At 72.6% G+C, this 54,994-nt stretch carries 52 protein-coding genes, 2 tRNA genes and 3 pseudogenes (2 of these 57 only partly in view); 31 read left to right on the top strand and 26 right to left on the bottom strand.

Annotated features, from left to right (window positions below):
* From IE168_RS12975 to IE168_RS12940, 9 genes are all read right to left on the bottom strand, one after another.
* Positions 1-4, bottom strand: a tRNA-Tyr gene (locus IE168_RS12975); it reaches 82 nt to the left of the window's first position.
* A 119-nt stretch (positions 5-123) separates the two neighbouring features.
* Positions 124-1,215 (bottom strand): redox-regulated ATPase YchF, encoded by a 1,092-nt coding sequence (gene ychF / locus IE168_RS12970; RefSeq protein WP_189498913.1) that lies wholly within the window; start codon positions 1,213-1,215, stop codon positions 124-126.
* 6 nt (positions 1,216-1,221) lie between these two features.
* A complete protein-coding gene (gene pth / locus IE168_RS12965; RefSeq protein WP_189498911.1) occupies positions 1,222-1,803 on the bottom strand; it encodes an aminoacyl-tRNA hydrolase in 582 nt (193 codons plus the stop codon).
* Positions 1,804-1,854: 51 nt separating this feature from the next.
* Complete coding sequence (locus tag IE168_RS12960) at positions 1,855-2,508, bottom strand: 50S ribosomal protein L25/general stress protein Ctc (RefSeq protein ID WP_189498909.1); 654 nt, start codon at positions 2,506-2,508, stop codon at positions 1,855-1,857.
* Between the two features lie 108 nt (positions 2,509-2,616).
* On the bottom strand, positions 2,617-3,579 hold the full coding sequence (locus tag IE168_RS12955; protein ID WP_189498907.1) for a ribose-phosphate diphosphokinase: 963 nt from the start codon (positions 3,577-3,579) through the stop codon (positions 2,617-2,619).
* Between the two features lie 39 nt (positions 3,580-3,618).
* Positions 3,619-3,695: transfer RNA gene (locus tag IE168_RS12950), tRNA-Gln, on the bottom strand.
* Positions 3,658-4,557 carry a 4-(cytidine 5'-diphospho)-2-C-methyl-D-erythritol kinase gene (gene ispE / locus IE168_RS12945; protein ID WP_229823556.1) on the bottom strand — a complete coding sequence of 300 codons (900 nt, stop codon included), beginning with the start codon at positions 4,555-4,557 and terminating at the stop codon, positions 3,658-3,660. The genes IE168_RS12950 and ispE overlap by 38 nt, the downstream gene beginning before the upstream one ends.
* Positions 4,554-5,204 carry a lipoprotein insertase outer membrane protein LolB gene (gene lolB / locus IE168_RS14630; RefSeq protein ID WP_229823555.1) on the bottom strand — a complete coding sequence of 217 codons (651 nt, stop codon included), beginning with the start codon at positions 5,202-5,204 and terminating at the stop codon, positions 4,554-4,556. The genes ispE and lolB overlap by 4 nt, the downstream gene beginning before the upstream one ends.
* Entirely contained in the window at positions 5,201-6,808 is a 1,608-nt protein-coding gene (locus IE168_RS12940) for a tetratricopeptide repeat protein (protein WP_386659048.1), read from the bottom strand. Before IE168_RS12940 ends, lolB begins: the two co-directional genes overlap by 4 nt.
* 165 nt (positions 6,809-6,973) lie before the next feature.
* On the opposite strand from IE168_RS12940, the gene hemA reads away from it, so the two are divergent.
* The 4 genes from hemA to ppk2 are packed head-to-tail and all read left to right on the top strand — an operon-like array spanning position 6,974 to position 11,918.
* On the top strand, positions 6,974-8,275 hold the full coding sequence (gene hemA, locus IE168_RS12935; RefSeq protein WP_189498901.1) for a glutamyl-tRNA reductase: 1,302 nt from the start codon (positions 6,974-6,976) through the stop codon (positions 8,273-8,275).
* Positions 8,253-9,341, top strand: a complete 1,089-nt coding sequence (gene prfA / locus IE168_RS12930; RefSeq protein ID WP_189498899.1) for a peptide chain release factor 1 — start codon at positions 8,253-8,255, stop codon at positions 9,339-9,341. Before hemA ends, prfA begins: the two co-directional genes overlap by 23 nt.
* Before the next feature lie 16 nt (positions 9,342-9,357).
* Entirely contained in the window at positions 9,358-11,085 is a 1,728-nt protein-coding gene (locus IE168_RS12925; protein ID WP_189498897.1) for an O-linked N-acetylglucosamine transferase, SPINDLY family protein, read from the top strand.
* A gap of 50 nt (positions 11,086-11,135) precedes the next feature.
* A complete protein-coding gene (gene ppk2, locus IE168_RS12920) occupies positions 11,136-11,918 on the top strand; it encodes a polyphosphate kinase 2 (RefSeq protein WP_189498895.1) in 783 nt (260 codons plus the stop codon).
* Between the two features lie 60 nt (positions 11,919-11,978).
* Here ppk2 and IE168_RS12915 read toward each other — a convergent pair whose 3' ends face one another.
* Complete coding sequence (locus tag IE168_RS12915) at positions 11,979-12,620, bottom strand: TlpA family protein disulfide reductase (protein ID WP_189498893.1); 642 nt, start codon at positions 12,618-12,620, stop codon at positions 11,979-11,981.
* Positions 12,617-13,885 carry a YihY family inner membrane protein gene (locus IE168_RS12910; RefSeq protein ID WP_189498890.1) on the bottom strand — a complete coding sequence of 423 codons (1,269 nt, stop codon included), beginning with the start codon at positions 13,883-13,885 and terminating at the stop codon, positions 12,617-12,619. The genes IE168_RS12915 and IE168_RS12910 overlap by 4 nt, the downstream gene beginning before the upstream one ends.
* Before the next feature lie 87 nt (positions 13,886-13,972).
* Between IE168_RS12910 and wrbA the strand changes: the two genes are divergently transcribed.
* From wrbA to IE168_RS12895, 3 genes are read left to right on the top strand one after another with little or no spacing between them, the layout of a single operon-like run.
* A complete protein-coding gene (gene wrbA / locus IE168_RS12905) occupies positions 13,973-14,563 on the top strand; it encodes an NAD(P)H:quinone oxidoreductase (protein WP_189498888.1) in 591 nt (196 codons plus the stop codon).
* Complete coding sequence (locus IE168_RS12900; protein ID WP_189498886.1) at positions 14,563-14,925, top strand: DUF2069 domain-containing protein; 363 nt, start codon at positions 14,563-14,565, stop codon at positions 14,923-14,925. Before wrbA ends, IE168_RS12900 begins: the two co-directional genes overlap by 1 nt.
* Before the next feature lie 57 nt (positions 14,926-14,982).
* Positions 14,983-15,468, top strand: a complete 486-nt coding sequence (locus tag IE168_RS12895; RefSeq protein WP_189498884.1) for an asparaginase domain-containing protein — start codon at positions 14,983-14,985, stop codon at positions 15,466-15,468.
* A 24-nt stretch (positions 15,469-15,492) separates the two neighbouring features.
* Here IE168_RS12895 and IE168_RS12890 read toward each other — a convergent pair whose 3' ends face one another.
* The 3 genes from IE168_RS12890 to sufT form a co-directional block, all read right to left on the bottom strand.
* Positions 15,493-16,830: a M20/M25/M40 family metallo-hydrolase gene (locus IE168_RS12890; RefSeq protein ID WP_189498882.1), complete on the bottom strand. Its 1,338-nt coding sequence runs from the start codon at positions 16,828-16,830 to the stop codon at positions 15,493-15,495.
* Positions 16,831-16,950: 120 nt separating this feature from the next.
* Positions 16,951-19,005: a S8 family peptidase gene (locus IE168_RS12885; protein WP_229823542.1), complete on the bottom strand. Its 2,055-nt coding sequence runs from the start codon at positions 19,003-19,005 to the stop codon at positions 16,951-16,953.
* Positions 19,006-19,261: 256 nt separating this feature from the next.
* A complete protein-coding gene (sufT, locus tag IE168_RS12880) occupies positions 19,262-19,813 on the bottom strand; it encodes a putative Fe-S cluster assembly protein SufT (RefSeq protein ID WP_189498880.1) in 552 nt (183 codons plus the stop codon).
* Positions 19,814-19,922: 109 nt separating this feature from the next.
* On the opposite strand from sufT, the gene IE168_RS12875 reads away from it, so the two are divergent.
* Positions 19,923-20,306 carry a hypothetical protein gene (locus IE168_RS12875; protein ID WP_189498878.1) on the top strand — a complete coding sequence of 128 codons (384 nt, stop codon included), beginning with the start codon at positions 19,923-19,925 and terminating at the stop codon, positions 20,304-20,306.
* A gap of 117 nt (positions 20,307-20,423) precedes the next feature.
* On the opposite strand, the gene IE168_RS12870 is transcribed toward IE168_RS12875, so the two are convergent.
* Positions 20,424-21,821 (bottom strand): NAD(P)(+) transhydrogenase (Re/Si-specific) subunit beta, encoded by a 1,398-nt coding sequence (locus IE168_RS12870; protein WP_189498876.1) that lies wholly within the window; start codon positions 21,819-21,821, stop codon positions 20,424-20,426.
* The gene (locus tag IE168_RS12865) at positions 21,818-22,129 is read right to left on the bottom strand and encodes an NAD(P) transhydrogenase subunit alpha part 2 (RefSeq protein WP_189498874.1); all 312 of its coding nucleotides are present in this window, start codon (positions 22,127-22,129) and stop codon (positions 21,818-21,820) included. The genes IE168_RS12870 and IE168_RS12865 overlap by 4 nt, the downstream gene beginning before the upstream one ends.
* 165 nt (positions 22,130-22,294) lie before the next feature.
* Between IE168_RS12865 and IE168_RS12860 the strand changes: the two genes are divergently transcribed.
* Genes IE168_RS12860 through IE168_RS12850 form a run of 3 tightly spaced genes read left to right on the top strand, consistent with a single transcriptional unit; the run spans position 22,295 to position 23,720 of the window.
* Positions 22,295-22,867 carry an RNA polymerase sigma factor gene (locus tag IE168_RS12860; RefSeq protein ID WP_189498872.1) on the top strand — a complete coding sequence of 191 codons (573 nt, stop codon included), beginning with the start codon at positions 22,295-22,297 and terminating at the stop codon, positions 22,865-22,867.
* Complete coding sequence (locus IE168_RS12855) at positions 22,864-23,247, top strand: hypothetical protein (RefSeq protein WP_189498869.1); 384 nt, start codon at positions 22,864-22,866, stop codon at positions 23,245-23,247. Before IE168_RS12860 ends, IE168_RS12855 begins: the two co-directional genes overlap by 4 nt.
* Before the next feature lie 5 nt (positions 23,248-23,252).
* Positions 23,253-23,720, top strand: a complete 468-nt coding sequence (locus tag IE168_RS12850) for a DUF3106 domain-containing protein (protein ID WP_189498867.1) — start codon at positions 23,253-23,255, stop codon at positions 23,718-23,720.
* A gap of 63 nt (positions 23,721-23,783) precedes the next feature.
* On the opposite strand, the gene IE168_RS12845 is transcribed toward IE168_RS12850, so the two are convergent.
* The 4 genes and pseudogenes from IE168_RS12845 to IE168_RS12830 all read right to left on the bottom strand — a co-directional run bounded on the left by IE168_RS12845 (position 23,784) and on the right by IE168_RS12830 (position 29,669).
* Complete coding sequence (locus tag IE168_RS12845) at positions 23,784-24,878, bottom strand: NAD(P) transhydrogenase subunit alpha (RefSeq protein WP_189498866.1); 1,095 nt, start codon at positions 24,876-24,878, stop codon at positions 23,784-23,786.
* 67 nt (positions 24,879-24,945) lie between these two features.
* Positions 24,946-26,238, bottom strand: a complete 1,293-nt coding sequence (locus IE168_RS14625; RefSeq protein WP_189498863.1) for a DUF1631 family protein — start codon at positions 26,236-26,238, stop codon at positions 24,946-24,948.
* Positions 26,210-27,076 (bottom strand): annotated as a pseudogene (locus IE168_RS14885) (DUF1631 family protein); the annotation flags it as partial. The pseudogene IE168_RS14885 and the gene IE168_RS14625, both read right to left, overlap by 29 nt.
* A gap of 103 nt (positions 27,077-27,179) precedes the next feature.
* Positions 27,180-29,669, bottom strand: a complete 2,490-nt coding sequence (locus IE168_RS12830) for a DUF1631 family protein (protein WP_189498861.1) — start codon at positions 29,667-29,669, stop codon at positions 27,180-27,182.
* An 86-nt stretch (positions 29,670-29,755) separates the two neighbouring features.
* Here IE168_RS12830 and IE168_RS12825 point away from each other — a divergent pair, with 86 nt between their 5' ends.
* Genes IE168_RS12825 through IE168_RS12815 form a run of 3 tightly spaced genes read left to right on the top strand, consistent with a single transcriptional unit; the run spans position 29,756 to position 31,857 of the window.
* The gene (locus IE168_RS12825) at positions 29,756-30,340 is read left to right on the top strand and encodes a nitroreductase family protein (RefSeq protein WP_189498859.1); all 585 of its coding nucleotides are present in this window, start codon (positions 29,756-29,758) and stop codon (positions 30,338-30,340) included.
* Positions 30,337-31,281, top strand: coding sequence for a 5'-3' exonuclease (locus IE168_RS12820; protein WP_189498857.1), 945 nt, complete (start codon positions 30,337-30,339; stop codon positions 31,279-31,281). Before IE168_RS12825 ends, IE168_RS12820 begins: the two co-directional genes overlap by 4 nt.
* Positions 31,282-31,290: 9 nt before the next feature.
* The gene (locus tag IE168_RS12815) at positions 31,291-31,857 is read left to right on the top strand and encodes an NUDIX hydrolase (RefSeq protein ID WP_189498855.1); all 567 of its coding nucleotides are present in this window, start codon (positions 31,291-31,293) and stop codon (positions 31,855-31,857) included.
* Between the two features lie 70 nt (positions 31,858-31,927).
* On the opposite strand, the gene pip is transcribed toward IE168_RS12815, so the two are convergent.
* Positions 31,928-32,869 (bottom strand): prolyl aminopeptidase, encoded by a 942-nt coding sequence (gene pip / locus IE168_RS12810; RefSeq protein WP_189498853.1) that lies wholly within the window; start codon positions 32,867-32,869, stop codon positions 31,928-31,930.
* Positions 32,870-32,921: 52 nt separating this feature from the next.
* Positions 32,922-33,758 carry a peptide chain release factor N(5)-glutamine methyltransferase gene (prmC, locus tag IE168_RS12805; protein ID WP_229823537.1) on the bottom strand — a complete coding sequence of 279 codons (837 nt, stop codon included), beginning with the start codon at positions 33,756-33,758 and terminating at the stop codon, positions 32,922-32,924.
* A 116-nt stretch (positions 33,759-33,874) separates the two neighbouring features.
* On the opposite strand from prmC, the gene ahpC reads away from it, so the two are divergent.
* The 3 genes from ahpC (at position 33,875) to IE168_RS12790 (ending at position 37,316) form a co-directional block, all read left to right on the top strand.
* Positions 33,875-34,435 carry an alkyl hydroperoxide reductase subunit C gene (gene ahpC / locus IE168_RS12800; protein WP_189498849.1) on the top strand — a complete coding sequence of 187 codons (561 nt, stop codon included), beginning with the start codon at positions 33,875-33,877 and terminating at the stop codon, positions 34,433-34,435.
* Positions 34,436-34,729: 294 nt separating this feature from the next.
* On the top strand, positions 34,730-36,325 hold the full coding sequence (ahpF, locus tag IE168_RS12795; RefSeq protein WP_189498848.1) for an alkyl hydroperoxide reductase subunit F: 1,596 nt from the start codon (positions 34,730-34,732) through the stop codon (positions 36,323-36,325).
* 37 nt (positions 36,326-36,362) lie between these two features.
* Entirely contained in the window at positions 36,363-37,316 is a 954-nt protein-coding gene (locus tag IE168_RS12790; RefSeq protein ID WP_189498846.1) for a LysR substrate-binding domain-containing protein, read from the top strand.
* A gap of 409 nt (positions 37,317-37,725) precedes the next feature.
* Here the strand turns inward: IE168_RS12790 and msrA are convergent.
* Positions 37,726-38,286: pseudogene (msrA, locus tag IE168_RS12780) on the bottom strand (peptide-methionine (S)-S-oxide reductase MsrA); the annotation flags it as partial.
* A 198-nt stretch (positions 38,287-38,484) separates the two neighbouring features.
* On the opposite strand from msrA, the gene IE168_RS12775 reads away from it, so the two are divergent.
* From IE168_RS12775 to IE168_RS14620, 5 genes are all read left to right on the top strand, one after another.
* Positions 38,485-40,236, top strand: a complete 1,752-nt coding sequence (locus tag IE168_RS12775; RefSeq protein ID WP_189498842.1) for a glutamine--tRNA ligase/YqeY domain fusion protein — start codon at positions 38,485-38,487, stop codon at positions 40,234-40,236.
* Between the two features lie 84 nt (positions 40,237-40,320).
* Entirely contained in the window at positions 40,321-40,725 is a 405-nt protein-coding gene (locus IE168_RS12770; RefSeq protein WP_189498840.1) for a hypothetical protein, read from the top strand.
* Entirely contained in the window at positions 40,722-41,309 is a 588-nt protein-coding gene (locus tag IE168_RS12765) for a nucleoside deaminase (protein ID WP_189498838.1), read from the top strand. Before IE168_RS12770 ends, IE168_RS12765 begins: the two co-directional genes overlap by 4 nt.
* On the top strand, positions 41,309-42,439 hold the full coding sequence (gene rlmM, locus IE168_RS12760) for a 23S rRNA (cytidine(2498)-2'-O)-methyltransferase RlmM (protein ID WP_189498836.1): 1,131 nt from the start codon (positions 41,309-41,311) through the stop codon (positions 42,437-42,439). Before IE168_RS12765 ends, rlmM begins: the two co-directional genes overlap by 1 nt.
* Before the next feature lie 68 nt (positions 42,440-42,507).
* The gene (locus IE168_RS14620) at positions 42,508-43,266 is read left to right on the top strand and encodes an EF-hand domain-containing protein (RefSeq protein ID WP_229823534.1); all 759 of its coding nucleotides are present in this window, start codon (positions 42,508-42,510) and stop codon (positions 43,264-43,266) included.
* A 24-nt stretch (positions 43,267-43,290) separates the two neighbouring features.
* On the opposite strand, the gene IE168_RS12750 is transcribed toward IE168_RS14620, so the two are convergent.
* Both IE168_RS12750 and ubiH read right to left on the bottom strand, forming a co-directional pair.
* The gene (locus tag IE168_RS12750; protein WP_189498834.1) at positions 43,291-44,481 is read right to left on the bottom strand and encodes an FAD-dependent oxidoreductase; all 1,191 of its coding nucleotides are present in this window, start codon (positions 44,479-44,481) and stop codon (positions 43,291-43,293) included.
* The gene (gene ubiH / locus IE168_RS12745; protein WP_189498832.1) at positions 44,478-45,698 is read right to left on the bottom strand and encodes a 2-octaprenyl-6-methoxyphenyl hydroxylase; all 1,221 of its coding nucleotides are present in this window, start codon (positions 45,696-45,698) and stop codon (positions 44,478-44,480) included. The genes IE168_RS12750 and ubiH overlap by 4 nt, the downstream gene beginning before the upstream one ends.
* An 80-nt stretch (positions 45,699-45,778) precedes the next feature.
* Between ubiH and IE168_RS12740 the strand changes: the two genes are divergently transcribed.
* From IE168_RS12740 to IE168_RS12700, 9 genes and pseudogenes are all read left to right on the top strand, one after another.
* Entirely contained in the window at positions 45,779-46,375 is a 597-nt protein-coding gene (locus IE168_RS12740) for a hypothetical protein (protein WP_189498830.1), read from the top strand.
* A gap of 5 nt (positions 46,376-46,380) precedes the next feature.
* Positions 46,381-46,935 (top strand): cob(I)yrinic acid a,c-diamide adenosyltransferase, encoded by a 555-nt coding sequence (locus IE168_RS12735; RefSeq protein WP_189498828.1) that lies wholly within the window; start codon positions 46,381-46,383, stop codon positions 46,933-46,935.
* A gap of 17 nt (positions 46,936-46,952) precedes the next feature.
* Positions 46,953-47,879, top strand: a complete 927-nt coding sequence (locus IE168_RS12730; protein ID WP_189498924.1) for a histone deacetylase family protein — start codon at positions 46,953-46,955, stop codon at positions 47,877-47,879.
* Between the two features lie 84 nt (positions 47,880-47,963).
* Positions 47,964-50,390, top strand: a complete 2,427-nt coding sequence (lptD, locus tag IE168_RS12725) for an LPS assembly protein LptD (protein WP_189498825.1) — start codon at positions 47,964-47,966, stop codon at positions 50,388-50,390.
* Positions 50,387-51,694, top strand: coding sequence for a peptidylprolyl isomerase (locus tag IE168_RS12720; protein WP_189498823.1), 1,308 nt, complete (start codon positions 50,387-50,389; stop codon positions 51,692-51,694). The genes lptD and IE168_RS12720 overlap by 4 nt, the downstream gene beginning before the upstream one ends.
* Before the next feature lies 1 nt (position 51,695).
* Entirely contained in the window at positions 51,696-52,685 is a 990-nt protein-coding gene (pdxA, locus tag IE168_RS12715; protein WP_189498821.1) for a 4-hydroxythreonine-4-phosphate dehydrogenase PdxA, read from the top strand.
* Positions 52,682-53,491, top strand: coding sequence for a 16S rRNA (adenine(1518)-N(6)/adenine(1519)-N(6))-dimethyltransferase RsmA (gene rsmA / locus IE168_RS12710; protein ID WP_189498819.1), 810 nt, complete (start codon positions 52,682-52,684; stop codon positions 53,489-53,491). Before pdxA ends, rsmA begins: the two co-directional genes overlap by 4 nt.
* Before the next feature lie 36 nt (positions 53,492-53,527).
* Positions 53,528-53,911, top strand: coding sequence for a Co2+/Mg2+ efflux protein ApaG (apaG, locus tag IE168_RS12705; RefSeq protein ID WP_189498817.1), 384 nt, complete (start codon positions 53,528-53,530; stop codon positions 53,909-53,911).
* Between the two features lies 1 nt (position 53,912).
* A pseudogene (locus IE168_RS12700) lies at positions 53,913-54,834 on the top strand (symmetrical bis(5'-nucleosyl)-tetraphosphatase); the annotation flags it as partial.
* On the opposite strand, the gene IE168_RS12695 reads toward IE168_RS12700, so the two are convergent.
* Positions 54,758-54,994 carry the 3' end of a dihydrofolate reductase gene (locus IE168_RS12695; RefSeq protein WP_189498922.1) on the bottom strand. Its footprint extends 249 nt past the window's final position, so only the last 237 of its 486 coding nucleotides appear in the window; its start codon lies beyond the right edge, outside the window — the gene reads right to left on this strand; its stop codon occupies positions 54,758-54,760. The pseudogene IE168_RS12700 and the gene IE168_RS12695 sit on opposite strands and share 77 nt — an antisense overlap.

Raw genomic sequence — 54,994 nt, 5'->3', positions numbered from 1 at the left:
CTCCAGCGCAAACAAACCGCTGAAACAGCCCGTAATTTTGGCGGTCAAGAATCCGTCTGTCAACGCCTGCGAAGCAATTTCCCGCCAACGCGTTCCCGGCGCCGGCAGGAAGGCCCGCCGGCCTCAGACATTGAACCGGAAATGCAGGACGTCGCCCTCCTGGACGCGGTATTCCTTGCCCTCCAGGCGCAGCCGCCCCGCCTCGCGCGCGCCGGCCTCGCCCTGGTAGCGGATGAAGTCGTCGTAGCCGATGGTCTCGGCGCGGATGAAACCCTTCTCGAAGTCGGTGTGGATCACCGCGGCCGCCTGGGGCGCGGTGGACCCGGCCTTCACCGTCCAGGCACGGACCTCCTTCACGCCGGCGGTGAAGTAGGTCTGCAGGCCCAGCAGGCTGTAGGCGGCGCGGATCACCCGGTTGAGGCCCGGCTCGTCCAGGCCCAGGTCCTTCAGGAACTCGTCGCGGTCGGCCTCGTCGAGCTGGCTCAGCTCCTCCTCGATCGCGGCCGAGACCGGCACCACCTCGGCACCCTCGCCCGCCGCCCGGCCGCGCACGGCGTCCAGGTGCGGATTGCCCTCGAAGCCGTCCTCGAGCACGTTGGCGACGTACATCACCGGCTTGAGCGTCAGCAGGAACAGGTCGCGGACCGCCGCCCGATCGTCCTCGGACAATCCCAGCGCGCGCGCCGGCGTCCCCGCGTCCAGCCCCGCGCGCACGCGCGCCAGCACCTCGACCCGCGCCTTCGCGTCCTTGTCGCCGGTCTTGGCCGAGCGCTCGGCGCGCTGCAGCGCCTTGTCCACCGACTCCAGGTCGGCCAGGGCGAGCTCGGTGTCGATGGTGTCGATGTCGGCCAGCGGATCGACGCGGTTGGCGACGTGGATGACGTCGGGGTGCTCGAAGCAGCGCACCACGTGGGTGATCGCGTCGACTTCGCGGATGTGGGCCAGGAACTTGTTCCCCAGGCCCTCACCGCTGGCCGCACCCGCCACCAGGCCGGCGATGTCGACGAACTCGACCGCGGTCGGGATCACCTTCTGCGGCTTGATGATCTCCGCCAGCGCGTTCAGGCGCGGATCGGGCACCGGCACCACGCCGACGTTGGGCTCGATCGTGCAGAAGGGAAAGTTGGCAGCGGCGATGCCGGCCTTGGTCAGCGCGTTGAAAAGAGTCGACTTGCCGACGTTCGGCAGGCCGACGATGCCGCAGGTGATGCCCATGGTGTGTCAGGTCCTGTTGGTGTGCAGCCGCGTCATCGCGTCCATGAAGTTGCCCTCCATGGCCAGCGGCAGCACGTCGAGCGCGTCGTCGATGGCGCGGCCGATGAGAATGTCGTCGTCCGGCGACGCCCGCCCCAGCACCCAGCCGGTGACCCGGTCCTTGTGCCCGGGGTGGCCGATGCCGATGCGCAGGCGGTGGAAGCGGCCGTGGCCGAGCAGGCGCATGGTGTCGCGCAGCCCGTTCTGGCCGCCGTGGCCGCCGTCGAACTTGAGCCGGGCGACGCCCGGAGGAAGATCAAGCTCGTCGTGGACCAGCAGCGCCTGCTCCGGCTCGATCTTCCAGAAGCGCAGCGCGGCGGCCACCGACTTGCCGCTGAGGTTCATGAAGGTGGCCGGCTTCAGCAGCCAGGCCTCGTGGCCGGCCACCCGCACCCTCGCGGTCTCCCCGAACAGCTTGCCGTCGACCTTGAAGCGCTCGCCTTCGCGTTCGGCCAGGGCGTCGACAAAGCGGAACCCGGCGTTGTGCCGGGTCCGCGCGTGTTCCGGGCCGGGATTGCCCAGCCCGACGATGAGGCGGATGCCGTCCATCGCATCGGCGCAGGCCGGCGCTCCACTGCGGAAGCGCCGGCGCAGGGCGCCTTACTTCTCCTCGGCGTCGTCCTGCTTCGCGGCCGGGACGTCGCCAGCCTCGTCGGCCTCGACCTCGGGCTCGGCCTCCACGCGCGCGTGGCGGGCCACGGCGACGGCGGGGTTGTGCCCCTCGTCCAGCTTGACGGCCAGCTCGACGCCCTTGGGCAGCGCGACCTCGGACAGGTGCACGGTGGCACCGACCTCCATCGCCGACAGGTCGACCTCGATCGACTCGGGCAGGTCGCCCGGCAGGCAGACGATCTCGACGTCGTTCAGCTCCTGGGTCAGGACCACGCCCGCGGTCTTGCCGGCCGGCGAGCCTTCGGCGTTCACCAGGCGCAGCGGCACGTGCACGCGGATGGCTTCCTTGGCGCTGACGCGCTGGAAGTCCAGGTGCATGATGACCTGCTTGTACGGGTGACGCTGCATGTCGCGCAGGAGCACGGTCTCGACCTTGCCGTCGACCTCGAGGTCGATGATCGACGAGTAGAACCACTCGTGCTGGCTGGCGACCCAGGTCTTCTCCTGGTCGAGCTGGATGCTCTGCGGGGCGGCGTCGCCGCCGTAGACGATGGCCGGGACCTTGCCCGCATGACGCAGGCGGCGGCTCGCACCCTTCCCCTCGTCCTTGCGGCCGGCGGCCGTGATCTTGTGATTGCTCATTGTGGATTGCTCACTTGCTGGGTTGGCCCGCCTCGCGGCGGAAAGATGGCTCCCCCGCGACCAGGGGAGCCGGAAAAGCGGAAACAGCGGATCGCGGCCCGAGGGTCGTCAGTCCACGTACAGCGAACTCACCGACTCGCCGCCGGCGATGCGGCGGATGGTCTCGGCCAGCAGCTCGGCGACGCTGAGCTGGCGGATGCGGCCGCAGGCGCGGGCCGCGTCGGAAAGCGGAATGGTATCAGTCACCACCAGCTCGTCGAGCTGGGAGCGGGTGACGTTGTCGATCGCCGCGCCCGACAGCACCGGGTGGGTGCAGTAGGCGACGACCTTGGTGGCGCCCTGCGCCTTCAGCGCCGCGGCGGCCGCGCACAGGGTGCCGGCGGTGTCGACGATGTCGTCGACCAGCACGCAGGTCTTGCCGGCCACGTCGCCGATGATGTTCATCACCGTGGCGACATTGGCCTTGGGGCGGCGCTTGTCGATGATCGCGAGGTCGGCGTCGTCCAGCCGCTTGGCGATCGCGCGGGCGCGGACCACGCCGCCCACGTCCGGGCTGACCACGACCATGTTGTCGGTGCCGTGCGCGCGCCAGATGTCGGCCAGCAGCAGCGGCGAGGCATAGACGTTGTCCAGCGGGATGTCGAAGAAGCCCTGGATCTGGTCGGCGTGCAGGTCGACGGTCAGCAGGCCGTCGGCGCCGGCGGCGGTGAACATGCGCGCGGCGAGCTTGGCGGTGATCGGCACGCGCGAGGAGCGCATGCGGCGGTCCTGGCGGGCGTAGCCGAAGTACGGCACCACCGCGGTGACGCTGCTGGCCGAGGCGCGCTTGAGCGCGTCGATCAGGGCCAGCAGCTCCATCAGGTGCTCGGCGGTCGGGGCACAGGTGGACTGCACCACGAACACGTCCTGGCGGCGCACGTTCTCCTCGATCTCGACCTGGACCTCGCCGTCGGAGAACGTCGACACCAGCGCCTTGCCGGGACGCACGCCGAGCTCGCGGCAGACCTCGAGCGCAAGCGGACGGTTGGCATTGCCGGAGAAGATCAGCAGGTTGCCATCTTCCTTTTTCACGGGACTACTCCGCTGGACGCTGCAGGACAGGGATGTAACTGGCAGGGGCGGCAGGATTCGAACCTGCGGATGCCGGGATCAAAACCCGGTGCCTTGGACCTCTTGGCGACGCCCCTGCGGTGACCAGGCCGCAAGTGCATCCAGCAGCGGCGAGCGCGGCGCACCGGCGACCACGCGGGCACCGAGCCCTTGCGGCAGCCGGGCGAGCGCGTCCTCGGCGGGCCCGCGCGCGGCGAACTCGACGAAGCAACCACTGCCCGTCCCGGTAAGGCGTGGCGTGCCGACGTGCGCAAGCGCCTGGAAGGCCGCCTCGACGGCAGGTTCCAGGCCACGCAGCACCGGCTCGAACACGTTGCCGAGCGGAGCACCCGAAGCGAAGTCGGATATTGTCGCGGGCGCGGCATCCCTCGTCAATTCAGGGGCTTGGAACAGGGTCGCGGTGGCCACGTGGACGCCCGGGTGGGCGAGCAGGTACCAGGCCGGCGCGAGATCCACCGGGAACAGCCGTTCGCCCACGCCTTCAGCCCAGGCGTTGTGGCCGTGGACGAAGACGGGCACGTCGGCGCCCAGGCTGGCCCCGATCGCGGCCAGCCGGTCCACGCCGGCCTCCAGCCCCCAGATCGCGTCCAGTGCCCGGAGCACCGTGGCCGCGTCGGACGAACCGCCGCCGAAGCCGCCACCGGCCGGCGTGCGCTTTTCGACGCGGATATCGACGCCATGACCGACATTGAACTCCGATCGCAGCATGTCCGCGGCACGAAGGCTGAGGTCGGCCGCCTCCGGCACCGCCGCGAGATCCGGCCCGTGGCGGACGATCCGGCCGTCCGTCCGCGGGCGCAGGTGAACCGTGTCGCCCCAGTCCAGCATCCGGAACACCGTCTGCAGGTCGTGGTAGCCGTCGGCGCGGCGGCCGATGATGCGCAGGAACAGATTGAGCTTGGCCGGCGCGGGCCAGGCCGACCAGCCAGCCGCGCTCACGGCTCCGCCCCGCTCCACGCGTCGACCACGAGGCGCACGCCGGCATCGCCGCGGCGGGCGTCGATGCGCAGCGGCAGCGCGGGCGCGCCGCCGGTCGACGGACGCCAGGCGCGGAAGTCGATCGCCCAGCCCACCTGCTCCAGCCGCGCCGGCAGCAGGTCGGCGCCGAACTCCAGCCGCGCCGGGCCGTGCACGGCCTCGTCGGCCGGCAGCCCGCGCAGCCAGGCGCCCAGCGCCTCCACCGGCACCTCGAGGCCGGTGGCCTCGAACAGCAGCGCCTGGCCGTCGGGACCGTGGCGGGTGCCGCCTTCCAGCCCCTCGAGGCGCGCGCCGCCGCCGTCCACCGCCAGCCGCCAGCTCTGCCGGGTCACCGGCGCGGCCAGCGCGACCTCGAAGGCCGGTCCGTCCTGTCGCCATTCGATGCGGCCGCTGCCGCCCTTGCCGGCGCGGGTGATCGACGCGCGGCCTTCCAGCTGCCAGGCCGGATCGGCCAGCAGCGCCTCGGCGCGAACCGCCTGCAGCGCCTCGGCCCGGGCCCGGGCCGCGGCATCCAGCGCCGGCACCGCTGCCGGCTCCGGCAGCCGGGTCGCGCAGGCCGCGAGCGCGGCGGCACAGGCCAGCGCCGTCAGGATCCGCAGCGCCCTCATGCGCCGATGTCCTCGAGGGCGCGGCGCAGGGAACGGTTTTCCGGATCGATCGACCGCGCCTGCTCGAACCACTCCATCGCCTCGTCGCGCCGCCCCAGCTGCCAGAGCACGGTGCCCACGTGCGAGGCGATCTCGGCGTCCTTCTCGAGCACGAAGGCCCGGCGGAGCTCGACCAGCGCCTCCTCGTCGCGCCCCAGGCGATGCAGCACCCAGCCGTAGCTGTCAATGATCGCGGCGTTGGCGGGCTCGGCGATGCGCGCACGCTCGATCAGCTCCAGCGCCTCCTCGTAGCGGTCGGTGCGATCGGCCAGGGTGTAGCCGAGCGCGTTGAGCGCCGCCGTGCTGTCGGGCTCGGCGACCAGGATGCGGCGCAGATCGGCCTCGGCGCGCGGAATGTCGTCGCGGCGCTCCCACATCAGCGCCCGCGAGTAGAGGAGCGCCGATTCGTCCGGGAAGGCGGCCAGGCCGCGGGCCAGCGCATCGAGCTCGGCGGCATCGTCGCCATCCGCGCGGCGCAGCTCGGATTCCATCAGATAGGCGTCGCGGCGCAGGCGGTCGTCGGCCGCGGCGTCCTGCTGCAGCGCGCGCAGGGCGGCCCAGGCCTCGTCGCGGCGGTCGAGGTCGTGCAGCACCTTGGTCTCGCGCAGGCGGGCGGTGTCGCGCTGCTCGCCGCCCGGCACGCTGCGGTACCACTCCAGCGCCTCGCCCGGACGCTCGAGGAACTCGGCCACCTGGCCGAGCAGCAGGCGGCGGGCCGGATTCGGGACTTCGGCCCCGGCCGACAGCCCCTGGTACAGCGCCTCCAGCGCCTGCTTGTCGTCGGCATCGGCCAGCAGGGACGCGCGCAGGGCGATCTGGCCGAGGTCGTCGCCGGGTGCCGGGCCGGCCCCGAGCAGCGCGGCCCCCGCGGCCGGGTCGCCCAGCTCGGCGTAGCCCAGGGCGATGCGCTCGCGGATGCGTGGATTCGAGGGGTCGCCGGCGGCCAGGGCGTCGAGCACCTGGCGCGCCTCGGCACTGCGGCCGGCGCGATGCAGGTGGCTCACGCGCAGCAGGCCCATGGCCGGATCGGCGGGATGCAGCTCACGCGCGACCTCGTCGATGCGCCCGAACAGGGCGTCGTCGCCCAGCCCCAGCGCCAGCTGGCCGGCCGCGGCCAGGGCCATCGGCTGGGTGGGCAGTGCGTCGCGTTCGAACAGCTGGCCGAGCACCCGCGCCGACAGCTCCGGGTCGCGGCTGCCGGTGCCCAGCACGGCGTAGGCCGCCAGCCAGCCGCGCGCCCCGCCCTCGCGCAGCATCTTTTCCAGTTCGGCCCGCGCGGCGCGGGCGCGGCCGGTGCGCAGCGCCAGGGTCGCCCTCGCGCCCTGCATGCCGATCGAGTCCGGCGCGCGCGCGCTCCACAGCGCCAGCGCCTCCCGCAGCGCGGCGTCGTCGCGGCCCATCAGCGCGTACTGGGTGGCGCGCGAGGCCAGCGCGGCGTCGCCGGGCGCGGCGCGCGCGGCTTCGAGATACCAGTCGACGGCCTCGTCCGGGCGCCCGGCGGAGACCGCGAACTCGGCGGCCAGCGCCTCGCGCAGGGGCGGCCCGGCGGGCGGCTTGCGCGCCATGGACGGTGCCGACAGCAGCGCCAGGCACAGCGCGGCGCCCAGCACCTGCACGCGGGCAAACACCGGGCCGGGGCGGCCGCCGGGGAGGGTCCGGGACGCGCGGGGCGCGGGCACCGTAAAATGAGACCGTGTCATGCCAGCACTTTATCGCAAGCCCCTGAACACATGAGCCTCGTCGCCATCGGCCTCAACCACCAGACCGCGCCGGTCGAACTGCGCGAACGGGTGGCCTTTGCCAACGATCGGCTGGAGCGCGCGCTGGCCGACCTGCGCGGCCTGCCGGGGGTGCGCGAGGTCGCGCTGCTCTCGACCTGCAACCGCACCGAGCTCTACGCCGTCGCCGACGACGAAGGCCGCGCGCTGGTGAACTGGCTGGCGACCCACCCCGAGGACCCGATGGGCGATGCGGGCTCGCTGCAGGCCTACCTGTACCGGCACGCCGGCGACGATGCCGCCCGCCACCTGTTCCGCGTCGCCACCGGCCTGGATTCGATGGTGCTGGGCGAGCCGCAGATCCTCGGCCAGGTGAAGCAGGCCTGGGCGGCCGCGCGCGGCGCCGGGACCCTGGGCGGCCACCTCGACCGCCTGTTCCAGCACGCCTTCGTCACCGCCAAGCGCGCGCGCACCGAGACCCGGATCGGCAACAGCCCGGTGTCCATGGCCTCGATGGCGGTGCGGCTGGCGCAGGACAGCTTCGCGCGGCCCGAGGATTCGGTCGCGCTGCTGGTCGGCGCCGGCGAGACCATCGAACTGGCCGCCCGCCATCTCGCCGCGGCGAAGGTAAAGCGGCTGATGGTCGCCAACCGGACCTACCGCCATGCCGAGGAGCTCGCGCACCGCCACGGCGGCACCGCGCTGCCGCTGGAGGAGCTGCAGCACCACCTGCACCTGGCCGACATCGTGCTGTCGGCCACCGCCAGCCGCGAGCCGGTGATCCGCCGCGCCGACGTCGAAACGGCGCTGGCCGCGCGCCGCCACCGCCCGATGCTGCTGCTCGACCTGGCCGTGCCGCGCGACATCGAACCCGAGGTCGGCGGGCTGCGGGATGCCTACCTGTACTCGGTGGACGACCTGGAACGCGCGGTCGAGGACAACCGCCGCAACCGCCGCGAAGCCGCCGACGCCGCCGAATCGATCATCGACCTGCAGGTGGCACAGTACGCGCGGCTGCAGGCCACCGGCGCCCGCAGCGGCCCGATCAGGCGCCTGCGCGCCCACGGCGAAGCGGTGAAGGCCGACGTGCTGGAACGCGCCCGGCAGCAGCTGGCCGCGGGTGGCTCGCCCGAGGCCGCACTGGAATACCTGGCGCACACGCTCACCAACCGTCTGCTGCACCCGCCCACCGCGGCGCTGCGCGACGCCGCGGCCAGCGGCGACGACGCCATGCTCGACGCGGTCTCGCGGATGCTGCCTCCCGACGACGACGCCTCCGACGACCGACGCGATGCTGCCGACGCTGCGCCGTAAGCTCGAAGCCCTGGCCGAACGCCGCGACGAGCTCGAGCGCCTGCTCGCCGAGCCCTCGATCGCCGCCGACCAGGCGAAGTTCCGCGCCCTGTCGCGCGAATTCGCCGGCCTCGAACCGCTGGCCGCCGCGCTCGCCGACGAGGCCCGCGCGCGCGCCGATCTCGAAGCCGCCGAAGCCATGCGCGCAGATCCCGAGCTGCGCGAACTGGCCGAGGACGAGGCCGAGGCGGCCAACGCGCGCCTGGCCGAACTCGACGACACCCTGATGGCCCTGCTGGTCCCGCGCGACGCACGCGACGACGGCGGCATCTGGCTCGAAGTCCGCGCCGGCACCGGCGGCGACGAGGCCGCGATCTTCGCCGGCGACCTGCTGCGCATGTACACGCGCTACGCCGAGCGCCAGGGCTGGCGGGTCGAAATCGAGTCCGCCAACCCCGGCGAGCACGGCGGCTTCCGCGAGGCCGTGGCCCGGATCGAGGGGGCGGGCGCGTACGCCCGGCTGAAGTTCGAATCCGGCACCCACCGCGTGCAGCGGGTCCCCGAAACCGAGTCCCAGGGCCGCATCCACACCTCGGCCGCGACGGTCGCGATCATCCCCGTCGAGGAGGAAGGCGAGCCGATCGAGATCAACCCCGCCGACCTGCGCGTGGACACCTTCCGCTCGTCCGGCGCCGGCGGCCAGCACGTCAACAAGACCGACTCGGCGATCCGCATCACCCACCTGCCCTCGGGCGTGGTGGTGGAGTCGCAGACCGAGCGCAGCCAGCACGCCAACCGCGACAAGGCGATGAAGCGCCTGCGCGCCACGCTCGCCGACGCCGAGGCCGAGCGCCGCGCCGCCGCCACCGCCGCCAGCCGCAAGCTGCAGGTCGGAAGCGGCGACCGCAGCCAGCGCATCCGCACCTACAACTATCCGCAGGGCCGGATCACCGACCATCGCGTCGAGGGCCTGACCCTGTACGACCTGCCCAACGTGATGGACGGCGCGCTCGACGCGCTGGTGGACCGCGTCGCACGCGAGCACCAGGCCGACGCGCTGGCGCGGCTGTCGGAGCAGGCGGCGTGAGCCCGGGGCCGCGCGCATGAGCATCGCGCGCGACTCCCGCGACGAGGCCCGCCGCGCGGTCGCCGCGGCCCCCGGCAACGCCATCGCCTGGATCGTGCTGGCCGACGCCGAACTCGACGCCGGCAACGCGGCCGCGGGCGAGGCGGCGGTGCAGCGCGCGCTGGCGCTGGCACCCGGCCATCCCGAGGCGCTCGCCCGCCTGGGCCGGCTGCAGTGGATGCAGGGCCGGCACCGCGACGCCGCCGACAGCCTGCGCCAGGCCGCGCGCGCGGCGCCGGGCCATCCCGGCATCGCGCTGTGGCTGGGCCACGTGCTGGAGGACACCGGCGAGGCCGAAGCCGCCGCCGAAGCCTACGCCCGCGCGCATGCCCTGGCGCCCGACGCGGCGCAGATCGCGGCCCACCTGCTGGCCTGGCGCCGGCGGCTGTGCGACTGGCGCGGGCTGGACGCGCTGTCGGCGCAGGTGCGCGGCGCCGTCGCCCGCGGCGAGGCGGCCGTGGAGCCGTTCGCCTTCCTCAGCGAGGACGCCGACGCCCTCGAACAACTGCGCTGCGCGCGCCTGAGCGCGGCCCAAGTTGCGCGCCGGGTCCGGCCGCTGCCGGCACGCGCGGCCGGCGGCACCGGCCCGCTGCGCCTCGGCTTCCTGTCCAACGGATTCGGCGCCCACCCCACGGGCCTGCTCACGGTCGCCTTCCTGGAGGCGCTGCGCGCCGAGCCCGGCCTCGAGGTCCACCTGTTCGCGCTCAATCCCGGCGACGGCAGCGCGGTGCGCCAGCGGCTCGAGGTCGCGACGACACTGCACGACGTGGCGGCCCTGCCGCATGCGCAGGTGGCGATGCGTATCCGCGACGCCGGCATCGACATCCTCCACGACCTGCGCGGCTGGGGCGGTGGCGGCGCGCCGGCGGTGCTGGCGATGCGTCCGGCGCCGGTGCAGGTGAACTGGCTGGCCTATCCGGGCACGTCGGGCGCGCCGTGGATCGACTACGTGCTGGCGGACGGATTCGTGCTGCCGCCGGCGCTGGAGGCAGGCTTCAGCGAAGCCGTGGCGCGCCTGCCGCGCTGCTTCCAGCCCTCGGATACCCGGCGGGCGCCGGCGCCGCCGCCTTCGCGCCGGGCGTGCGGGCTGCCGGACGAGGGCGTGGTCTTCTGCTGCTTCAACAACAGCTACAAGACCAACCCGGCCAGCTTCGCGCGCGCCATGGCCATCCTGCGCGGCGTGCCGGGCAGCGTGCTGTGGCTGCTGTCCGGCCCCGGGCGCGGCGACGACCGCCTGCGCGCCGCGGCCATGGCCGCGGGCGTGAACCCGGCGCGGCTGGTGTTCATGACCAAGCAGCCGCACGCGGACTACCTCGCGCGCCTGCAGCTCGCCGACCTGTTCCTGGACAGCAATCCCTACAACGCCCACACCACCGCGTCCGACGCGCTCTGGGCCGGCTGCCCGGTGCTGACGCGTCCGGGCCGCACCTTCGCCGCGCGCGTGGCGGGCAGCCTCAACCACCACTTGGGACTTGGCGAGCTCAACGTGGCCGATGACGCGGCGTTCATCGCACTGGCCACTGCGCTGGGCAACGACCCGGCCCGCCTGCGCGATCTTCGCAGCCGCCTGCACGGACTTCGCGCAGGCTCGGGCCTGTTCGACATGGCCGGCTTCGCGCGCGACTTCGCGACCATGGCCCGGGCGATGGCCACGCGCCACCGCGACGGGCTGCCGCCGGCGGCCATCGAGCTGCACCAGGCGTGACCCGCGGGCGCCAGCCGGCGGCTGTCGCAGGACCATCCGGAGGAAGTGCGATGAGGACGTTCAAGGGCAAGGAGTACGACGCGGAGCTGCGCTCCATGCAGCACGAGCTGGTCGCGATGGCGCGCTGGGCGCGGCACTGCGGCGAGCGCATCGCGATCGTGATGGAAGGCCGCGACACCGCCGGCAAGGGCGGCGCGATCAAGGCCATCACCGAGCACCTGGACACGCGCCAGTACCGCGTGGTGGCGCTGCCGAAGCCGGGCGAGCGCGAGCAGGGCGAGTGGTACTTCCAGCGCTACGTGCGGCACCTGCCCACGGCGGGCGAGATCGTGCTGTTCGACCGTAGCTGGTACAACCGCGCCGGCGTCGAGAAGGTGATGGGCTTCGCCACCGACGCCCAGGTCGAGGCCTTCCTGGCGCAGGCGCCGATGTTCGAGAAGCTGCTGGTCGACGACGGCATCCGGCTGTTCAAGTACTGGCTGTGCTGCGACCAGGAACAGCAGGAGGAACGCTTCGCCGAACGGCTGGAGGATCCGCTCAAGGCCTGGAAGCTGTCACCGATCGACGTCGAGGCCCGCCTGCGCTACGACGACTACACCCGCGCACGCGAGGACATGCTCGCGGCCACGCATACCGATCATGCGCCGTGGACGCTGGTGGACTTCAACCACCAGAAGTCGGGGCGGCTGGCGCTGATCCGGCACCTGCTCGACCGGCTTCCGGACGTGACCGTGCCGGCGAACAAGCCCGGCTTCGCGCCGCTTCCCGGCAAGCCGTCGAAGGAGCGCTACGGCGTCCTTCAGCCGATCCCACCGTACGGCGGCGAGGACTGAGGCCGCTGCCAGCCCGCGCGCGGCACCCGCAAGCCCGGGCCCGGGCGGCCTCGCCCGGCCTCAGGCACCCTCGCCCGGCGCGGGCCCGCCGGCGGCCTCGATCGCCTGCTCCAGCTCGAGCGCGGTGACCGGGCCCAGGAAGGTCTTCACCCTGCGGCCATCGGGGGCGACCAGCACCGTCAGCGGCAGGCCCCGCGGCGTCGGGAAATCGGCGGGCGGCTCGTACGTGCGCACGATGGCCACCGGATACACCACCGGGTGCCTGGCCAGGAACGCGCGCAGGGTATCGGCATCGGTCTCCTCGTAGGCGAGGCCGATGACCTCCACGTGTTCGCGCAGGGCGTCGAGCGCGGACAGCTCGGGCATTTCCTTGAGACAGGGCGCGCACCAGGTCGCCCAGAAGTTGACCACGACCCAGCGGCCGCGGCGCTCGGCCAGGTCGTAGCGCGCACCGTCGAGCGTGGTCACGACCAGCGCCGGGAATTCCTCGCTGGAGGCGGGAGCGTCGGCCGCCTCGCCGGGAGCGGCCGGCTGCGCGTCGCCGGCGTCGCGATCGCCGGGCGCATCCGCGTCCTGGCCCTGCCCGGCCGCGGCGCCGGTGGCCGGTGCGGCGGCGGTGTCGGCCTGGTCGCGCTGGCAGCCGGCGAGCAGCAGCAGGGCCAGGCAGATGGCGAGGGTGTGGCGGAGCGGCATGGCGGTCATTCCCGGGGCTGGGCGAGGCAGTCGCCGACGCGGCGACGCAGGAGGTCGCGCAGCGGCAGGCGCAGCGCATCGATGGTGGCGATCACCGCCGCGCCGCGGGCGTCGTCGGCGCCCGGCAGGCGGGCTTCGGTGATCGGAATACGCAGCTGCCCGGCTTCGTAGAGTTCGGCCAGGGTCAGTTCGTCGAGGTCGCGGGAGAGCAGCCATTCGCCCGACTCGGCGCGGCGCACCACGTTGATCGAGGCGAGCTGGCCCAGGGTTTCCTGTACCAGGGCATCGGTGAGGACCGGCTCGCAATCCAGGATCCGGTCGCTGTGCAGGCCGTGGCCGGTGGCGCGCGCCTCGCGGAAGCGGTCGAGCAGGCGCAGCATCGCGTAGAGCTCGTAGCCCTGGGGCAGGCGCAGGTGCGCGGGCTGGTAGCGGAAGGCCGAGACCGAGGCCGCGAACGAGGCGCCGAGCAGGACGCTGACCCAGCCGAAGTACAGCCACAGCAGGAAGATCGGGACGAAGGCCACCGCGCCGTAGATGTTCTGGTAGGCGTTGAAGCTGCCGAGGTAGACGCTGATCAGCCGCCGGCCGATCTCGAGCAGCACCACCGCCACCAGCGCGCCGGCGAAGGCATGCCGCCACTGCACCGTGCGATGCGGCACCACGCGGTAGATCATCGCGAACGCCAGCAGTTCGATCAGCACCGGCGCCGCGCCCAGCAGCGCCGCCTGCAGCCACTGCCCGGCACCGCTGCGGAACACCTCCAGCGCGAACAGCCGCCCGACCACCGACAGGCTGGCCGCCGCCACCAGCGCGCCCAGGGTCAGCACCGTCCAGTACACCAGGAAGCGCGACAGCTGCGGGCGCGCGGTGTGCACGCGCCAGATGCGGTTGAATGCGGACTCGATCCCGAACAGGGTCACCAGCACCGACACCACCAGCGCGATCACGCCGACCGCGGTCAGCTTGCCGGTGTTCTCGGAGAACGACATCAGCCAGTCGCGGATGCCCTGCGCCGAGCTGGGCACGAAGTTCGCGAACACGAACTCGCTGAGCAGGTCGCGCCACTCCTCGAACACCGGGAACGCCGACAGCACGCCGAACACCACCATCGACAGCGGCACCAGGGCGAAGGTGGTGGTGAACGACAGCGCGCCGGCGGCCTCGAACAGGCGGTCGTCGAGGAAGCGCCGCCACAGGAAGCGCGCGAAGCTCATCGCGCGCGCGCGGTCGCGCAGGCGGTCGGCCCAGTGGTTGAGCGAGTCCAGTGGCTCCATCGTGGCGAGGTTAACCGATCGCACCGGCGCCGCCGCAGCGCGCCCCGGCCGCTGCCGCTATGCTTCCCGGCCCCCGGAGGAGTCGCCATGCCCGAAATCCTGGTCCTGTACTACAGCCGCGGCGGCTCGGTGGCCGCGCTGGCGCGCCAGATCGCGCGCGGCATCGGCGAAGTCGAGGGCATGTCCGCGCGCCTGCGCACGGTGCCGCCGGTGGCGCCGGTGACCGTGGCCACGCAGCCGCCGGTCCCGGAGGAAGGCGCGCCCTACGTCGAGCCCCGCGACCTGTCCGAATGCGCCGGCCTGCTGCTCGGCAGCCCGACCCGCTTCGGCAACATGGCCGCGCCGATGAAGCACTTCCTCGACGGCCTCGGCAGCGAATGGGCCAGCGGCACGCTGGTCGGCAAGCCGGCGGCGGTCTTTACCTCCACCGCCACCCAGCACGGCGGCCAGGAATCGACGCTCCTCACGATGATGCTGCCGCTGCTGCACCACGGCTGCGTCATCGCCGGCATCCCGTTCACCGAGCCGGGGCTGTCGGCGACGCGCACCGGCGGCACCCCGTACGGCGCCAGCCACGTCGCCGGCGGCGACAACGATCCTGCACCGAGCGACGAAGAGGCGAAGCTTGCCCGCGCGCTCGGCCGGCGCATCGCGGCGCTCGCGGCCAGGCTGGGCTGATGCCGCTGGCGACGTCGCGGCGGCTGCTGGCCGTGCTGCTGCTGGCGCTGGCGGCGCTGTTCGCGGCCTGGTTCGCGGGTGATGCCCGCTACCTGCAGGCGCTGGCGGTGTTCTCGCTGCCGCCGCTGCTGCTGGCGATCGGCGTGCTGGCCCGGCGCCGCACCGCCCCCTTCTGGTCGAGCGTGCTGGCGCTGGGGTGGTTCTGCCACGGCGTGATGCTGGCCTGGTCGCGCGCGGACGGCCGCGCCTATGCGCTGGGCGAGGTGCTGCTGGCGCTGGGCATCGTCGCGGCCACGAGCTGGCCGGCCCTGCAGGCGCGCTTCGGCGGGCGCCGGGACAGGCGCGGCACCGCGAAGGACTAGAATGCGCACCCGGCCCGCGCGACGCGGGCCCCGGCTGGCGCAATCGAGGAACACGCGATGGAAGAACTGCTGATCGTCACCACCGGCGGCACGATCGACAAGGTCTATTTCGACGACAAGTCGGACTTCCAGGTGGGCGAGCCGCAGATCGGCCGGATCCTCGAGGAGCTCGGCGTGGCGTTCCGCTTCCGCGTGATCCCGATCATCCGCAAGGACTCGCTGCACATCGACGACGCCGACCGCGAGCTGCTGCGCGCCACCATCGCCGCGCAGCCCACGCGCCACGTCCTGGTCACGCACGGCACCGACACGATGGTCGAGACCGCGAAGGCGCTGGCATCGCTGGACGGCCGCACCATCGTGCTTACCGGGGCGCTCAACCCGGCGCGATTCCGCGGCTCCGACGCCGAGTTCAACATCGGCACCGCGGTGGGCGCGGTGCAGTCGCTTGCGGCGGGCGTGTACATCGCCATGAACGGGCGCATCTGGGACCCGCTGAAGGTCCGCAAGAACGTCAGCGCGAACCGCTTCGAAGCCGCCTGACCCGCGCGCGCGACGTCCGGCCGCTCAGGGCCGCGGCGGCCTTGACGGCTGGCGCATGCGCGGCGGCTGGCCCGAGGGCGGCGGCACGGCGGGCGCCCGCAGCCGGGTCCTGGCGCGCTGGCCCAGCTCGCCCATGAACGCCAGGCCAAGGCGAGCGATGATGGTGGCGTGCTGGGCGGTCCCGCCGACCTGCTCCAGGGTGTCGTGGGGCGTGTGCAGCAGCGGGAAGAACGGGCCTTCGTCGTACATCGCCGCCGGAAAACCCGCCTGCGTCCACGATGCGTGGTCGGAGCAGGCGTAGCCGCAGGACGATTCGCCGCGGGTGTAGCCCAGCGGGGCCAGGTAGGCGTCGAACAGGTCGCGCAGGAACTGCACCAGCTGCGGGTGCGAATTGTCGGTCATCACCCGGATGTCGGTGGTCGAACCGGGCGAGCGGTAGTTGGTCATGTCCATCTGCAGCACGCCCACGACGTTGCGCCCCTCGCCGGCGAAGCGCTGCGCGATGGCGCGCGAGCCGCGCAGACCGACCTCCTCGGCCGCATAGCCCATGAACATCACCGTGCGCCGCGGGCGGTAGCCCTCGGCCATGGCGATGCGCAGCACTTCGGTGAGCGTGGCGATGCCGGACGCATCGTCGTCCGCGCCCGGGGCATCCATGTTCTCGCCCCAGCCGGAGTTCGAGATCGAGTCCAGGTGCCCGCCCAGCACCACGATCTCGTCGGCGAGGTCGGTGCCCTGGATGGTGAGGATCACCGAGGGCTGGCCGCCACAATTGCTGCAGTCGATGAACAGTTCCGCACTGACGTCGCCGCGGCCCGCAGCCAGCGACAGCCAGTGGTCGCGGATCCACAGCGGCGCCGCGTGGCCATGGCTGCTGCCGTAGTAACGGTTCGGCCAGGCGGTGGAGAGATGGGTGATGGTGGCCCGTATCCCGGGCTCGGACACCTGCGCCAGCCAGGGCGTCACCATGTCCTGGTGGGTGACGGCATAGGCCGGCAGCGGCGCGCGCAGGCCGCGCACGCCGGCATCGGAGGCGATGAAGGCCTCGGCCTCGGCACGGCTGGCGAAAGCGAAATAGCCGCCGCAGCGGCGCTCGACCTCGTGCACGTGGCGGCTCAGGTCCTCGAGCTGGTGTTCGCGCAGGGTGGCCAGGACCAGCGCTCTGCCCTCCGCGTCGCGACGGGGCAGCGCGCGGCCGCTGAAATCACGCAGGGCGGCTTCAAAGGTGCCGCGTTCGGCAACCACGTGGACTTCGGCCATCGGATCGGACGCGGTCGCGTCGTTATCGTGGGCGGTGGCAGCGCCGGTCGCCAGCAGCGCGCAGGCGGCTGCCAGCCGCAGTGCCATCAGGTGGATCCGCATGTCTTCTCCCGGTCGATGCCCCGGCGTCGATGATTGCATGCCTCAGGGGCGGACGTGCCCCCGGAAACAACAAGGCGGCGGACGGGATCGCCCCGTCCGCCGCCCGTCACTCGCCCGCGGTCAGTAGCTGCCGACCAGGCTCACGCCCGAGTACGCGCTGTAGCCGCGCACCATGACGTGCCAGGTTCCGGCGGCCGGGCTGTTGATGGTGCAGGTCTCGGCGTTGCCCGCACGGTACGGCCGGCAGGTGTAGCTGGTGGTGGTCGGGGCGGATCCCTGTCGCACATAAAGGTCCGCGTCGCCGGTGCCGCCCGACATCTGCACGCGCAGCTGGCTGCGGCCCGCCGGCACCTGGATGGTGTAGCGGCGCTCGCTCGACGCCGCGCCCGACAGGCCGGTCACCGGCACGCCGTTCTGCAGCGTGTTGCCGCCACCGCCGCCACCGGTGCTGTAGCTGGCGGTCAGGGTGGCGCCCGAGTACGCCGAATAGCCGCGCAGCATCACGTGGTAGGTGCCGGCCTGCGGCGTGGCGAAGCTGCAGGTCTCGGCATTGCCCGAACGGTACGGCCGGCAATCGTAGGTGGACGTGGTCGGCTGCGAGCCGAAGCGCACGTACAGGTCCAGGTCGCCGGTGCCGCCTGCGGTGGCGATGTTGAGCCCGGTGGCGCCCGCTGGCACGGTGACCGTCCAGTACTGCGTGCTGCCCGAAGCACCGGACACGGCCACCGGCGTCCCGTTCTGGAGCACGCCGTCGCCCGGACCCGGGTCCGGATCTCCGCCACCGCCGCCCGAGGCCGCGTCCACGGCGGCCTTCGCATCGATGATGCCGGCGCCGATCGGCTGCGAGGGCGTGGACGGGAAGGCCCGTGCCGTGCTCTTGATCAGCGCCTCGACCTGGGCCGGCGTCTTTGCCGGGTTCGACACCGACTGGATCAGCGCGACCACGCCGGCCACGTGCGGCGCTGCCATCGAGGTGCCGCTGTAGCTGGCGTAGCTTTCGGCGCCGGGGCCCTGGCTGCCGCTGTTGAGCGTGGACTGGATGTTCGAGCCGGGCGCGGCGATATCGACGATCGCGCCATAGTTGGAGAAGCTCGAGCGCGCGCCGGTGCTGGTGATCGAGCCCACGGCGATGACGTTGCTGCAGTTCGCGGGCGAGAAGCCGGAGGTGTTGGCATTGCTGTTGCCGGCGGCGATCACGATCGTGGAACCGCGGCCGACCGCGCCGTTGATCGCGCTCTGCATGGCGCTGCCGCAGCTGCCGGAGCCGCCCAGGCTGAGGTTGATCGCCTCGGCCGGGTTGGCATTGGCCGGCACGCCGCTGACCGAGCCGCCCGAGGCCCAGATCACCGCGTCGGCGATGTCGGAGTCGTAGCCGCCGCCGCGGCCGAGCACGCGCACCGGCACCACCTTGGCGCCGTAGGCGGTGCCGGCCACGCCCTTGCCGTTGTTGGTCACCGCGGCCACCGTGCCGGCGACATGGGTGCCGTGCCAGCTGGACGCATAGCCGCCGGAGTAGTCGCCGGGATCGCTGGCGTCGCTGTCGCGGCCGTTGCCGTCGCCGGCCACCGAGGTATCGGAAATGAAGTCGTAGCCGGGCAGCACGTTGGCGTTGAGGTCGCTGTGGCTGGCGATGCCGGTGTCGAGCACCGCGACCACGGTGCCGGCGCCGCTGGTGGTGTCCCAGGCCTGGGTGGCGCGGATGCCGCCGGGGCCGGTGCCATAGCCCCACTGCTGCGAGAACATGGTGTCGTTCGGGGTCATGACCAGCGTGTTGAGCTTGTCGACCTCGACGTACTCCACGTTCGGGTTGGCCGCGATCTGGCGCATCAGGCTCTCGGCCTCGACGCGGTCGAGCTTGCGGCTGGTGGTGACGACTTCGGCGCCGACGGCCATGCGGCGCTCGTGGCGCAGGGCCAGCGGCGCGCGCCGCCCGGCAGCGGGTACCGCGCCCGCGGCGGCCCGCAGGGCGGCATCGCGCGCCTTGGCGCCCGCCTGTTCGGGACTGCCGTCGACGTACTTGACGATGAATCGATCGTGCTGGTCAGCGGACTGCAGGCCGCTGAGGTCGAGGCGCTCGGCGGCCAGGGCGGGGGCGATGGCCAGGGACGACAGGGCCGCGGTGGTGGCCAGCGCGAGGGCGTGGATGCGCGCGCGGCGGAGCATTGCGTCGGTCATGGATGATGTTCCCGGAACGGAGGAGTGCCGCGGGGGCGGCGGGCCGGCGGTGCCGCTCCGGGAAACCCCTCCCCGTTCGTGGCAGCCGCCGGAAACGGCGGACTGACACATTTCGTCCGCAAAGTGACGCTAAGCGACACCTTTGCCGGCCACAAGCGGGAACGCGTCTCATCCAGCGCCACTTTGCGTGCCGCTGGTCACGATTCAGGACATTGATGCCGCAAGACAGGCGCAATGGGCCTTGCGCCCGCCCCGTTCAGAACATCCCGGTTTCCAGGCGCGCGGCCTCGGACATCATGTTGCGGGTCCACGGCGGATCGAACACCAGCTCGACGTCGGCCTCGGCCACCGTCGGGATCATCTCCAGCTTGGTGCGCACGTCGTCGACCAGGATCTCGCCCATGCCGCAGCCAGGCGCGGTCAGCGTCATCCGCACCTCGACCAGGCGCTGGCCATCCTCGCGATGCAGCACGTTGGCCTCGTACACCAGGCCGAGATCGACGATGTTGATCGGGATCTCGGGGTCGAAGCAGGTGCGCATCTGGCTCCACACCAGGCGCTCCACCGCCGCGTCGTCGGCCCCCTCCTCCAGCTCCAGCGGCTCCGGCGGCTCCTTGCCGATCGCATCGGCGTCGTTGCCGGCGATGCGGAAGAGGTTGCCCTCGACGAAGACCGTGAAGCTGCCGCCCAGCGCCTGGGTGATGTAGCCGACGCTGCCCGCGGGCAGCGTGACCTCGTCGCCCTGCGGGACAAGCACGGCGGCGCAGTCGCGCTCCAGGCGCACGGGTTCGCTGTTGCGGGAGTACATGCGGATTCGAAGCCGTCGGACAGGTCGCTCATTCTAACGTCCGGCGGGACGCTATCCTGTACCGCCCCGAACGGTGCTGCGTTCCATGCCCCCCATCCGATCCCGGCCCATGACGGCGCTGGCACTGGCGCTGGCCGGCAGCATCGGCATCGCGGCCGCCTGGGTGCTGGTCGCCCAGGCCACCGGCCGGCAGGCGAGCTGGATGGCGGTGGTCGCCGCCATCGACTCGCTGCTGCTGCTGCGCATGGGCGGCTACCGGCCCGGGACGGCGCGCGCCGGCTGGGCGGTGCTGGCGACGCTGCTGGCGATCGCGCTCGCCAACTGGGGGATCGCCGCCGACCAGGTCGGGCGCATGCTGGGGCTGGCGCCCTGGAATTCGATGATCCGACTGGGTCCGGAGCACGGCTGGCTGCTGCTGCGCATGGCCAACGATGCCGTGGACCTGGCGTGGCTGGCGGCCGGCCTGGTGGTGGCCGCGGCCTGGGGCCGCTGAGGACGCGCCACCCTCGCGCTGCAGGAGTGGCCACGGCCGCGACCGCTCCTGCACGGATCCCGTTCTTGCGGCGGCAGCAGCCGCTCCCGCGGGCCACGGCGCCTGGTGCCCCCGATGCTAGTGCACGCCGTCGAGCGCCTTGAGCTCGCCCACCAGCGCGTTCGCCACCTCGGCGCCGTCGCCGTAGAGCATCCGCGTGTTGTCGGCATAGAAGAGCGCGTTCTCGATGCCGGCGAAGCCGCGGCCCTTGCCGCGCTTGATCACGATGGTGTTCTTCGACTCCACCACGTCGAGGATCGGCATCCCATAGATCGGGCTGGCCGGGTCGGTCTTGGCGACCGGGTTGACCACGTCGTTGGCGCCGATCACCAGGCTGACGTCGGTGTTGCGGAACTCGGGATTGATGTCGTCCATGTCGACGATCAGATCGTAGGGCACGCCGGCCTCGGCCAGCAGCACGTTCATGTGGCCCGGCATGCGGCCCGCGACCGGATGGATCGCGAAGCGGACCTTCACCCCGCGCTCGATCAGGCGCTGGCTCAGCTCCCAGATCTTGTGCTGCGCCTGCGCCACGGCCATGCCGTACCCGGGCACGATCACCACGCGCTCGGCGTAGGCCATCATCGCGGCCACGTCGGCGGCGTCGATCGGCTTCTGGCTGCCGGTGATCTCGGCGGCCTCGCCGGTGGCGCCGAAGCTGGAAAACAGCACGCTGCCGATCGAGCGGTTCATGGCCTTGGCCATCAGCCGCGTCAGCAGCATGCCGGCCGCGCCGACCATGGTGCCGGCGATGATCAGGGCCTCGTTGCCCAGCACATAGCCCTCGAAGGCCACCGCCAGGCCGGTGAGCGCGTTGTACAGCGAGATCACCACCGGCATGTCGGCGCCGCCGATCGGCAGCGTCATCAGCACTCCCAGCGCCAGCGCGGCCACGAAGAAAGCCACCACCAGTGGCACGCCCAGCGAGCGCAGCAGCAGCCCGCCCAGCACCAGCGCGGCCAGGAACACGGCGGCGTTGAACAGCTGCATGCCCGGGAAGCTGTAGCGCTTGTCCATGCGCCCGTCGAGCTTGGCCCAGGCGATGATCGAGCCCGACAGCGCCACCGAGCCGATCAGCGCGCCCAGCAGCGCCAGCACCGGCACGACCATCCCGGGCGCCTGCCCGGCCGAGGTCCAGCGCAGCAGCTCGACCGCACCGATCGCCGCCGCGGAGCCGCCGCCCAGGCCGTTGTACAGGGCCACCATCTGCGGCATGTCGGTGATCGCGACCTTCTTGCCCGAGACCCAGGCCAGCACCGTACCCAGCGCGACCGCGACCAGCATCAGCGCGATGTTCTGCAGGCCCGGGATGAAGAAGGTGACCAGCGTGGCCAGCACCATGCCGACGCCGGCCCACTGGATGCCGCTGCGCGCCGTGCGCGGCGACGCCATGCGCTGCAGGCCGAGCAGGAACAGGGTGGCGGCGACCAGGTAGCTGGACTTGATCACCAGCAGCAGGATGGCCTCGCCGCTCATGCGCCGCCCTCCTTGCCGGCCTTCGCCCTGTCGCTGGGCTTGAACATCTCCAGCATGCGCTCGGTGACCACGTAGCCGCCGGCGGCGTTGCCCGCGCCCATCAGCACGGCCACGAAGCCGATCGCCTTCTCCAGCGTGGTGTCGGCGTGCCCCAGCACCACCATCGCGCCGATCAGCACGATGCCGTGGATGAAGTTGGAGCCCGACATCAGCGGCGTGTGCAGGATCACCGGCACCCGCGAGATGATCACGTGGCCGGCGATCGCCGCCAGCATGAAGATGTACAGCGCAACGAATCCATCGGCCACACGCGCTCTCCCCGGGCTGCCCGGCCTGATCATAACCGTCCGGGCCGGCATCGCCACTGCCGCTGTCAACCGCCGGCGCCCGCATGCGTTGTCCCTCCAGACCCCACTGGATGCGTGCGGATGGACGGCAGCCTGCAGCCACATCGCGGTGGCACGGGGGTGGCTATGCTGGATGCGATGCCAGCCGACGCCGCCGCCCCGTCCACCGCCTCCCCGACCGGAGCCACCGGCGCCACGACGCTGGACGCCTTCCTCGACGGCATCGCCGCGCGCGCCTTCCGCTTCGCCGAGGCCGGGCTGCGCCACCGCGAGGACGCGCTGGACGCGGTGCAGGACGCGATGGTGAAGATGCTGGGCTACCGCGACCGGCCGGCGGAGGAATGGACACCGCTGTTCTGGACCATCCTGCGCAGCCGCATCGTCGATGCGCAGCGCCGGCGCACCCTTCGCCTGGGCTGGATGACGTCCGCGGACGAGCGTCAGGAAGCCGGCGTGGAATGGGCCGGGGACGAACCCGACCCGTCCCGCGCCCACGACGGCCGCGAGGCCTGGGGCGGACTGGTGGCGGCGCTGCGCGGGCTGCCGCGGCGCCAGCGCGAAGCCTTCACCCTGCGCGTGCTGGAGGAGCTCGACGTGGCGACCACCGCGCGCGTCATGGGCTGCAGCGAGGGTTCGGTCAAGACACACCTGTCGCGTGCGCGCGACGCGCTGCAGAAGCAGCTGGAGGATTTCCGATGAACGACATGCACGACGACTTCGACCGCAGGATCCGTGCCCTGCATGCGCAGGCGGTGGAGCAGGTGCCGGCGCGCACGCTGTACGAGCTGCGCGTGCGCCGCGCCAACGCCGCCCCCGCGGCCACGCCGGCGCGCAGCGCCGGGCGCGCCGGCGGCTGGTGGCTGGCGGCGGGCCTGGCCGCGGTCTTCGCCCTGGGCATCGGCCTGCGCCAGCCCGGCCTGGACAGCGTGCCGGCCGGCGATTCCCCGCCGTCACTGGCCGCGGCCAGCGCAGCGGCGGACGCCGCGGCCTGGGACGACGGCCTGGCCGCGCTGGACGAAGACCCCGACCTGTACCTGTGGCTGGCCTCGCAGGACAGCCTGATCCTGGCCATGGAGTGAGCACCATGCCGAACATCCGCATCCGATCCGCCACCGCCGCGCTGATGCTGGCGCTTGCCACCATCGCGCTGCCCGCCGCAGCCCAGGAGCGCGGGGACGCCGCCCTGCCGGCCTGGGACCAGCTCAGCGCGGCACAGCGCGAGGCGCTGATCGCGCCCCTGCGCCAGCGCTGGGACGACCACCCCGGCAAGCGCGCGCACATGCTCGAACACGCCGAACGCTGGCAGCAGATGGCGCCCGAACAGCGCGAGCGCGCGCGCCGCGGCGCCGAACGCTGGCGGCAGATGGACCCGGACAAGCGCGAGGCCCTGCGCGCGCTCTACGCGCACATGCGGACCCTGCCCGAAGCCGAGCGCGATGCCCTGCGCAAGGAGTGGGGCGCAATGACACGGGAGCAGCGCCGCGCCTGGGTCGAGGCCCATCCGGCTCCGCCCGAAGCGTCCGGGCCGCCGGCGCCGCCCCGCGGCCGCTGACCCGGCCGGCCGCCTGCGCCGCGCCCTGTCCGCCCGTCACGCGACGGACGGCTGGACGGCGTCTCAGCCCTCGCGCGGCGGCCAGGCGGTCTTCGCCACCAGCTCGTCGTCCCAGTCCAGCACCAGCGCGCCGTCGGACACCAGCAGGCTGGCGAAATTGAACACGTTGCGCGCGAACATCTCGCTGGCATGCACCGCGCCGCTGCTGGCCAGATCGAGCGGACCGGCGACGGTGACCCCGCCGGCGTCGATGGTCTCGCCCGGCCTGGTCAGCTCGCAGTTGCCGCCGGTCTCGGCAGCCAGATCGACGATGACGCTGCCGGCCGCCATGCCGCCGACCATGCCCGCCGTGATGATCTTCGGTGCCGGCCGTCCCGGCACCGCCGCCGTGCAGACGATGGTGTCGATGCCCCGCAGGTGCTCGCCCAGGCGCTTCTGCTGCTCGGCGCGCTCCTCGTCGGTCAGCGCGCGCGCGTAGCCGCCTTCGCCGACCGCGCTGACGCCCAGGTCCAGGAAGCGGCCGCCGAGCGATTCGATCTGCTCGCGGGTCTCGGGACGCACGTCGAAGCACTCGACCTGGGCACCGAGCCTGCGCGCGGTCGCGACCGCCTGCAGTCCGGCCACGCCGGCGCCGATCACCAGCACCTTCGACGGACGGATCGTGCCCGCCGCGGTGGTCAGCATGGGGAAGAAGCGCGGCGCCAGCTGCGCCGCGATCAGCACCGCCTTGTAGCCGGCCATGCCGGCCTGCGAGCTGAGGATGTCCATGGCCTGGGCGCGCGTGGTGCGCGGCAGGCGTTCGAGCGGGAACGCGACGAGGCCGCCTGTACGGATCGCCTCCGCGCGCGCCGGATCCGCTTCCGGCTGCAGATGGCCGATGATCGCCGCGCCCTCCCGCAGCGTTGCCAGCAGCGCCGGGGACGGCGCCTGCACACAGAGCACCAGGTCGGCCCCGGCCAGCGCGGCGGCCGCATCGTCGGCCAGCACGGCGCCTGCGGCCGCATAGGCATCGTCAGCGAAGTGGGCGTGCCGGCCGAGGCCGCGTTCGACGGTGATCGCCGCCCCGAGGGCGACGAGCTTCCTGCAGGTTTCCGGGGTGATCGCGACGCGACGCTCACCCGGCGCGGTCTCACGCGCGATGCCGATCCTCACTGCCATTCCCCGCTCCCGGCGATGCCTTCGTCCATCCTAGCGATGTCCGCCGCTCCGCGCGACGCCGCGCGGCTCAGCCGCCGGGGGCACCGGCAAGCCGCTGCAGCACGGCCTCCACCGCGCCTTCGCCGGGCCGCGCGACCAGGTCGCCGCGGGCCAGCGCGGCGGCCAACTCGCCGGGTGCAAGCAAGGCGTGGCGCGCGCCCTGCCGGCTCACCAGCAGGTGGCATCCGCTGACCGGACTGCTCCAGGCCAGGCGCAGCCACGTAGGCGATCCGCCGCCCTGCCCACGCTCGACGAGGACCTGCCCAACCGCAACCGGAGCGTCGACGTCGTCCCCACCGGGCCCGCCGGCATCCCCGGCATCCCCGGCATCCGCGAGCGGGACGAAGTCCGCGGGGCAACGCGTCGCGTCGGGCTGCGCCAGGGCCGCCACCAGCCGGGCCAGCCGCTCCTCGGCCGCCGCGTCCACGATGCCACCGGCCAGCAGGCTCGCGCGCAGCTGCGGCCCCAGCGCGATCAGGCGGTCGGCGACCTCCCGGCCCTGCGCCGCCGCGGCGGCGGCATCGACGCCAAGGAGATCGTCGCCGACCGCCAGCGCCTCGCGATGGCGCGCGGACCCCGCACCGTCGCGAAGCCAGGCCATGGCCAGCGACTGCCGCCACGGCCCCGACAGGAAGTCCGCCACCTCGGCCAGCAGGCGCCTGCCCTGCAGCCGCGCGGCCAGCTGCGCATCGGCGTCGCGACGCGCGTGCTGCAGGCGCTCGCCGCCCAGGATGGCCTGCCAGGCGCGGCGCTCGCTGATCGCGGCCCGTCGCTGCAGCGGGGTGCGCCCGGCTTCGAGCTCGTCCAGCGCCGCGACGAAGACCGCCGGCTCGCCGTGGTAATCGTTGGCCAGGCGGTCGGCAAGCCGATCTGCCAGCGCATGCAGCTCGGCCTCTTCGTCGCTGCGGGCGGGATTGGCGTCCCAGCACTCCAGCAGCCCCGACAGCAGCCGCATCGCGGGGTGCGCGGGGTCTTCGAACAGTGACTGGTCGGCGAGCCCCAGTCGCAGCCAGGGCCATGCGAGCCGCGCCAGCCGCGCGTCCGCCCCGGGCGACAGTGCGGCCCCGGCGCGCAGCCCATCGAACAGCGCGCCGACCGCATCGATCGCGCCCCGTTGCCCCGGGGACGGCGTCGCCAGCTCGGGTGGCAGCCCCAGGCCCTGCGCACCGGCCCGCAGCGATTCCGCCAGGTGCGCGGCCCACCGGTCCGGCCACGTGGACGGGCTGCGCCGGGGTCTCGTTGCCCTGCAGCAGCGACAGCACCGAAGAGAACTCCTGCTCGCTGAAATCGCGGGCGTTCGTGTCGTCGTCCCTCGCCCCACGCTGGCCGCGCAGGCGTTCGCGCAGGATCCCCCGGCGTCCGGAGCCGGGGTCCACGGCCACCGCCAGGCCGGTGGCGGCGCGCCAGGACGAACTCCGCGGCTCCAGCGCATCGTGGCCGGCCCAGGCCGCCTGTCCGCCCTTGCCCGCCACCGGCTGCGAGACCAGCGCGACGCCCCCGCTGACGCCATCCAGCGCATGACCGCCTTCGGCGAGCGCGGTGTTGAGCCACGCGTAGGCCTCGAGCAGGCACGGGCCGCACATTCGTTCGTAGTGGCGCAGCAGCGCGGCGCGCAGGATCCGGTCGCACTCGGTGGCGCTGAACGTGTCGAGGAAGGCGCCGATGATCGCCCGCGGCGCGAACGGGTTGGCCGGTCGCACGTGTCCGCCCAGCGCGGCGGCCATCGACCAGAGGCGGCCGTCGATGATGCCCAGCACGTCGGCGAAACGGCGCTCCAGCGCCTCGATCGCCGGCTGCCCGATCAGCTGCGCGTGCAGCTCGCCGTCCGACACCAGGGTGAGGTCGCGGGCGAGCGCCGCGGCATCGGGCGGCGCGGGCCAACCGGCGAAGCCGGCCGCCAGATGCTGCTCCCAGCTGCGCTGGTGGCGGCTGGCGTCGTGCTGCAGCACGACGGCATTGGCCAGCGCCTCCGCGAGTTCGTCATCGGCCGTGCCCGCCGCCAGGCGCCGCAGCTCGGCTTCGGCGGCCTCCCTCGTCACTGCCAGCAGCGGCTGGAGCCGGGACCGGAACCCCTGGTGGAGGGCCTCGAGCTGCCGCGCCGGCTCCGGCACGGACGATGTCCGGGCAGGACCTGCTCCGGAACTGGATGACGGTCGCATTTCCTGCAAAGACCTGAGACTGGACGGGCGGCGCCAAGATAGCTCAACGCCGCCTTGCGCGGCACGGCGCGCGGTCCGCCGGGCGCCGGTACAGCCGGCGTGCTCACCCGTTCGCGACCTTGCGCCCGCCTGGCTTCGGCGAAGCCTGCGCGTTCAGCTGCTGCCAGACCTGGCGCATGGCCTCGTCGAAAGGCGCATCGGTCGAGCGCACCGCCACCCGGCCCGCCGTGACAAGGGCCGCCAACTCTTCCGGCGAGACCACCATGCGGCGCATGCCGCGGCGGTTCACCACCAGGAAGCGTCCGGTCAGCGGACTGACCCACGCGATGCGCGCCGCGGTCTCGTGCCCATCCCCGTCCACCAGGCGCAGGCCCTGGCCGACCCGCAGCCGGCGCATACGCGCGGCGACCTCCGGATCGAAATCGAGGGAGTCGGTGCCGCCGGCGATCTGCAGCCCGGCCAGCGCGCCCTCGCCCGCCACGGTATCGCCCTCGTCGTGGTCGGACTCCGGCCGGTGCACGCGCCGCGGCGCGTCCGGAAGGCCGAGCGCCGAGATGATCCGCGCCATGGCGTCGCGTGCCGCGGTCGCGTCCATGCCGCAGCTGGAATAGCACTCGCCCAGCGGCACCTGCAGCGCCAGCAGCTGTTCGGCGACCACCCGGCCGCGGGCGTGGGCGGCGTCGACGTCGACCTGGACCATGGCGTCGCCCAGCGCGATGGCCTCGTGGTGGCGGCTGCTGCCGGCGCCGTCGCGCAGCCAGGCCTGGGTCAGGTGGTGGCGCCAGTGGCGGTCGAGGAACTGCGCCACCGGCGCGGTCAGCATCCGCTCCGACAGCCGCGAGGCGACCAGTTCGGCGGCATGCGCGCGCGCCTGCTGCAGGCGCTCGCGGCCGTGGATGGCCTCGGCGGCGCGCTTTTCGGCCAGCTCGCTGCGCCGGCGCTGCTGCTCCAGCTGGTCGCGCAGCTCGGCGGCGGCAAGTTCGAAGATGGCCTGGTCGTCGTCGTATTCCTCGACCACGCGGTCGACCGCGCGCTCGGCGCGGTCGAGGGTCTCGCGGTCATGCGGGGTTTCCCCGGCATTGCCGTCGCAGGCTTCGGTCAGCACGTCGAGCAGGCGCCGCGCCGGGTGGCTGCGGCGGTTGAACATCGAGTCGTCGGTCAGCGCCACCTTCAGGTAGGGCACGACGAGCCGGCCGAAGAAGTCGCGCGCGCGCTCTTCGAGGTCGTTGGCGTCGCTGATCGAGCTGAAGAGCATGCCGACGAGGTCGATCGCGTCTTCCTCGTCGGTGCTGAAGTGCGTCGCATCGGCGTCCAGGCCGAGCTGGCGCACGCCGCCGCGGATCGCCTCGCGGATGACCCGGCCGAGTTCGCGCGCATCGGCGGCGGCAAGCGCACGGGCGTAGGGCGCGCTGTCGTCGCCCTGCAGGATCTGGGCGACGTTGAGCAGGTCTTCGGTGCGCAGGACATTGACGTCCGACGCAGGCGCGAAATCCTCTTGCAGCGCCTGCCCGGCATCACCGGCGTCCGCGCTTTCGCCGGCCGCACGCCAGTGCGCCAGCTGCTCGCGGACCACGTCGCGATAGCGCGGCGGGCGACCTTCGGCGGCCGCGGCCTGCATCGGGCTGGCCGCGATCGGCGCGCCGATGCCGTAGCCCATGGGCACGCCGCCGATCCCGCCAACCCGGGTGCCACCACCACCGCCAGGGGCCGGGCCCGGAGCGCTGTGTGCAATGTCGCTGGCACCAGCACCAGCACCAGCACCGGCACCGGCACCGGAATGCTCGACCACGCCGCCATCCGGAATCCACGCGTCGCCGGCCTCGACCTGGCCGGCGGACCCGCCCGCCCCGACGGAACCACCGCCACCGCCACCACCGCCGCCGCTGGCACCCGCGCCTCCACGCGCACGACCGCCACGGGCGCCGCCCCCGGACTGGAACCCGAAGCCCGCGCCCTCCAGCATCTCGTTGAGCTTTTCGTAGAGGTCGCCCAGCACCTCCGGCAGGCGCTTGTCGAACTGGTTGAACACCAGCGGCCGCAGGCCACGGGTCAGGTCCTCGGCGCCGAAGAGTTCGACGAACGCCGCCACCGCGGCCTCGGGGCGCACGGGGTTTGGCCGGTGGCCTTCCACGCCAAGCGCCCTGGCGAGCGCCTGCAGGCGCTCTTCCAGCTGCTCCAGCGGATGCAGGAACTGGTGGTCGAGCAGCTCCGTGGTGTGCTGCCCCGCGAGGTGGATCTCGAGCTCGCCCTCCGACATCAGGCTGAGCGACTTGTCGGCGGTGGGCGGGGCCACCGGCTTGCGCCAGGCGTCGAATCCGCGCTCCAGCGACTCGCGGTAGCGGGTGGCCAGGTCGAGCGCGCGGTGCCCCAGCGCCATCACCGCCATGCGGTCGTCCTGGGCGCCGCTGTAGTCGTGCCCCGCCAGCGCCTCCAGCCGCACCTGCTCCTCGATCGTGCCCCAGAAGCCGGACAGCACGCCGCCCAGCGCGGTCACCGTCTCGCGCCGCAGCGCGTCGAAAAGACGCATGGGGTCACGCTTCGAGCCATGGCTCGACTTCGCGAAAACGCGGCCCGGGGAGTCTTCTGGGATCATCTCTGCAAGGATACGGAACACGGAATCGCGCCTCACCGTACCATCCCTGAATGGAGCCAGTGACGTCTGTGACTGCAATCTCAAACATGCCAAACACCCATGTCCTGGCGGCGCTCGACGCGCGCCGCTCGGTGCCCGCCCGACAGCTGGCCGACCCCGGCCCCGATGCCGCACAGCTACGCCGCATGCTCGCCTCCGCCGTGCGCGTGCCCGACCACGGCAAGCGCGTGCCGTTCCGCTTCCTCTCGATCCAGGGCGACGCGCGCGACGCGCTGGGCGAGGCGGTCGCCGCACGTGGGCTGGCGCTGCGGCCCGACGCCGGCGAGGCTGCCGTGGCCAAGGACCGCGCGCGCTTCTCGCACGCGCCGCTGGTGGTTGTCGCCATCGCGGTGCTCGACCCGGACGACCGCGCGATCCCGGAGCAGGAGCGCCTGCTCACCGCCGGCTGCACCTGCTTCGCCCTGCTGCAGGCGGCCCAGGGCCTGGGCTTCGGCGCCTCGTGGCTGACCGGGTGGCCGGCCTACGACCCCGAGGTCATGGCCCTGCTCGGCCTGGCCGCCAACGAACGCATCGCCGGCTTCATCCACATCGGCACCCCGAAGCTCGCGCCGCCCGAGCGCGACCGCCCCGACCCCGACGCCCTGCTTCGCGAGTGGACTCCGCCGGCGTGAGCCTGCCTGCGCCCGCGCCGCCGCTGTACCTGGTCGACGCCAGCCTGTACGTGTTCCGGGCCTGGCATTCGATGCCGGCCGATGGCTTCCACGACGCCGACGGCTGGCCGACCAACGCGGTGCACGGCTTCGCCCGCTTCGTGCTCGACCTGCTCGAGCGCGAGCGGCCGCGGCACATCGCCATCGCCTTCGATGAGGCCCTGGATTCCTGCTTCCGCAACGCGCTGTACCCGGCCTACAAGGCCAACCGCGATCCGGCGCCGGCCGAACTCAAGCGCCAGTTCGCCTACTGCAAGGCGCTGTGCGCCGCGCTCGGGCTGCCGGTGCTGGCGCACCGCGAGTACGAGGCCGACGACCTGATCGGCACGGCCTTGGCGCGGGCGCGCGGCGACGGTTTCCGCGGCGTGATCGTCTCCGCGGACAAGGACCTCTCGCAGCTCCTCGGCGGCCACGACGAGCAGTGGGACTACGCCCGCGGCCAGCGCTGGGGCGCGGCCGGGGTCAAGGCGCGCCACGGCGTGCACGCCCACCAGGTCGCCGACTACCTCGCGCTGTGCGGCGACGCGGTCGACAACATCCCGGGCGTCCCCGGCGTGGGCTCCAAGACCGCGGCGGTGCTGCTGGGCCATTTCGGCAGCCTGGACGCGGTACTCGACCGCGTGGACGAAGTCGCCTTCCTGCGCATGCGCGGCGCCGCCACGGTGGCCGCGCGCCTGCGCGAACACCGCGAGCAGGCGCTGCTTTACCGCCGCCTGTCGACGATCGCCTGCGACGCGCCGCTGTCCGGAGCGGCGCCACCGTTCGCACGCAGCCCGGCCGATGCCGCGACGCTGTCCGCCTTCGCCGACGCCGTCGGCTTCGGGCCGATGACCCGCCGCCGGCTCGAGGCCGCCTGCGGCACGACGATCGCCGGCGATGCAGCCGCGATGGCGGACGGCTAGGATCAACGCATGGACCACACCCGCACCCTCGCCGCCGACGACGAACCGGAAATCCTCTACCAGGGCGACTGGCTGCGCATGGTCAGGCGCGGCCACTGGGAGTCCTGCGAGCGCACCCACGGCAAGGACGGCCTGGCGGTGCTGGTGATCGCGGTGACGCCGGACGACCACGTGCTCTTCGTCGAGCAGTACCGCGTGCCGCTGGGCGCGCGCACCATCGAGATGCCCGCCGGCCTGGTCGGCGACGACGTCGAGGGCGACACCCTGGAGTCCGCCGCGCGCCGCGAGCTGATCGAGGAGACCGGCTGGGACGCGGGCCGCATCGACGTGCTGCTGGTCGGCCCCACGTCATCGGGCATGAGCAACGAGCGCATCGCGTTCGCGCGCGCGCTCGACCTGCGCAAGGTCGGCGACGGCGGCGGAGTGGCCGACGAGGACATCACCGTGCACGCCGTCCCGCGCGCGACCGCGCCGGCCTGGCTGATGCAGAAGTACGCCGAGGGCTACGAGCTCGACCTCAAGCTCTGGGCGGGGCTGTGGATGATCGAATACAACCCGGACGGGTCGAAGGCCTGAACCGGCCACTGCCGGCGCGCCGCGGCGTTCCGGCGACGGACGGGGCCGCGGGGCCACCGCTTCCGAACCCTCAGGCGAAGCGGTCGGTCGCCCGGACCAGGGCGTCGACGGTCTCGGCCTCGAACGCGGAGTGGCCGGAGGCCGGCGTGACCACCAGCTCGGCCTTGGGCCAGACCTGGTGCAGGTCCCAGGCGTTCTGGATCGGGCAGACCACGTCGTAGCGGCCGTGCACGATGACGCCGGGGATGTCGACGATGCGGTAGGCATCGCGCAGCAGCTGGTCGTCGCACTCGAAGAAGCCGGCGTTGGTGAAGTAGTGGTTCTCGATCCGGGCGAAGGCGAGCGCGAACTGCGGATCCTCGTGGTCGGCCATGAAGTCCGGATCGATGTGCAGGAAGCTGGTGGCCGCCTCCCACACGCTCCACGCGCGCGCCGCGGCCAGGCGGGTGGCCTCGTCGTCGGAGGTCAGGCGGCGGTGGAAGGCCGCGATCAGGTCGCCGCGCTCGCTCTCCGGGATGGCGGCGATGTAGTGCTGCCAGGCCTCCGGAAACAGGCGCGAGGCGCCTTCCTGGTAGAACCACTCCAGCTCCCAGCGGCGCAGCATGAAGATGCCGCGCAGCACCAGCTCGGTGACCTTCTTCGGGTGGCTCTGGGCGTAGGCCAGCGCCAGGGTCGAACCCCAGGAGCCGCCAAAGACCTGCCAGCGGTCGATCCCGAGGTGTTCGCGCAGGCGCTCGATGTCGTCGACCAGGTGCCAGGTGGTGTTGTCGACCAGGTCGGCGTGCGGCGTGGAGCGGCCCGAACCGCGCTGGTCGAACAGCACGATGCGGTACTTCGCCGGATCGTGGAAACGCCGCATCTTGTCGGTGCAGCCGCCGCCGGGACCGCCATGCAGCATCACCACCGGCTTGCCGTCGGGATTGCCGCACTGCTCGTAGTACAGGACGTGCCGGTCGTCGACGCGGAGGGTGCCGGTGTCGAAGGGCTGGATCTCGGGGTACAGCGTGCGCATGGAGACTCGCTTGCGTGCAGGAACACCGCGCCAGTCTACCAGCGGGGCCGGATCAGGCCGGCGCGACGCGACCCAGGGTGACCCGGTCGCGGCGCTCGAGGTCGACGACGGTGGCGACCTCGACGAAGCCCGCGGCGTCCAGCAGCGCGCGCACCGCCGGCCCCTGCGCGGCCCCGTGTTCCAGCAGCAGCCAGCCGCCGGGCACAAGGCATGACGGCGCGCCGGACGCGAGGGTCCGGATCGCGTCCAGTCCGTCGGCGCCGGACGACAGCGCCGAGGGCGGCTCGTGGCGGAGATCGCCCTGCGCGAGGTGCGGGTCGCCGTCGGCGATGTAGGGCGGATTGCTCGCCACGAGGTCGTAGCGCTCGCCGGCCAGCGGCGCGAACCAGTCTCCCTGGCGGAAGGCGACGCGACCGGCGAGGCCGTTGGCGACGGCATTGCCGCGCGCGACCTCCAGCGCGGCCTCGCTGCGGTCGGTCGCGACCACGCGTGCCCGCGGCCGCTGGGCGGCGATCGCCAGCGCGATCGCCCCGCTGCCGGTGCCGAGGTCGGCCACGCGGACGTCGACCGCCGGGTCCAGCCGTTCCAGCGCGTGCTCCACCAGCAGTTCGGTTTCCGGGCGCGGGATGAGCGTGTCCGGCGTCACCCGGAGGTCCAGCGTCCAGAAGCCGCGATGGCCGACGAGATAGGCGACGGGTTCGCCCGCGGCCCGGCGCGCCACCAGCGCGCGGAACCGCGCGGCATGGTCGGCATCGACGACGGCGTCACCGTGGGCATACAGCCAGGCCCGGGGACGGCCCAGCACGTGGAGCAGGAGGAGCGTGGCGTCCTCCGCATCGATCACGGCCCGGGACTGCGCCAGGCACTGCGAGACGTTGTGGCCTTGCATGATAGACATCACCTATCGATTGAATTACTATAATCAACTTTACTGATTGATAGGCCGCTCCTAACATTCTCCCCGTCCGGCACCCGCCGGTTTTCTCCCACCTCGCGAGGATTCCCATGTCCGTCATCAACACCGAAATCAAGCCGTTCAAGGCTACCGCCTTCCACAACGGCGAGTTCGTCGAAATCGACAGCGCCAACCTGAAGGGCAAGTGGTCCGTGTTCGTGTTCTACCCGGCCGACTTCACCTTTGTCTGCCCGACCGAGCTCGAGGACCTGGCGATCAACTACGACGAGTTCAAGAAGCTCGGCGTCGAGATCTACAGCGTGTCGACCGACACCCACTTCTCGCACAAGGCCTGGCACGACAGCTCCGACGCCATCGGCAAGATCCAGTACCCGATGATCGGCGACCCGACCCACGAGATCTCGAAGAACTTCGAGATCCTGCGCCCGACCGGCCTGGCCGACCGCGGCACCTTCATCGTCGACCCCGAGGGCGTGATCCAGTCGATCGAGATCACCGCCGAGGGCATCGGCCGCGACGCGCTCGAGCTGCTGCGCAAGGTCAAGGCCGCCCAGTACGTCGCCGCCCATCCGGGCGAGGTCTGCCCGGCCAAGTGGAAGGAAGGCGAGAAGACCCTGAAGCCGTCGCTGGACCTGGTCGGCAAGATCTGAAGCACCACCCCGTCGGCGCGGCATTTGCCGCGCCGGCACCCCCTACCCCCTGTAGGAGCAGCTACAGCTGCGACCGCCGCCAAGCGGCCCTACACGGTGACACTGCAGGAGCCGCTCCGGTCGCAGCTGTAGCTGCTCCTGCAGGTTCGTTCCACTCCATCCCCGCTTGCGCGGGGGTGGGGCTGGACCGGAGTCCGTGCCCTGGCGCGGCCTGCGGTCCATCCCCACGCCGGTGGCGACCCGTCGCATTGACGGGCCGCAGGCCCCCGCCTTGCCGTTATCCAGGAGTCCGCCATGCTCGAAGACGATCTCAAGACCCAGCTCAAGGCCTACCTCGAGCGCCTGCAGCGCCCCGTCGTGCTGGTCGCCAGCGTCGACGACGGCACCAAGTCGGCGGAGATGCTCGAACTGCTCGAGGACATCCGCGCGCTGTCGGACAAGGTCACGGTCGAGGTCTCGCGCGACGACGCCCACCGCAAGCCGTCCTTCGCCATCACCTCGCCCGGCCACGACATCGACCTGCGCTTCGCCGGTCTGCCGATGGGCCACGAGTTCACCTCGCTGGTGCTGGCCCTGCTGCAGGTCGGCGGCCATCCGTCGAAGGCGGCGCCGGAGCTGCTCGAGCAGGTCCGCAACCTCGAGGGCGAATACCGCTTCGAGACCTATTTCTCGCTGTCCTGCCAGAACTGCCCGGACGTGGTCCAGGCGCTGAACCTGGCGGCGGTGCTGAACCCGAACATCCACCACGTGTCCATCGACGGCGCCCTGTTCCAGGACGAGGTCGAGGCGCGCGAGATCATGTCGGTGCCCACCGTGTTCCTCAACGGCGAGGTCTTCGACCAGGGCCGGATGAGCCTGGAGCAGATCGTCGCGAAGCTCGACACCGGCGCCGCCAGGCGCGACGCCGCGGCGATCGCGAAGAAGGACGTGTTCGACGTGCTGGTGGTCGGCGGCGGCCCCGCCGGCGCCGCGGCCGCGATCTACGCCGCGCGCAAGGGCATCCGCACCGGCGTCGCCTCCGAGCGCTTCGGCGGCCAGGTGCTGGACACCATGTCGATCGAGAACTTCATCTCGGTGCCGCACACCGAGGGCCCGCGCTTCGCCGCGCAGCTGGAGGCGCACGTGCGCGAGTACGACGTCGACATCATGAACCTGCAGCGCGCGAAGTCGCTGAGCCAGGACGCCGACGGCGTGACCACCATCGAGCTCGAGAGCGGCGCCAGCGTGCGCGGCCGCACCGTGGTGCTCGCCACCGGCGCGCGCTGGCGCCAGATGGGCGTCCCCGGCGAGGACCAGTACCGCAACAAGGGCGTGGCCTACTGCCCGCACTGCGACGGCCCGCTGTTCAAGGGCAAGCGCGTGGCGGTGATCGGCGGCGGCAACTCCGGCGTGGAGGCGGCGATCGACCTGGCCGGCCTCGTCGCCCACGTGACGCTCATCGAATTCGACTCGCAGCTGCGCGCCGACGAGGTGCTGCAGCGCAAGCTGCGCAGCCTGCCGAACGTCCGCATCATCACCTCGGCGCAGACCACCGAAGTGCTCGGCGACGGCAAGCGCGTCAACGGCCTGGTCTACCGCGACCGCGTCGGCGGCGATTCCCACCGCGTGGAGCTGGAGGGCGTGTTCGTGCAGATCGGCCTGCTGCCCAACACCGAATGGCTGAAGGACGCGATCGAGCTCAGCCCGCGCGGCGAGATCGTCGTCGACGCCGCCGGCCGCACCTCGCTGCCGGGTGTGTTCGCCGCCGGCGACGCCACCACCGTGCCCTACAAGCAGATCGTCATCGCCATGGGCGAAGGCGCCAAGGCCGCGCTCAGCGCGTTCGACCACCTGATCCGGAGCAGCAGCCCGGCCGCGACCGCGGCCGACGCCGAGGCGGCCACGGCCTGAGCGCCGCAGCCGCCGCGGCCGCCAACGAGGCATCGCCATGAACCTGCGCGACCTGAGCTACTTCATCGCCCTCGCCGACCACCTGCACTTCGGCAAGGCCGCGGCGGCGAGCTTCGTCAGCCAGCCCACGCTGTCGACCCAGATCCGCAAGCTGGAGGAGGAGCTGGGCGTGGCCCTGGTGGAGCGCGCCCCGCGCAACGTGATGCTCACGCCCGCGGGCCGCGACGTCGCCGCCCGCGCGCGCCGGATCGTGGCCGACGTCGAGGAGATGCGCGAGGCCGCGCGGCGCAGCCAGGACCCGGAGGCCGGCCGGGTCACGCTCGGCCTCTTCCCGACCCTGGGCCCCTACCTGCTGCCGCACGTGGTGCCGGCGATCCGCAAGCGCTTCCCCGAGCTCGAGCTGCTGCTGGTGGAGGAGAAGAGCGATGTGCTCCTCGAACGCCTCCAGCAGGGCCGGCTGGATGCCGCCCTCCTCGCGCTGCCGGTGGGCGACGACCAGCTCGAGGTCGAATTCCTGTTCGAGGAGCCGTTCGTGCTCGCGGTGCCCGAAGCGCATCCGCTCGCCGGGCGCGGCCGCATCTCGCTCGATGACCTTGTCGACGAGCGCCTGCTGCTGCTCGCCGACGGCCACTGCCTGCGCGACCAGGCGCTCGACGTCTGCCATCTGGCCGGCGCCGGCGAGAAGGACGGCTTCCAGGCCACCAGCCTGGAAACCCTGCGCCAGATGGTGGCGGCCAGCGTCGGCGTGACCCTGCTGCCGACGCTGGCGGTGAAGCCGCCCGTCGCGCGCTCCGAGAACATCGAACTGGTCGACTTCCGCGACCCCGCACCCAGCCGCCGCATCGCCATGGTCTGGCGCCGGAGCACGGCGATGGGCGGTTTCCTGCGCCAGCTCGCCGGAGTCATCCGCGGCCTGCCGCCGGACCTGCTGCAGCCGCCGGTGCCGGATACCACCGCCCCGATCCACGTCCCGGGCGCCGCCGGCGTCTAGTCTTCCCAGCGCAGTGCGCGGTAGTCGAAGCCCTCGTCCAGGCGTGGCTTGGCGATGCTGAAGTACGGCGGGATGTCGAAGTCGCGCTGCACGAACAGCGACCAGTTGCGGATGTGCAGGATCTCGCTGCGCGCCCGCGCCGCGCCCGGATGTTCCGACGGGATCGATTCGACCAGCGGCAGGATCGGATAGCGGATCGATTCGAAGGCCTGTGCCAGCAGGGTGGAGCAGACAGCGGCACCAGCCGCACGCCCTCCACCACGCCCGCCTCCACCAGCATCGCGATGCCGCCCAGGCGGTCACCGGCGGACAGCGCCGCGTGCGACCAGGTCGACCGGGTCAGATACTTGATGGCCGTCGACAGGCGAGGAGTGTGCCGAGGCGGTGGCGCATGGCCGGCGCAGCCCGGTCAGGCGACGGCGCCCGCCTGGCAGCTGACGCCGGTGCCGCCGAGGCCGCAGTAGCCGCCGGGATGCTTCGACAGATACTGCTGGTGCTCCTCTTCCGCGTAGTGGAAGGGCGGCGCCGGATGCACGACCTCCGTGGTGATCGCGCCGTGGCCGGCGGCCGAAAGCCGCTGCTGGTAGGCGTCGCGGCTGGCCAGCGCCGCCGCGTACTGCGCAGCCGTGTCGCAGTGGATCACCGAGCGGTACTGGCTGCCGACGTCGTTGCCCTGGCGCATGCCCTGGGTCGGGTCGTGGCCTTCCCAGAAGCGGGCCAGCAGGGCCGTGAAGTCGACCGCGGCCGGGTCGTAGACCACCAGCACCACCTCGGCATGCCCGGTGCGGCCGCTGCAGACCTCACGATAGGTGGGCGCGTCGGTGCTGCCCCCGGCGTAGCCCACGGCGGTGGTCACGACGCCCGGCAGCGTCCAGAACAGGCGCTCGGCGCCCCAGAAGCAGCCCATGCCGAAGGCCACGCGGGACATGCCCGGGAAATCGCCGCGCAGCGGGCGGCCGTGGACGTGGTGGACATCGTTCATCGTGGACTTCCTCGCGCAGGCGTGTGCCTTCCATGATGTGGGCTGTCCGGGCGCTCTCCAAGGCGCGCCGCGCCACCGTCCGCACGCCTCCACCCCCGGCCACCGCGGGGCGGTCTCGCGCGCGCCGCTCCGCTACACTGCCCGGTCCACGGCGCAGGCCCGCGCCCGCTTCCCCGACGAACCCGCATGACCGCACCCCACGACACCACGGCCGGCGCCGACACGGCGCCCGTGAAGCAGGACTTCATCCGCCAGATCGTCCGCGACGACCTCGCCAGCGGCAAGCACGACGCCATCCGCACGCGCTTCCCGCCCGAGCCCAACGGCTACCTGCACATCGGCCACGCCAAGGCGATCTGCCTGGACTTCGGCATCGCCGAGGAGTTCGGCGGCCGCTGCAACCTGCGCTTCGACGACACCAACCCGGCGAAGGAAGACCCGGAGTTCGTGGCCGCGATCCAGGACGACGTGCGCTGGCTGGGCTTCGAGTGGAACAGCCTGCGGCACGCCTCGGACTATTTCGAGGTGTTCTATCTCGCCGCCGAGAAGCTGATCCGCCAGGGCGACGCCTTCGTCTGCGACCTGTCGGCCGAAGAGGTGCGCGAGTACCGCGGCACGCTGACCGAACCCGGCCGCGAGTCGCCGTACCGCAACCGCGGCGTCGAGGAGAACCTCGACCTGTTCCGGCGCATGCGCGCGGGCGAGTTCGACGACGGTGCGCGCACGCTGCGCGCGAAGATCGACATGGCCAGCGGCAACATCAACCTGCGCGACCCGGCGCTCTACCGCATCAAGAAGGTGCCGCACCAGAACACCGGCGACGCCTGGCCGATCTACCCGATGTACGACTACGCGCACGCCCTGGGCGACGCGGTCGAGGGCATCACCCATTCGCTGTGCACGCTCGAGTTCGAGGACCACCGCCCGCTGTACGACTGGTGCGTGGACCGGGTGGATCTGGCCGGCAACCCGGAGCTGCTGGCGCCGCTGGCGGAGAAGGGCCTGCCGGTCGAGGCCGCCAAGCCGCGCCAGATCGAGTTCTCGCGCCTCAACATCAACTACACGGTGATGAGCAAGCGCAAGCTGACCCAGCTCGTCGCCGAAGGCCTGGTGGACGGCTGGGACGACCCGCGCATGTACACCCTGCAGGGCCTGCGCCGCCGCGGCTACACGCCCGGCGCGCTGCGCCTGTTCGTCGATCGCATCGGCATCAGCAAGCAGAACTCGATGATCGATTTCTCGGTGCTGGAGGGCGCGCTGCGCGAGGACCTGGACGCGCGCGCACCGCGGCGCATGGCCGTGGTCGCGCCGCTGAAGCTGGTGCTCACCAACCTGCCCGAAGGCCACGCCGAGACCCTGCGCTTCGCCAACCATCCGAAGGACGACTCCTTCGGCGAGCGCGAGGTGCCGTTCTCGCGCGAGCTGTGGATCGAGCGCGACGACTTCGCCGAAGTGCCGCCCAAGGGCTGGAAGCGCCTGGTGCCCGGCGGCGAGGTCCGCCTGCGTGGCGCCGGCATCGTGCGCTGCGACGAGGTGGTCAAGGACGCCGACGGCGAGGTGGTCGAGCTGCGCGGCACGCTCGATCCGGAATCGCGCCCCGGAATGGAAGGCGCAAACCGCAAGGTCAAGGGCACGATCCACTGGGTCGATGCCACGCGCGCCGTGCAGGCGGAGATCCGCCTCTACGACCGCCTGTTCTCGGTCGCCGATCCGGATGACGAGAGCGAAGGCCTCACCTACCGCGACCATCTCAACCCGGATTCGCGCGTGTCGGTGCGCGGCTGGGTCGAGCCCGCGGCCGCCGGCGCGGCACCGGAGCAGTCGTTCCAGTTCGAGCGCCTGGGCTACTTCGTCGCCGACCGCCGCGAGCACCGCGACGACTCGCCCGTGTTCAACCGCAGCGTCACCCTGCGCGACACCTGGGCCGCGAAGGCCTGACGGCCGGCACCGCGCCGGCCTTCGCCGGCGCCGGCACCCGCCGGGGCTACCATGCCCGGCGACGTCCACGACACGGAGACTTCAATGCGCCGGATCATCCCGTCCGCGTCCATCGCCCTGCTCGCCCTGCTGCTGGCGGCCTGCAGCGCCGCCCAGCCCGGCGGCAGCGTGCAGGCACCGCCGATGTCCGATCCCCAACCGGCCACGCCGATGCCCGCGCAGCCCGCCCGTCCGGCGGTGTCCGGCGTCCCCGATCTCGACCGCAGCTGCCGCGTGGACAGCGACTGCGCGGTGAAGGACGTCGGCAGCTGCTGCGGCTATTCCCCGTCCTGCGTGAACACCGCCGCTCAGCCCGATCCGAAGGCGGTGCAGGCCGCCTGCGCGGATGCGGGCATGGCCGGCGTCTGCGGCTTCCGCGAGATCGAGGCCTGCGCCTGCGTGTCCAACACCTGCGAGCCGGCCCAGTCCGGCGGGGCGGTGGCCCGATGAGCCTGGCCACCCTCCCCACGGGCGTGGCGCTGCGGCTGCCGGCCTGGGTCGAAGGCCTGCTCGACCGCGGCCGCGCCTATGCCACCGACGCCGACAAGGTCGCGCTGGCCATCGCCCTGGCCGGCCGCAACGTCGCCGAAGCCACCGGCGGCCCCTTCGGCGCGGTGCTGTTCGGCCCCGACGACCGCGTGGTCGCCGCCGGGGTCAACGTGGTGCTGCCGCAGTCGACCTCGCTGGCCCACGCCGAGAACTTCACCTACATGCTGGCCCAGCAGGCGCTGGGCCGCGCGCGCATCAACCTCGACGAGGCCGGCCGCCCCTGCGGCCCGTACACGCTCGCGACCTCGGCCCAGCCCTGCTGCCAATGCTATGGCGCCACCGTCTGGGCCGGCGTCGACCGCCTGCTGATCGGCGCCCGCGCCGAGGACGTGCACGCGCTCACCGAGTTCGACGAAGGCCCGCTGCCGGCCGACTGGCCGGGCGAGCTGGCCCGCCGCGGCATCGAGGTGGTGCGCGACATCGCCCGCGAGCAGGCACGCGAAGTGCTGGCCGCCTACGGCCGCGCCGGCGGGCAACGCTACTGATGCACGACGCGCAGGCGCCCGCGGCGGACGCATCCGGGCTGCTGTGCTACTGCCGCGCCGGCTTCGAGCCCGAGCTCGCGGCCGAACTGGGCGAGCGCGCGGCGGCGGCCGGCCAGCACGGCTACGCCGCGACCGGGCGCGGCAGCGGCTACGTCCGCTTCCTCGCGCCCGGGGCCGATGGAGCCGCGCTGTCGCGCGCCCTGCCCTGGCGCTCGCTGGTGTTCGCGCGGCAGAAGCTGCGGCTGCTGGCCACGCTGGACGGCATCGACACCAGCGACCGGGTCACGCCCATCCTGGCCGCGCTCGCGACGCAGGCCGGCGCCACCGCCCCGGCCTTCGGCGCCCTGGTCGTCGAGCATCCCGACAGCGACGCCGCCCGGCCGCTGGCCGGCCTGGCGCGCGCGCTCGGCAACGCCCTGCGGCCGGCGCTGCGCAAGGCCGGCCTCCTCGCCGCCAAGGATGAGCCGCGGCGCCCGCGCCTGCACGTCTGCCTGCTCGCCGGCAACCACCTGCTGCTGGCGGTTGCCGATCCCGCCGACGCGTCAGCCTGGCCGATGGGCGTGCCGCGCCTGCGCCTGCACCGCGACGCGCCCTCGCGCTCGGCGCTGAAGCTCGACGAGGCCTTCCAGACCCTGCTCGACGACGACGAGCGCACGCGCCTGCTGCGCGCAGGTATGACCGCCGCCGACCTCGGCGCCGCGCCCGGCGGCTGGACCTGGGTGCTGCAGCGCGCCGGCCTGCACGTCACCTCGGTCGACAACGGGCCGCTGCGACAGCACGTCCTCGATGCCGGCGGCGTCGAGCACCTGCGCGAGGACGGCTTCCGCTGGCAGCCGCCGCGCGCGCTGGACTGGATGGTCTGCGACATGGTCGAGCAGCCGCGCCGGGTCGCTTCGCGCATGGCCACCTGGTTCCGCGAGGGCTGGTGCCGGCAGGCGGTGTTCAACCTCAAGCTGCCGATGAAGAAGCGCTGGCTGGAAACTTCGCTGTGCCTGGAGCTGTTCGCCCGCGAGGCCGGGCGACCGCTGGAACTGCGCGCCCGGCAGCTCTACCACGACCGCGAGGAGATCACCGTCCTCGCGCTCCCCGCCCGCGGTGGCCAGGCAGGGCATTCAGCGGCCGGCAGGTGAATCCTGACTGCGGCTTCATTGGCCGCGGACTAGCGTGGCGTGCGATCCACACACCACGGGACCCACCCATGAACAAGCGCATGATCCAGCACCCCCTCGGTCTGGCCCTGTTCGCCGCCGCCCTTGGCACCAGCGGCCCCCTGTTCGCGCAGGCGGCGCAGAGCGTGGGCCTGCAGACCACCACCGACGACAAGACGCGCGCGGCCCAGCAGGACGCGCGCGCGGCCGAACAGGATGCACGGCTAGCGCGCGAGGCCGCGGAGCAGGCGGAACAGCAGCGCCGCGCCGGCGCAGTGACGGCCGAGGGTCAGGCCCAGGCGGAATACAGCGCCTGGCAGGCCGACCAGGCCTCCCGCCGCGCCGAACGCGCCGCCCACGCGGCGGGCAGCGCCGGCAACGAGGCCGGCGGCGCCAGCGCCGCGGCCCGCGGGGGCGCCGCGCAGCCCGCCCAGGTCGCCGCGCAGTCGCGCGGAGCCGCGGCGGATGCCAGCGCGGCGGGCAGCGTCGCCCGCGAAGCGGCCATGGAAGCGCAGGCGGCGGCCGACGCCGCGCGCGCAGCCGCCAACGCGCCGCCGGCGCCGCCGCCGCGGACGCCGCCGGAAGTCACCTATCCGAGCGAGCCGCAGGTGACGATCACCAACAGCGCGCCGGACTCCGTGGTCGGCGAATACCGCATCGACATGGCCGCCATGGACAGCAACGGTGACGGCCGCATCAGCCGCGCCGAGGCGCGCTCCAATCCCACGCTGACCGCCGAGTTCCGCGCGGTCGACAACAACGGCGACGGCGTGCTCGATGCCGGCGAGCTGAAGGGCTGGATGCGTTGATCCGGCGCGGTGCGCCGGCCGGGATCAGATCCCCGCCGCGCGCCGCCACAGCGCGCCCGTCACTGGCGGCACGCGGCCGGCGATGCCGAGCGCGTGTCCGCGCAGGAGCACCGCCGCGGGCGACGGGCTGGTGTAGACGCGATTGATGGCGTCGAAGGCGCGCGCCGCGAGCGTGGCCTCGCTGCGCCGCGTCCGCGCCCAGCGCGCGATGCGCTGGGGCGTGTCCCAGGCCTGGCGCTGCGCGAGCGCCGCGGCGACGGAGTCGCGCAGCGCCGCCACGTCGCGCAGGCCGACATTGACGCCCTGGCCCGCGAGCGGATGCATCACGTGCGCGGCGTCGCCGAGCAGCAGCACGCGCCCTTGGGAATAGCGCTCGGCCAGCTGCAGGCGGAGCGGGAAGGCGGCCCGCGGCGAACACGGTTCGACGTCCCCGAGCCGGCGGTCGAACGCACGCGCCAGGGACGCCCCGAACGTCGCGTCGTCCATCGCCAGTGCCGCCTCGGCCTCGGCGGTCGGCAGGGACCAGACGATCGAACAGCTGCCGTCGGCGAACGGAAGGAAGGCCAGCGGCCCCCCGGGCAGGAAGCGCTGCCACGCCGTCGCGTCGTGCGGATGCCCGGTGCGCACATAGCCGACCACGCCGGACTGGCTGTAGCCGTGCCCGCTGGTGTCGATGCCCGCCAGCTGGCGCAGGGTGGAGCCGGCGCCGTCGGCCGCGAGCACGATCCGCGCCGCCAGCCGGCTGCCATCGTCCAGGCGCAGGCGGACGCCGCGCTCGTCCTGTTCCAGCGCCTCGACGCGCGCGGGGCAGCGCAGGTCCACGCCGGCGCCGGGCAGGCAGGCCCAGAGACGATCGACCAGCAGGCCGTTCTCGACGATCCAGCCGAGTTCGCGCCGGCCGAGGCGGTCGGCGTCGAAGGCCAGCTCGCCGCCGCCGGCCGCGTCCCAGACCCGCATGCGGCGATAGGGCTGCAGTCGCGTGGGCCTGCCGTCGCGGCCGGCGACGCCGTCCCAGGCGCCCATGGCATCGAACAGCGCGGCATTGTCGTGGGCGAAGGCGAAGACGCGGAGGTCGGGACGCGCTTCCGACCAGGGCGGCGGCGCGCGGCCTTCGACCAGCACCACCGACAGCCCGAGCCGCGCCAGCGCCAGCGCCGCCGCGGCACCAACCACGCCGCCGCCGGCGACGGCCACATCGACCATGCCGCGGCTCATCGCGGGCCTCCGCCGCGGCAGGCCGCCGGCACGTCGCCGCGATAGCCCATGGCACCGCCGGCGATGGCGGCCTGCAGCCCCGGCAACGCCGCCAGCGCCACCAGGCCGGCCCCGCGCAGCAGCGAGGCGCCGTGTCCGGGATTCGAGGTCAGCCGTGCGAGGCCATGCGAGAAATCAAGCGTACGGCCGCGGTCCTCGCGACGACGCGCGCCGTGGGCCTGCAGCAGCGCATCGCCGCCGGGGTCGCCGCCCTCGCGCGCGCAGGACACCAGCAGCTCCGCCAGGATCAGGGCGTCGCGCAGGCCGAGGTTGAAGCCCTGCGCGCCCACCGGATGGATGCTCTGCGCGGCGTTGCCGACCAGCACCGCGCGCGCGGCGACCGTCGCCGCTGCGCGCACCGCGACCGCCGGATAGGCGCTGCGCGGCCCCACCGAACGCAGGCGCCCGAGGCGCCAGCCGAAGGCGTCCTGCACGCGCGCCAGGAACCCGGCGTCGTCCAGCGCCTGCACCGCCTGCGCCTCGGCGGCTGCGACGCCGTGCACCAGGCCCCAGGCGCGGTCGCCGCGCGGCAGCAGCGCGGTCGGGCCGTCGTCGCCCAGGCGCTCGTAGGCGGTGCCGTCGGGCGCACGCGCCGCGGTCAGCCGCGCGACCGTGAGCACCTGGTCGTAATCGTGTCGGGTCGTGGCGATGCCCAGCGCGTCGCGCACCCCGCTGGCCGCACCGTCGGCGGCGACCACCAGGCGCGCGCGCAGCCGCAACGGCCCTTCGCCGGCAAGCTCGAGCACCCGGCAGCCATCCGCGTCGGGCGCGAAGCCGGTGAAGCGGGTGCCGCGATGCCGCTCGAGCCCGGTGACGTCGGACAGCCGCGATTCCAGCGCCTCGCCGAAATCGCGCGCCACCACCACCTGCCCGAAGGCCTCGCGGCCGTGGTCCTTCGCCTCCAGCAGCACGCGGCCGAAGTCTCCGCGGCGGCTGACGTGGATGCGGACGATCGCGCCGGTGGGCGCGCGCAGGCGCTGCATCACCCCCAGGGCGGTGAGCGCGTTGACCGTGGCATCGGCGAAGCTGAGGTTGCGTTCGTCGAAGACCGCCGGCATCGCCGTCGCCGGCGCGGCTTCCACCATCGCCACGTCCAGGCCGCTGCCTTCCAGGGCGATGGCCAGGCTTGCACCCACCAGGCCGCCGCCGATGATCACCACGTCATGAGTCGCCGTCATGCCGGCATGATACGGCCGCCCGGCCCCGCGGTTCGCTAGAATGGCCGCCATCCTGCAATTCCCCGGAGCCGCCAGCGCCCATGAACACCACCCTGCAACGCGCCATCGTCCTGTCGCTGCTCGCGCTCCTGATGGCGGCCACGCGCAGCCACGTCTTCACCCACTTCACTCCGGTGCCGGACGCGTCGTGGGCGGTGTTCTTCATCGGCGGCTTCTACCTGCGCGACTGGGCGCGCTGGGCCTTCCCGGCGCTGATGGCGCTGGCGGTGCTGATCGACTACATGGTGATCACCCGCCAAGGCATGGACTTCTTCGCCCACTACTGCGTGTCGCCGGGCTACTGGATGCTGGTGCCGGCGCACGCGGCGATGTGGGCCGGCGGCCACTGGCTGCGCCGCCACTACACCGGCGCCAGCCTGGGCGCACTGGCACGCCTGGCGGCGGCGGTGGTCGTGGCCACCGCGGCCTGCCACCTGTTCGCGCAGGGCGGCTTCTACTGGCTGTCGTCGGCGGTGGCCACGCCGACCGTGGCCGGCTGGGCCGCCAACTACGGCCACTGGTTCGGTCCCTACCTCGCGGCCACCGCCATGTTCGTGGCCATGGCCGCGGTCGCCCAGGCGGTGTCCGAAGTCGTGGCCCGCCACGCCGGGCCGGCCCAGCAGCAGAAGCGCCGCTGAGCGCGATGGGCAACCGCCTGTCGAAGATCTACACCCGCACCGGCGACGACGGCAGCACCGGCCTCGGCGACGGCAGCCGCATCGGCAAGGACTCGCTCCGGGTCGAGGCCTACGGCACCGTCGACGAGGCCAATGCCTGCATCGGCGTGATGCTGGCCGCGGGCGTGCCCGACGGGGTGCGTGACCTGCTGACGTCGGTGCAGCACCAGCTGTTCGACCTCGGCGGCGAGCTCTGCATCCCCGGCCATGCGGCGATCGGGGATGACGACGTCACCCGCCTCGAGCAGCACCTCGACCGCTACAACGCCGACCTGCCCCCGCTGAAGGAATTCATCCTTCCCGGCGGCGGCGAAGCCTCCGCGCGCTGCCATGTCGCGCGCACGGTGGTCCGCCGCGCGGAGCGCTGCGCGGTGGCGCTGGCCCGCGTCGAGGATGTGCGCCCGCAGGCCGTGCGCTACCTCAACCGCCTGTCCGACCTGCTGTTCGTGCTCGGCCGCGTGCTGGCCCGTGAAAGCGGACACGGCGAAGTCACCTGGCAGCACGAGCGCCGCCGGGGCTGAGCATGGCCGCGAAGCCGCTGCCGGTGTTCACGCACGCAGCGTGCTTCGGGCACGACACCGGACCGGGACACATCGAGGTTCCCGCCCGGCTGGGCGCGGTGGTGACGGCGCTGCGCGACCACGTCCCCGGCATCGAATGGCTGGAGGCGCCTCGCGCCACCCGTGGCCAGCTGCTGCGGGTGCACGAGCCGCTGCTGCTGCACGCGATCCTTGAAAGCGCCCCCACCAGCCCGATGCAGCTCGACCCCGACACCGTCCTGTCCCCGGGCTCGCCGGAAGCGGCCCTGCGCGCGGCGGGCGCGGTCGTGGCCGCGGTGGACCTGGTGATGGGCGGCGAATCCGACGCGGCGTTCTGCGCCGTCCGCCCGCCCGGCCATCACGCCACCCCGGCCCACGCCATGGGCTTCTGCCTCTTCAACAACGTCGCCGTGGGCGCCGCGCACGCGCTTGAACGCCACGGCCTGGCACGGGTGGCCGTGGTCGATTTCGACATCCACCACGGCAACGGCACCCAGGCGATCTTCGCGGCCGAAGACCGCGTGCTCTACGCCAGCGCGCACGAAATGCCGCTGTTCCCCGAAAGCGGCGACCCGCGCGAACGCGGCGCCGGCCTGCACGTGCACAACGCCGCACTGCAGCCCGGCAGCGGCAGCCCCCGCTTCCGCGAAGCCTGGCGCGAGCGCCTGCTGCCGGCCATCGACGCCTTCGAGCCGCAGCTGGTCATGGTGTCGGCCGGCTTCGACGGCCACCGCGCCGACCCCGTCGCGCACATCGAACTCGAGGCCGACGACTTCGCATGGCTCACCGGCGAACTCGTGGAAATCGCCGCGCGGCACGCCGGGGGTCGCGTGGTGTCGGTGCTCGAGGGCGGTTACGACCTCCAGGCGCTGGCCGACTGCAGCGTCGCCCACGTGCGCGCCCTGGCCGGCGGGCCGCCCGGCTGACGCGCCGGCGTTCACCTGCCGTGCATTGCCGCTGCCCGGGCGATGCGGCAAGCTAGCCGCCGCTTCTCCGCCCCGGAATCCTGCGTGCGCCAAGCCTTCCGCCTGCTCCCGCTGCCGCTGTGCATCGCCTCCGTCCTGGCGGTGCACCACCCCGGCGCGATGGCGCGCGACGACATCGAGCCCGACTGGAGCCTTTGCCCGCTGATCGAGTCGGTGCCCGCCTTCCCGGATGCGCAGCCGGCGACGGGCTCTCCCGGCGACCGCGCCTCGTTGCCCACCGACATCGCCGGCGACAACCTCGCGGGCGTGGACGGCGAGAGCGTGGAATATTCCGGCAACGTCACCCTGCGCCGCGGCGACCAGTTCCTGGGCGCCGACAATCTCGAGTACCGCGCCGAGGACTCCACCTACGTCGCCACCGGCCGCGTGCGCTACCAGGACTCCGGCATGCGCCTGGTGGCCAAGCACCTGGAAGGCGACCAGGAAGCCGACACCCACCGCGTCGACGACGTCACCTACCAGCTCACCGAACGCCGCGGCAACGGCGGCGCCGAGCGCATCGAGATGAAGGGCTCGCAGGGCTCGCTGTACGGCTCGACCTACTCCACCTGCTCGCCCGACGACCGTTGGTGGGAGCTGCGTGCCGAGCGCATCGACATCGACAACGACAAGGGCCAGGGCATCGCGCGCAACGCGACCCTGCGCCTGGGCAAGGTGCCGGTGCTGTACGTGCCGATCTTCGCCTTCCCCACCGACAACCGCCGCAAGACCGGCCTGCTGTACCCCAGCATTTCCTATTCCAGCCGCAACGGCTTCGACTGGCGGCAGCCGATCTACCTCAACCTCGCGCCGCACTACGACATGACGCTCGAGCCGCGGCTGATGACCAACCGGGGCCTGCTGCTGGGCACCGAATTCCGCTACCGCACCGATGGTGGCCGCGGCATCCTGGACGTGGAAATGCTGCCCTCAGACCGGCTGGCGCGCGACGGGCGCGCGGAAGAGGTCGCCGACGGCATCCCGCAGGAGAACCGGCGCAAGGACAACCGCGGCATGATCCGCTTCAGCGGCCGGCAGAACCTCGACGACCGCTGGCAGGCACGGTCCAACGTTCGGTGGATCAGCGATCCGCGCTACATCGAGGATTCGAGCAGCACCCTCAACGGACGGACCAACTTCTCGTTCAAGAGCGACGTCGGCGTCTACGGCCGCGGCCGGACCTGGGACGCGGCCGTGAACGCGGACTACTGGCAGCTGGGCGACTACACCCGTACCGAGACCATCCTGCCCTACCACCGCCTGCCCCGCGCCTACGTCAACTGGGAGGACGATTTCGGCAACAGCCGCTTCATCGCCGGCATGTCCGCCGACATCACCCGCTTCCAGCACGCCAATTCCGAGGCCAAGCCCGGCGGCACCCGCGTGGATTTCAAGCCCTGGCTGTCGATGCCGCTGGAAGGCAGCGCCTGGTTCGTGACGCCCACCGTGGCCTGGCGCCATACCGCGTACGAGCTGGAGGACGCCCTGGCGCGGCAGATCGGCGACGCCAACGGGACCAGGGCCGATGCATCGCCCTCGCGCAGCCTTCCCATCGCCAGCGTCGACGCCGGCGTCTACTTCGACCGCGACACCCTGTTCCGCGGCGAATCCCATCTGCAGACGCTCGAGCCGCGCCTGTTCTACCTGTACGTGCCCTACCGCGACCAGTTGGGGCTGCCGCGCTTCGACACCCAGAACATGTCGTACAGCTGGGGCCAGCTGTTCCGCGACAACCGCTTCACCGGCGCCGACCGCCAGGCCGACGCCAACCAGCTGACGCTGGCCCTGACGACGCGGCTGGTCAATTCCGAAACCGGCCGCGAGACGCTGTCGGCCAGCATCGGCCAGATCCGCTATTTCGAGGATTCGCGGGTCGGACTGACCGCGAACTCGCCGGTGATCCCGCAGGGCAAATCGACCTGGATCGCGGACGCCAGCTACGAGATCAACGACCGCTGGAGCATCGGCGGCACCTATCACTGGAATCCCGCCAGCCGCCAGGAGGACCTGGCGAGCGTCCGCACCCGCTACCTGATCGGCGACGACGGCGTGGTCAATCTGTCCTATCGCTACCGCCGCAACGCCAGCAACCAGCGTGACCTGCTGGAGCAGGTCGACCTGTCGTTCCTGTATCCGATCAACCCGTCCTGGAGCCTGGTCGGGCGCTACTACTACTCGCTGCTGGACAACCAGTTGCTGGAAGGCATCGCGGGCGTGCAGTGGGACAGCTGCTGCATGTCCGCGCGCCTGGTCGGGCGCCGCTACGTCCGCAATTTCCGCGGCGAGATGAACGACGCGATCCAGCTCGAGATCGAATTCAAGGGCCTCGGCTCGGCCGGCCCCGAAACCGCCGGCCGCCTGCGCCGTGCTATCCTCGGCTACCACCGCGAGGACCTGTATCTGGTGCCTCCGCCCGATGTCCGCAACGACGACGGCGACCCGCCCTCGGCCGACGACGACATTTTCCAATGAAGAAATTCCGCTTCGCCCTCGCCCTCGCCCTGACCGCATTCGTCCCCCAGGGCTTCGCCCAGGACGTCCAGCCGATCGACGGCATCGCCGCGATCGTGGACGAGGACGTCATCCTGCAGAGCGAACTCGACCGCGCGGTGCGCAACATCACCACCCAGTACGGTGACCGCGCCGACCAGCTGCCGCCCGTCCCGGTCCTGCGCCGCCAGGTGCTGGAGCGGCTGATCCTGGTGCAGCTCCAGACCGCCCGCGCCAAGTCGACCGGCGTGCGCGTCGGCGAGGAGGAGATCGACGCGGCGCTGGCGGCGATCGCGCGCCAGAACAACCTCACCCCCGACCAGCTGCGCCAGCAGCTCGCGGCCGACGGGCTGTCGTTCAGCGAGTTCCGCGCCTCGCTGTCCGATGAACTCGCCATCCAGCGCCTGCGCCAGCGCTTCGCGCAGTCCTCGATCGTGGTCAGCGACGGCGAGGTGGATGCCGCACTGGCCAACCAGGCCAGCGGCACCCAGTACCAGCTGGCCAACATCCTGGTGGCGCTGCCCAACGGCGCGACGCCGGAGCAGATCGCCACGGCGCAGGACAAGATCGACGGCATCAAGGCGCTGCTCGATCGCGGCGAGATGGACTTCCAGGCGGCCGCCGTGCGCTACTCCGACGGCCCCAACGCGCTTGAAGGCGGCGACCTCGGCTGGCGCAGCGCCGACGAGATCCCGTCGGCGTTCACCAACGTCGTCGGCGGCATGCAGGCCGGTCAGGTGATCGGTCCCGTGCGCGGCCCGAGCGGCTTCCAGCTGCTGCAGCTGCGTGACATGCGCGATGCGGCAGGGTCCGGAGCCAGCCAGAACGTCACCCAATACCAGGCCTCGCACATCCTGGTGCGCGGCGACGATGCCGCGGCCAAGGCGCGCATCGACGCCCTGCGGGCCCGCGTCGGCGCCGGCGAGGACTTCGCCGCCGTGGCGCGCGACGGCTCCGACGACACCGTGACCAGCGGCCAGGGTGGCGACCTCGGCTGGTTCGTGCACGAGGCCTTCGGACCGCAGTTCGGCGACCAGGTCTCGGCGCTGCAGGATGGCGAAGTCTCGGCGCCGTTCCGCAGCCAGGCCGGCTGGCACATCGTGCAGCGGACCGGGACGCGCCAGACCGACGTCGGCGCCGAGAACCGCCGCAACCAGATGCGCGAGATGATCGGCCAGCGCAAGCTCGAGGACGAGTGGAACCGCTTCCTGCGGGAGATGCGCAGCGAGGCCTATATCGACATCCGCCCGGCGGCGGGCGTCGCCGGCGTTACCGACGGCAGCTGAGGTGCAGCGCCCCCGGCTCGCGCTGGTCCCGGGTGAACCGGCCGGCGTCGGGCCGGAGCTGTGCGTCCGCGCACTGCAGCGGCCCTGGGCCGCGGACCTCGAACTCTTCGGCGATGCGGACGTGCTGCTCTCGGCCGCGCAGCGCATCGGGCTTCCGCTGGAGCGACAGGCTCCGGACACCCTCTCCGCTCCCGGTGGCCGCTTCGCGCTACACCACCTGCCCGGCGCGGCCGCCGTCGAACCCGGCCATCCCGCCGCCGCCAACGCCACCTCCACCATCGCCGCCCTGCTTGCCGCCGCCGATGCCTGCACCGCGAACCGGTGCCATGGCATGGTCACCGGCCCCGTGCACAAGGCCGCGATCAACGACGGCGGCATCGCCTACACCGGCACCACCGGCCTGCTGGCCGCGCACGCAGGCCGCGAGGTGGTGATGATGCTGGCCAATCCCACGATGCGCGTGGCACTGGCCACGGTGCACATGCCGCTGCGCGAGGTCGCCGACGCGCTGACCCCGGCGCTGCTGGAGCGCAGCCTGCGCGTCCTGCACGCCGCCCTGCGCGACGACTTCGGCATCGGGGATCCGCGCGTCGCGGTGCTCGGCCTGAACCCGCACGCCGGCGAGGATGGCCACCTCGGGCGCGAGGAGCTCGACACCATCATCCCGGTCCTCGAGCGCCTGCGCGAAGAAGGCCTGCGCCTGGAAGGCCCGCTGCCCGCCGACACCGCCTTCCTGCCGGCGAAGCTCGCGCGCTTCGACGCGATCCTGGCGATGTACCACGACCAAGGCCTGCCGGTACTCAAGCACGCCGGCTTCGAGCAGGCGGTCAACATCAGCCTCGGCCTGCCCTGGCCGCGCGTCGCGGTCGACCACGGCACCGCCTTCGACCTCGCCGGCACCGGCCGGGCCGATCCTTCCAGCCTGTTTGCCGCCATCGACGCCTGCACCCGCCTGGCCGCCACGCGCGCGGCACGGAACCCCACGCCATGACCCAGCACGACGGCCACGACGGCCACTTCCGCGAGCCCGCCAAGAAGGCCCTCGGCCAGCACTTCCTGCACGAGCGCGGGGTGGTCGACCGCATCGTCCTGGCCGTGGACCCGAAGCCCGGCGACCGCATCGTCGAGATCGGTCCCGGCCAGGGCGCGATGACCTTCCCGCTGCTCGACCGCCACGGCAGCCTCACCGCGATCGAGTTCGACCGCGACCTGCTGGCGCCGCTCACGGTGCGCGCGCGCGACCACGGCGAGCTGACGCTGATCCACGCCAACGTGCTCGATGTCGACTTCACCGCGCTGGCCGGCGGCACGCCGCTGCGCCTGGTCGGCAACCTGCCCTACAACCTGTCCTCGCCGATCCTGTTCCACGCGCTCGAGCACGCCGCCGTGGTACGCGACATGCACTTCATGCTGCAGAAGGAAGTGGTCGACCGCATGGCCGCCGCGCCCGGCAGCAAGGTCTACGGGCGCCTGAGCGTGATGCTGCAGGCCTGGTGCCGGGTCACCGCGCTGTTCGACGTCGGGCCCGGCGCATTCAGGCCTCCGCCGAAGGTCGATTCCGCAGTGGTGCGGCTGGTCCCGCGCGACCCCGCCGAAGTCGGCATCGACGACCCGGCGCGCTTCGCCGCCGTCGTGCGCGCGGCCTTCGGCCAGCGCCGCAAGACCCTGCGCAATGCGCTGCAGCCGCTGTGCGACGCCGAGGCGATCATCGCCGCCGGCATCGATCCGACGCGTCGTGCCGAGCAGCTCGAGGTCGCGGAGTTCATCCGCCTCGCGAATTCCCTCGCGCGCACCTAGTCCCGGTATTCACGCGCAGCGCTTACACTCGTCGCCATGGACGACACCCCCGACTACACCCTGGAGATCCAGATCGCGACGCGATTCCTGCCCGAGGAATCGGCGCCTGAGGACGACCGCTACGTCTTCGCCTACACCATCCGCATCCGCAACCTCGGACAGCGCGCGGCGCAGCTGCTGGACCGGCACTGGGTGATCACCGACGGCAACGGCCACGTTGAGGAAGTGCGCGGAGAAGGCGTGGTCGGCGAGCAGCCGCGCATCGAGCCCGGCGACCAGTTCACCTACACCTCCGGCGCGGTGCTCGAGACCGCCGTCGGCACGATGGAAGGCAGCTACGGCATGGTGGGCGACGACGGCACCCGCTTCGACGCGCCGATCCCGCCCTTCACCCTCGCCGTCCCGCGCACCCTGCACTGACATGGCCGTCTGGGCGATCGGCGACCTCCAGGGCTGCCTGGGGCCTACCGAGCGACTGCTCGAGCGCATCGCGTTCGATCCGGCGCGCGACCGGCTGTGGTTCTGCGGCGACCTGGTCAACCGCGGCGGCGAGTCGCTGGAGACCCTGCGCCTGGTGCATTCGCTGCGCGAGAGCGCGGTGACGGTGCTCGGCAACCACGACCTCTCGCTGCTGGCGATCGCCGAACGCCGCGAGGCCGACCAGCGCAAGGTCAACCCCGACCTGCAGCGCGTGCTGTTCGCGCCCGACCGCGACCAGCTGCTCGACTGGCTGCGCACGCAGCCGCTGGTGCACGCCGACCGCGAGCTCGGCTGGATGATGGTGCACGCCGGCCTGGCGCCGAAGTGGACCGCAGACGACGCCCTGGCCATGGCCGCCGAAGTAGAGCGCGTGCTACAGGGGAACAATCGCCAGGGACTGCTGCGCAACATGTACGGCGATCGCCCGGCGTGGTCGCCCGGCCTGCGCGGCACCGACCGGCTGCGCGCGATCATCAACATCTTCACCCGCATGCGCTACTGCAGCCCGCGCGGACGCATCGCGTTCGAGGAGAAGGGCGCGCCGGGCACGCAGCAGCCGGGGCTCTATCCCTGGTACGAAGTGCCGGGCCGGGTCGAGCGCGGGCTGAAGCTGGCCTGCGGCCACTGGTCCTCGCTGGGGCTGTTCATCGGCCACGGCATCCATGCGATCGACACCGGCGCGGTCTGGGGCGGCAAGCTCACCGCGCTGCGCCTGGACAGCGAGGCGCTGTGCGTGGTGCAGGTGCCGGGACGGCCGAAGCCGGACTGAGCGGCGCGGCGCGCGGCTCAGGCGCGCCGGTACTCGACGAACTCGAAGGCGAAGGCGTGGCGGTCGTCGGCCGGGTGCGGCTCGCGCGCCACCGCGCGCCATTCGTGCGCGTCGAATGGCGGGAAGAAGGCGTGGGCATCGTCGACGAGGGTGTCGACGTGGGTGATGTGCAGCACCGACGCCCGCGGCAGCGCGAGCGCATAGACCTCGCCGCCGCCGATCACGCCGAGCCCGTCCGCGCCCGCCAGGGCAAG

The organism is Luteimonas padinae (assembly GCF_014652935.1).
In the GTDB taxonomy this organism is placed as follows: domain Bacteria; phylum Pseudomonadota; class Gammaproteobacteria; order Xanthomonadales; family Xanthomonadaceae; genus Luteimonas; species Luteimonas padinae.
The sequence above is the reverse complement of the archived record's forward strand: the minus strand, read 5'-3'. Positions and strand labels throughout refer to the sequence as shown.

Bases quoted from the DNA above. Each gene is read 5' to 3' on its own strand.
- IE168_RS12960 (WP_189498909.1), bottom strand. From the start codon at position 2,508: ATGAGCAATCACAAGATCACGGCCGCCGGCCGCAAGGACGAGGGGAAG.
- hemA (WP_189498901.1), top strand. From the start codon at position 6,974: ATGAGCCTCGTCGCCATCGGCCTCAACCACCAGACCGCGCCGGTCGAA.
- rsmA (WP_189498819.1), top strand. From the start codon at position 52,682: ATGACCCAGCACGACGGCCACGACGGCCACTTCCGCGAGCCCGCCAAG.
- ahpC (WP_189498849.1), top strand. From the start codon at position 33,875: ATGTCCGTCATCAACACCGAAATCAAGCCGTTCAAGGCTACCGCCTTC.
- IE168_RS12910 (WP_189498890.1), bottom strand. From the start codon at position 13,885: ATGGAGCCACTGGACTCGCTCAACCACTGGGCCGACCGCCTGCGCGAC.
- IE168_RS12790 (WP_189498846.1), top strand. From the start codon at position 36,363: ATGAACCTGCGCGACCTGAGCTACTTCATCGCCCTCGCCGACCACCTG.
- ubiH (WP_189498832.1), bottom strand. From the start codon at position 45,698: ATGACGGCGACTCATGACGTGGTGATCATCGGCGGCGGCCTGGTGGGT.
- IE168_RS12845 (WP_189498866.1), bottom strand. From the start codon at position 24,878: ATGGCAGTGAGGATCGGCATCGCGCGTGAGACCGCGCCGGGTGAGCGT.
- IE168_RS12870 (WP_189498876.1), bottom strand. From the start codon at position 21,821: ATGAGCGGCGAGGCCATCCTGCTGCTGGTGATCAAGTCCAGCTACCTG.
- IE168_RS12940 (WP_386659048.1), bottom strand. From the start codon at position 6,808: ATGGCGCGCAAGCCGCCCGCCGGGCCGCCCCTGCGCGAGGCGCTGGCC.
- IE168_RS12765 (WP_189498838.1), top strand. From the start codon at position 40,722: ATGAGCCTGGCCACCCTCCCCACGGGCGTGGCGCTGCGGCTGCCGGCC.
- IE168_RS12770 (WP_189498840.1), top strand. From the start codon at position 40,321: ATGCGCCGGATCATCCCGTCCGCGTCCATCGCCCTGCTCGCCCTGCTG.
- IE168_RS12740 (WP_189498830.1), top strand. From the start codon at position 45,779: ATGAACACCACCCTGCAACGCGCCATCGTCCTGTCGCTGCTCGCGCTC.
- IE168_RS12750 (WP_189498834.1), bottom strand. From the start codon at position 44,481: ATGAGCCGCGGCATGGTCGATGTGGCCGTCGCCGGCGGCGGCGTGGTT.
- ychF (WP_189498913.1), bottom strand. From the start codon at position 1,215: ATGGGCATCACCTGCGGCATCGTCGGCCTGCCGAACGTCGGCAAGTCG.
- sufT (WP_189498880.1), bottom strand. From the start codon at position 19,813: ATGTACTCCCGCAACAGCGAACCCGTGCGCCTGGAGCGCGACTGCGCC.
- lolB (WP_229823555.1), bottom strand. From the start codon at position 5,204: ATGAGGGCGCTGCGGATCCTGACGGCGCTGGCCTGTGCCGCCGCGCTC.
- IE168_RS12825 (WP_189498859.1), top strand. From the start codon at position 29,756: ATGCCAAACACCCATGTCCTGGCGGCGCTCGACGCGCGCCGCTCGGTG.
- IE168_RS12915 (WP_189498893.1), bottom strand. From the start codon at position 12,620: ATGACCGCCATGCCGCTCCGCCACACCCTCGCCATCTGCCTGGCCCTG.
- pth (WP_189498911.1), bottom strand. From the start codon at position 1,803: ATGGACGGCATCCGCCTCATCGTCGGGCTGGGCAATCCCGGCCCGGAA.
- rlmM (WP_189498836.1), top strand. From the start codon at position 41,309: ATGCACGACGCGCAGGCGCCCGCGGCGGACGCATCCGGGCTGCTGTGC.
- IE168_RS12895 (WP_189498884.1), top strand. From the start codon at position 14,983: ATGGAAGAACTGCTGATCGTCACCACCGGCGGCACGATCGACAAGGTC.
- IE168_RS12885 (WP_229823542.1), bottom strand. From the start codon at position 19,005: ATGACCGACGCAATGCTCCGCCGCGCGCGCATCCACGCCCTCGCGCTG.
- IE168_RS14620 (WP_229823534.1), top strand. From the start codon at position 42,508: ATGAACAAGCGCATGATCCAGCACCCCCTCGGTCTGGCCCTGTTCGCC.
- IE168_RS12900 (WP_189498886.1), top strand. From the start codon at position 14,563: ATGCCGCTGGCGACGTCGCGGCGGCTGCTGGCCGTGCTGCTGCTGGCG.
- IE168_RS12855 (WP_189498869.1), top strand. From the start codon at position 22,864: ATGAACGACATGCACGACGACTTCGACCGCAGGATCCGTGCCCTGCAT.
- IE168_RS12890 (WP_189498882.1), bottom strand. From the start codon at position 16,830: ATGCGGATCCACCTGATGGCACTGCGGCTGGCAGCCGCCTGCGCGCTG.
- IE168_RS12735 (WP_189498828.1), top strand. From the start codon at position 46,381: ATGGGCAACCGCCTGTCGAAGATCTACACCCGCACCGGCGACGACGGC.
- IE168_RS12720 (WP_189498823.1), top strand. From the start codon at position 50,387: ATGAAGAAATTCCGCTTCGCCCTCGCCCTCGCCCTGACCGCATTCGTC.
- IE168_RS12830 (WP_189498861.1), bottom strand. From the start codon at position 29,669: ATGATCCCAGAAGACTCCCCGGGCCGCGTTTTCGCGAAGTCGAGCCAT.
- IE168_RS12875 (WP_189498878.1), top strand. From the start codon at position 19,923: ATGACGGCGCTGGCACTGGCGCTGGCCGGCAGCATCGGCATCGCGGCC.
- apaG (WP_189498817.1), top strand. From the start codon at position 53,528: ATGGACGACACCCCCGACTACACCCTGGAGATCCAGATCGCGACGCGA.
- IE168_RS12925 (WP_189498897.1), top strand. From the start codon at position 9,358: ATGAGCATCGCGCGCGACTCCCGCGACGAGGCCCGCCGCGCGGTCGCC.
- wrbA (WP_189498888.1), top strand. From the start codon at position 13,973: ATGCCCGAAATCCTGGTCCTGTACTACAGCCGCGGCGGCTCGGTGGCC.
- ahpF (WP_189498848.1), top strand. From the start codon at position 34,730: ATGCTCGAAGACGATCTCAAGACCCAGCTCAAGGCCTACCTCGAGCGC.
- IE168_RS12775 (WP_189498842.1), top strand. From the start codon at position 38,485: ATGACCGCACCCCACGACACCACGGCCGGCGCCGACACGGCGCCCGTG.
- IE168_RS12815 (WP_189498855.1), top strand. From the start codon at position 31,291: ATGGACCACACCCGCACCCTCGCCGCCGACGACGAACCGGAAATCCTC.
- IE168_RS12850 (WP_189498867.1), top strand. From the start codon at position 23,253: ATGCCGAACATCCGCATCCGATCCGCCACCGCCGCGCTGATGCTGGCG.
- ppk2 (WP_189498895.1), top strand. From the start codon at position 11,136: ATGAGGACGTTCAAGGGCAAGGAGTACGACGCGGAGCTGCGCTCCATG.
- IE168_RS12860 (WP_189498872.1), top strand. From the start codon at position 22,295: ATGCTGGATGCGATGCCAGCCGACGCCGCCGCCCCGTCCACCGCCTCC.
- prmC (WP_229823537.1), bottom strand. From the start codon at position 33,758: ATGCAAGGCCACAACGTCTCGCAGTGCCTGGCGCAGTCCCGGGCCGTG.
- pip (WP_189498853.1), bottom strand. From the start codon at position 32,869: ATGCGCACGCTGTACCCCGAGATCCAGCCCTTCGACACCGGCACCCTC.
- prfA (WP_189498899.1), top strand. From the start codon at position 8,253: ATGCTGCCGACGCTGCGCCGTAAGCTCGAAGCCCTGGCCGAACGCCGC.